The sequence below is a fragment of the Paenibacillus provencensis genome, from assembly GCF_042678545.1.
GTDB classification, from domain to species: Bacteria; Bacillota; Bacilli; order Paenibacillales; family Paenibacillaceae; genus Paenibacillus; species Paenibacillus provencensis.
The window spans coordinates 2,766,862-2,824,532 of record NZ_JBHTKX010000001.1; the positions used below are offsets into that span (position 1 = coordinate 2,766,862).

Annotated in this window: 57 protein-coding genes, 6 tRNA genes, 1 pseudogene and 2 riboswitches (2 of these 66 only partly in view); of the genes and pseudogenes, 23 read left to right on the top strand and 41 right to left on the bottom strand. The window is 45.8% G+C overall.

All coding sequences use genetic code 11. The annotated features are described in order from the left end of the window. The 5 genes and pseudogenes from ACFQ3J_RS13385 to ACFQ3J_RS13405 all read right to left on the bottom strand — a co-directional run. Positions 1-189, bottom strand: the start of a protein-coding gene (locus ACFQ3J_RS13385; protein ID WP_091153887.1) for a thiol-disulfide oxidoreductase DCC family protein. It extends 228 nt beyond the left edge of the window; 189 of the gene's 417 nt are visible here — the first part of the coding sequence; the start codon lies at positions 187-189; its stop codon lies beyond the left edge, outside the window. A 94-nt stretch (positions 190-283) separates the two neighbouring features. Continuing rightward, positions 284-589 carry a hypothetical protein gene (locus ACFQ3J_RS13390; RefSeq protein WP_091153884.1) on the bottom strand — a complete coding sequence of 102 codons (306 nt, stop codon included), beginning with the start codon at positions 587-589 and terminating at the stop codon, positions 284-286. A 183-nt stretch (positions 590-772) separates the two neighbouring features. Beyond that, on the bottom strand, positions 773-1,192 hold the full coding sequence (locus ACFQ3J_RS13395; protein WP_091153882.1) for an organic hydroperoxide resistance protein: 420 nt from the start codon (positions 1,190-1,192) through the stop codon (positions 773-775). A 211-nt stretch (positions 1,193-1,403) separates the two neighbouring features. Next, complete coding sequence (locus ACFQ3J_RS13400) at positions 1,404-2,369, bottom strand: LacI family DNA-binding transcriptional regulator (protein ID WP_251582091.1); 966 nt, start codon at positions 2,367-2,369, stop codon at positions 1,404-1,406. Between the two features lie 84 nt (positions 2,370-2,453). Further along, positions 2,454-4,254 (bottom strand): annotated as a pseudogene (locus ACFQ3J_RS13405) (GH36-type glycosyl hydrolase domain-containing protein); the annotation flags it as partial. A 153-nt stretch (positions 4,255-4,407) separates the two neighbouring features. Here ACFQ3J_RS13405 and ACFQ3J_RS13410 point away from each other — a divergent pair. Continuing rightward, positions 4,408-5,322: a serine hydrolase domain-containing protein gene (locus tag ACFQ3J_RS13410; protein WP_251582093.1), complete on the top strand. Its 915-nt coding sequence runs from the start codon at positions 4,408-4,410 to the stop codon at positions 5,320-5,322. A gap of 101 nt (positions 5,323-5,423) precedes the next feature. Here ACFQ3J_RS13410 and ACFQ3J_RS13415 read toward each other — a convergent pair whose 3' ends face one another. Next, positions 5,424-6,095 carry an HAD family hydrolase gene (locus ACFQ3J_RS13415; protein WP_091153873.1) on the bottom strand — a complete coding sequence of 224 codons (672 nt, stop codon included), beginning with the start codon at positions 6,093-6,095 and terminating at the stop codon, positions 5,424-5,426. A 194-nt stretch (positions 6,096-6,289) separates the two neighbouring features. Continuing rightward, positions 6,290-6,703 carry a hypothetical protein gene (locus ACFQ3J_RS13420; RefSeq protein WP_091153870.1) on the bottom strand — a complete coding sequence of 138 codons (414 nt, stop codon included), beginning with the start codon at positions 6,701-6,703 and terminating at the stop codon, positions 6,290-6,292. A 140-nt stretch (positions 6,704-6,843) separates the two neighbouring features. Continuing rightward, positions 6,844-7,003: riboswitch (cyclic di-AMP (ydaO/yuaA leader) on the bottom strand. Positions 7,004-7,142: 139 nt separating this feature from the next. Next, positions 7,143-7,368, bottom strand: a riboswitch (cyclic di-AMP (ydaO/yuaA leader). 381 nt (positions 7,369-7,749) lie between these two features. On the opposite strand from ACFQ3J_RS13420, the gene ACFQ3J_RS13425 reads away from it, so the two are divergent. Beyond that, a complete protein-coding gene (locus ACFQ3J_RS13425) occupies positions 7,750-8,229 on the top strand; it encodes a glutathione peroxidase (RefSeq protein WP_251582095.1) in 480 nt (159 codons plus the stop codon). Positions 8,230-8,407: 178 nt separating this feature from the next. Here the strand turns inward: ACFQ3J_RS13425 and ACFQ3J_RS13430 are convergent. Further along, a tRNA-Leu gene (locus tag ACFQ3J_RS13430) sits at positions 8,408-8,490 on the bottom strand. A gap of 317 nt (positions 8,491-8,807) precedes the next feature. Between ACFQ3J_RS13430 and ACFQ3J_RS13435 the strand changes: the two genes are divergently transcribed. Together ACFQ3J_RS13435 and ACFQ3J_RS13440 are read left to right on the top strand one after the other, a co-directional pair. Then, positions 8,808-9,506, top strand: a complete 699-nt coding sequence (locus ACFQ3J_RS13435) for an urease accessory protein UreF (protein ID WP_091153868.1) — start codon at positions 8,808-8,810, stop codon at positions 9,504-9,506. Positions 9,507-9,783: 277 nt separating this feature from the next. After that, complete coding sequence (locus tag ACFQ3J_RS13440; RefSeq protein ID WP_091153866.1) at positions 9,784-10,410, top strand: hypothetical protein; 627 nt, start codon at positions 9,784-9,786, stop codon at positions 10,408-10,410. A 114-nt stretch (positions 10,411-10,524) separates the two neighbouring features. Here ACFQ3J_RS13440 and urtE read toward each other — a convergent pair whose 3' ends face one another. Genes urtE through urtA form a run of 5 tightly spaced genes read right to left on the bottom strand, consistent with a single transcriptional unit; the run spans position 10,525 to position 15,287 of the window. Further along, positions 10,525-11,220 carry an urea ABC transporter ATP-binding subunit UrtE gene (gene urtE / locus ACFQ3J_RS13445; RefSeq protein WP_251582096.1) on the bottom strand — a complete coding sequence of 232 codons (696 nt, stop codon included), beginning with the start codon at positions 11,218-11,220 and terminating at the stop codon, positions 10,525-10,527. Continuing rightward, the gene (gene urtD, locus ACFQ3J_RS13450; protein WP_251582097.1) at positions 11,207-12,010 is read right to left on the bottom strand and encodes an urea ABC transporter ATP-binding protein UrtD; all 804 of its coding nucleotides are present in this window, start codon (positions 12,008-12,010) and stop codon (positions 11,207-11,209) included. Before urtD ends, urtE begins: the two co-directional genes overlap by 14 nt. Continuing rightward, positions 11,970-13,064: an urea ABC transporter permease subunit UrtC gene (gene urtC / locus ACFQ3J_RS13455; protein WP_251582098.1), complete on the bottom strand. Its 1,095-nt coding sequence runs from the start codon at positions 13,062-13,064 to the stop codon at positions 11,970-11,972. The genes urtD and urtC overlap by 41 nt, the downstream gene beginning before the upstream one ends. 13 nt (positions 13,065-13,077) lie before the next feature. Continuing rightward, entirely contained in the window at positions 13,078-13,983 is a 906-nt protein-coding gene (gene urtB / locus ACFQ3J_RS13460; protein WP_251582100.1) for an urea ABC transporter permease subunit UrtB, read from the bottom strand. A 41-nt stretch (positions 13,984-14,024) separates the two neighbouring features. Beyond that, a complete protein-coding gene (gene urtA / locus ACFQ3J_RS13465) occupies positions 14,025-15,287 on the bottom strand; it encodes an urea ABC transporter substrate-binding protein (protein WP_251582102.1) in 1,263 nt (420 codons plus the stop codon). 405 nt (positions 15,288-15,692) lie between these two features. Between urtA and ACFQ3J_RS13470 the strand changes: the two genes are divergently transcribed. From ACFQ3J_RS13470 to ACFQ3J_RS13495, 6 genes are read left to right on the top strand one after another with little or no spacing between them, the layout of a single operon-like run. Continuing rightward, positions 15,693-15,995: an urease subunit gamma gene (locus tag ACFQ3J_RS13470; RefSeq protein ID WP_047912301.1), complete on the top strand. Its 303-nt coding sequence runs from the start codon at positions 15,693-15,695 to the stop codon at positions 15,993-15,995. A 50-nt stretch (positions 15,996-16,045) separates the two neighbouring features. After that, positions 16,046-16,435, top strand: a complete 390-nt coding sequence (locus ACFQ3J_RS13475; protein ID WP_251582104.1) for an urease subunit beta — start codon at positions 16,046-16,048, stop codon at positions 16,433-16,435. Continuing rightward, a complete protein-coding gene (gene ureC / locus ACFQ3J_RS13480) occupies positions 16,432-18,150 on the top strand; it encodes an urease subunit alpha (protein WP_251582106.1) in 1,719 nt (572 codons plus the stop codon). Before ACFQ3J_RS13475 ends, ureC begins: the two co-directional genes overlap by 4 nt. 33 nt (positions 18,151-18,183) lie before the next feature. Then, positions 18,184-18,882, top strand: coding sequence for an urease accessory protein UreF (locus ACFQ3J_RS13485; protein ID WP_251582108.1), 699 nt, complete (start codon positions 18,184-18,186; stop codon positions 18,880-18,882). Between the two features lie 37 nt (positions 18,883-18,919). After that, positions 18,920-19,639 (top strand): urease accessory protein UreG, encoded by a 720-nt coding sequence (ureG, locus tag ACFQ3J_RS13490; RefSeq protein WP_251582110.1) that lies wholly within the window; start codon positions 18,920-18,922, stop codon positions 19,637-19,639. Further along, on the top strand, positions 19,578-20,498 hold the full coding sequence (locus ACFQ3J_RS13495; RefSeq protein WP_251582112.1) for an urease accessory protein UreD: 921 nt from the start codon (positions 19,578-19,580) through the stop codon (positions 20,496-20,498). The genes ureG and ACFQ3J_RS13495 overlap by 62 nt, the downstream gene beginning before the upstream one ends. A 71-nt stretch (positions 20,499-20,569) precedes the next feature. Here the strand turns inward: ACFQ3J_RS13495 and ACFQ3J_RS13500 are convergent, their stop codons facing one another. Then, entirely contained in the window at positions 20,570-20,950 is a 381-nt protein-coding gene (locus tag ACFQ3J_RS13500) for a helix-turn-helix domain-containing protein (RefSeq protein WP_091153843.1), read from the bottom strand. Positions 20,951-21,207: 257 nt separating this feature from the next. Between ACFQ3J_RS13500 and ACFQ3J_RS13505 the strand changes: the two genes are divergently transcribed. Then, on the top strand, positions 21,208-22,050 hold the full coding sequence (locus ACFQ3J_RS13505; protein ID WP_091153841.1) for a DegV family protein: 843 nt from the start codon (positions 21,208-21,210) through the stop codon (positions 22,048-22,050). A gap of 213 nt (positions 22,051-22,263) precedes the next feature. Here the strand turns inward: ACFQ3J_RS13505 and ACFQ3J_RS13510 are convergent. From ACFQ3J_RS13510 to ACFQ3J_RS13520, 3 genes are all read right to left on the bottom strand, one after another. Beyond that, positions 22,264-22,346: transfer RNA gene (locus ACFQ3J_RS13510), tRNA-Leu, on the bottom strand. Positions 22,347-22,357: 11 nt separating this feature from the next. Then, a tRNA-Lys gene (locus tag ACFQ3J_RS13515) sits at positions 22,358-22,433 on the bottom strand. Between the two features lie 178 nt (positions 22,434-22,611). After that, positions 22,612-22,683: transfer RNA gene (locus ACFQ3J_RS13520), tRNA-Glu, on the bottom strand. Positions 22,684-22,921: 238 nt separating this feature from the next. Between ACFQ3J_RS13520 and ACFQ3J_RS13525 the strand changes: the two genes are divergently transcribed. Further along, positions 22,922-23,695: a DeoR/GlpR family DNA-binding transcription regulator gene (locus ACFQ3J_RS13525; protein WP_091153838.1), complete on the top strand. Its 774-nt coding sequence runs from the start codon at positions 22,922-22,924 to the stop codon at positions 23,693-23,695. Between the two features lie 2 nt (positions 23,696-23,697). Continuing rightward, positions 23,698-24,576, top strand: a complete 879-nt coding sequence (locus ACFQ3J_RS13530) for a Cof-type HAD-IIB family hydrolase (RefSeq protein WP_251582743.1) — start codon at positions 23,698-23,700, stop codon at positions 24,574-24,576. A gap of 266 nt (positions 24,577-24,842) precedes the next feature. Here ACFQ3J_RS13530 and ACFQ3J_RS13535 read toward each other — a convergent pair. The 3 genes from ACFQ3J_RS13535 to ACFQ3J_RS13545 form a co-directional block, all read right to left on the bottom strand. After that, a tRNA-Ser gene (locus ACFQ3J_RS13535) sits at positions 24,843-24,931 on the bottom strand. Between the two features lies 1 nt (position 24,932). Further along, positions 24,933-25,008 (bottom strand) — tRNA-Asn (locus tag ACFQ3J_RS13540). 43 nt (positions 25,009-25,051) lie between these two features. Next, entirely contained in the window at positions 25,052-25,522 is a 471-nt protein-coding gene (locus ACFQ3J_RS13545) for a SprT family protein (RefSeq protein WP_170862335.1), read from the bottom strand. 119 nt (positions 25,523-25,641) lie between these two features. Between ACFQ3J_RS13545 and ACFQ3J_RS13550 the strand changes: the two genes are divergently transcribed. Both ACFQ3J_RS13550 and cmpA read left to right on the top strand, forming a co-directional pair. Further along, positions 25,642-25,995: a hydrolase/acyltransferase gene (locus tag ACFQ3J_RS13550; protein WP_251582114.1), complete on the top strand. Its 354-nt coding sequence runs from the start codon at positions 25,642-25,644 to the stop codon at positions 25,993-25,995. A gap of 179 nt (positions 25,996-26,174) precedes the next feature. Beyond that, positions 26,175-26,321: a cortex morphogenetic protein CmpA gene (gene cmpA, locus ACFQ3J_RS13555; RefSeq protein ID WP_091153829.1), complete on the top strand. Its 147-nt coding sequence runs from the start codon at positions 26,175-26,177 to the stop codon at positions 26,319-26,321. A 73-nt stretch (positions 26,322-26,394) separates the two neighbouring features. Here the strand turns inward: cmpA and ACFQ3J_RS13560 are convergent, their stop codons facing one another. The 7 genes from ACFQ3J_RS13560 to ACFQ3J_RS13590 all read right to left on the bottom strand — a co-directional run bounded on the left by ACFQ3J_RS13560 (position 26,395) and on the right by ACFQ3J_RS13590 (position 35,908). After that, positions 26,395-28,584 (bottom strand): Tex family protein, encoded by a 2,190-nt coding sequence (locus ACFQ3J_RS13560; RefSeq protein WP_251582744.1) that lies wholly within the window; start codon positions 28,582-28,584, stop codon positions 26,395-26,397. A 572-nt stretch (positions 28,585-29,156) separates the two neighbouring features. Beyond that, entirely contained in the window at positions 29,157-31,346 is a 2,190-nt protein-coding gene (locus tag ACFQ3J_RS13565) for an alpha-galactosidase (protein ID WP_251582745.1), read from the bottom strand. A 252-nt stretch (positions 31,347-31,598) separates the two neighbouring features. After that, positions 31,599-31,949 carry a type II toxin-antitoxin system PemK/MazF family toxin gene (locus ACFQ3J_RS13570; RefSeq protein ID WP_047912142.1) on the bottom strand — a complete coding sequence of 117 codons (351 nt, stop codon included), beginning with the start codon at positions 31,947-31,949 and terminating at the stop codon, positions 31,599-31,601. 3 nt (positions 31,950-31,952) lie between these two features. Further along, positions 31,953-32,234 (bottom strand): CopG family ribbon-helix-helix protein, encoded by a 282-nt coding sequence (locus ACFQ3J_RS13575; protein ID WP_047912143.1) that lies wholly within the window; start codon positions 32,232-32,234, stop codon positions 31,953-31,955. A gap of 227 nt (positions 32,235-32,461) precedes the next feature. Then, positions 32,462-33,658, bottom strand: a complete 1,197-nt coding sequence (alr, locus tag ACFQ3J_RS13580; RefSeq protein WP_251582116.1) for an alanine racemase — start codon at positions 33,656-33,658, stop codon at positions 32,462-32,464. Positions 33,659-33,937: 279 nt separating this feature from the next. Beyond that, entirely contained in the window at positions 33,938-35,170 is a 1,233-nt protein-coding gene (locus tag ACFQ3J_RS13585; protein ID WP_251582118.1) for an outer membrane lipoprotein-sorting protein, read from the bottom strand. Between the two features lie 174 nt (positions 35,171-35,344). After that, complete coding sequence (locus ACFQ3J_RS13590; RefSeq protein WP_091153821.1) at positions 35,345-35,908, bottom strand: GbsR/MarR family transcriptional regulator; 564 nt, start codon at positions 35,906-35,908, stop codon at positions 35,345-35,347. A gap of 424 nt (positions 35,909-36,332) precedes the next feature. Here ACFQ3J_RS13590 and ACFQ3J_RS13595 point away from each other — a divergent pair, with 424 nt between their 5' ends. Further along, positions 36,333-37,538: a quaternary amine ABC transporter ATP-binding protein gene (locus tag ACFQ3J_RS13595; protein WP_251582120.1), complete on the top strand. Its 1,206-nt coding sequence runs from the start codon at positions 36,333-36,335 to the stop codon at positions 37,536-37,538. Continuing rightward, on the top strand, positions 37,531-39,279 hold the full coding sequence (locus ACFQ3J_RS13600; protein WP_091153817.1) for a glycine betaine ABC transporter substrate-binding protein: 1,749 nt from the start codon (positions 37,531-37,533) through the stop codon (positions 39,277-39,279). The genes ACFQ3J_RS13595 and ACFQ3J_RS13600 overlap by 8 nt, the downstream gene beginning before the upstream one ends. Positions 39,280-39,441: 162 nt before the next feature. On the opposite strand, the gene ACFQ3J_RS13605 is transcribed toward ACFQ3J_RS13600, so the two are convergent. From ACFQ3J_RS13605 to ACFQ3J_RS13625, 5 genes are all read right to left on the bottom strand, one after another. After that, a complete protein-coding gene (locus ACFQ3J_RS13605) occupies positions 39,442-39,726 on the bottom strand; it encodes a phage holin family protein (protein ID WP_091153814.1) in 285 nt (94 codons plus the stop codon). Positions 39,727-39,812: 86 nt separating this feature from the next. Further along, entirely contained in the window at positions 39,813-40,796 is a 984-nt protein-coding gene (locus ACFQ3J_RS13610) for a ring-cleaving dioxygenase (RefSeq protein ID WP_251582122.1), read from the bottom strand. Between the two features lie 181 nt (positions 40,797-40,977). Then, complete coding sequence (gene cdaS / locus ACFQ3J_RS13615) at positions 40,978-41,601, bottom strand: sporulation-specific diadenylate cyclase CdaS (RefSeq protein WP_251582124.1); 624 nt, start codon at positions 41,599-41,601, stop codon at positions 40,978-40,980. Positions 41,602-41,828: 227 nt separating this feature from the next. Continuing rightward, entirely contained in the window at positions 41,829-42,386 is a 558-nt protein-coding gene (locus ACFQ3J_RS13620; protein ID WP_251582126.1) for a YdhK family protein, read from the bottom strand. 202 nt (positions 42,387-42,588) lie between these two features. Next, positions 42,589-43,320, bottom strand: coding sequence for a DUF6081 family protein (locus ACFQ3J_RS13625; RefSeq protein ID WP_251582128.1), 732 nt, complete (start codon positions 43,318-43,320; stop codon positions 42,589-42,591). Positions 43,321-43,701: 381 nt separating this feature from the next. On the opposite strand from ACFQ3J_RS13625, the gene ACFQ3J_RS13630 reads away from it, so the two are divergent. The 5 genes from ACFQ3J_RS13630 to ACFQ3J_RS13650 all read left to right on the top strand — a co-directional run bounded on the left by ACFQ3J_RS13630 (position 43,702) and on the right by ACFQ3J_RS13650 (position 47,959). After that, on the top strand, positions 43,702-45,036 hold the full coding sequence (locus ACFQ3J_RS13630; RefSeq protein ID WP_251582130.1) for a spore germination protein: 1,335 nt from the start codon (positions 43,702-43,704) through the stop codon (positions 45,034-45,036). After that, on the top strand, positions 45,029-46,105 hold the full coding sequence (locus ACFQ3J_RS13635; RefSeq protein ID WP_251582132.1) for a GerAB/ArcD/ProY family transporter: 1,077 nt from the start codon (positions 45,029-45,031) through the stop codon (positions 46,103-46,105). Before ACFQ3J_RS13630 ends, ACFQ3J_RS13635 begins: the two co-directional genes overlap by 8 nt. Then, the gene (locus ACFQ3J_RS13640; protein ID WP_251582134.1) at positions 46,092-47,165 is read left to right on the top strand and encodes a Ger(x)C family spore germination protein; all 1,074 of its coding nucleotides are present in this window, start codon (positions 46,092-46,094) and stop codon (positions 47,163-47,165) included. Before ACFQ3J_RS13635 ends, ACFQ3J_RS13640 begins: the two co-directional genes overlap by 14 nt. A 102-nt stretch (positions 47,166-47,267) precedes the next feature. Then, positions 47,268-47,489 carry a hypothetical protein gene (locus ACFQ3J_RS13645; protein ID WP_251582136.1) on the top strand — a complete coding sequence of 74 codons (222 nt, stop codon included), beginning with the start codon at positions 47,268-47,270 and terminating at the stop codon, positions 47,487-47,489. Positions 47,490-47,737: 248 nt separating this feature from the next. Next, positions 47,738-47,959, top strand: a complete 222-nt coding sequence (locus ACFQ3J_RS13650; RefSeq protein ID WP_251582138.1) for a hypothetical protein — start codon at positions 47,738-47,740, stop codon at positions 47,957-47,959. Positions 47,960-48,119: 160 nt separating this feature from the next. On the opposite strand, the gene groL is transcribed toward ACFQ3J_RS13650, so the two are convergent. The 7 genes from groL to ACFQ3J_RS13685 all read right to left on the bottom strand — a co-directional run bounded on the left by groL (position 48,120) and on the right by ACFQ3J_RS13685 (position 53,400). After that, positions 48,120-49,754 (bottom strand): chaperonin GroEL, encoded by a 1,635-nt coding sequence (gene groL, locus ACFQ3J_RS13655; protein ID WP_091153796.1) that lies wholly within the window; start codon positions 49,752-49,754, stop codon positions 48,120-48,122. 139 nt (positions 49,755-49,893) lie between these two features. Continuing rightward, positions 49,894-50,175 carry a co-chaperone GroES gene (gene groES, locus ACFQ3J_RS13660; protein WP_047912166.1) on the bottom strand — a complete coding sequence of 94 codons (282 nt, stop codon included), beginning with the start codon at positions 50,173-50,175 and terminating at the stop codon, positions 49,894-49,896. Between the two features lie 217 nt (positions 50,176-50,392). After that, complete coding sequence (tatC, locus tag ACFQ3J_RS13665) at positions 50,393-51,178, bottom strand: twin-arginine translocase subunit TatC (RefSeq protein ID WP_251582140.1); 786 nt, start codon at positions 51,176-51,178, stop codon at positions 50,393-50,395. 108 nt (positions 51,179-51,286) lie between these two features. Beyond that, positions 51,287-51,529: a twin-arginine translocase TatA/TatE family subunit gene (locus ACFQ3J_RS13670; RefSeq protein ID WP_091153791.1), complete on the bottom strand. Its 243-nt coding sequence runs from the start codon at positions 51,527-51,529 to the stop codon at positions 51,287-51,289. A 148-nt stretch (positions 51,530-51,677) separates the two neighbouring features. Next, positions 51,678-52,172 (bottom strand): MogA/MoaB family molybdenum cofactor biosynthesis protein, encoded by a 495-nt coding sequence (locus ACFQ3J_RS13675; protein WP_047912169.1) that lies wholly within the window; start codon positions 52,170-52,172, stop codon positions 51,678-51,680. Positions 52,173-52,188: 16 nt separating this feature from the next. After that, positions 52,189-52,695 carry a cyclic pyranopterin monophosphate synthase MoaC gene (gene moaC, locus ACFQ3J_RS13680; protein WP_285850039.1) on the bottom strand — a complete coding sequence of 169 codons (507 nt, stop codon included), beginning with the start codon at positions 52,693-52,695 and terminating at the stop codon, positions 52,189-52,191. 21 nt (positions 52,696-52,716) lie between these two features. After that, complete coding sequence (locus ACFQ3J_RS13685; RefSeq protein WP_251582143.1) at positions 52,717-53,400, bottom strand: 5-formyltetrahydrofolate cyclo-ligase; 684 nt, start codon at positions 53,398-53,400, stop codon at positions 52,717-52,719. Between the two features lie 269 nt (positions 53,401-53,669). Here ACFQ3J_RS13685 and ACFQ3J_RS13690 point away from each other — a divergent pair, with 269 nt between their 5' ends. Further along, a complete protein-coding gene (locus ACFQ3J_RS13690; RefSeq protein ID WP_251582145.1) occupies positions 53,670-55,616 on the top strand; it encodes an ABC-F family ATP-binding cassette domain-containing protein in 1,947 nt (648 codons plus the stop codon). 645 nt (positions 55,617-56,261) lie between these two features. Here ACFQ3J_RS13690 and tsaD read toward each other — a convergent pair. Then, positions 56,262-57,308: a tRNA (adenosine(37)-N6)-threonylcarbamoyltransferase complex transferase subunit TsaD gene (tsaD, locus tag ACFQ3J_RS13695; protein WP_251582147.1), complete on the bottom strand. Its 1,047-nt coding sequence runs from the start codon at positions 57,306-57,308 to the stop codon at positions 56,262-56,264. Then, positions 57,305-57,671, bottom strand: the 3' portion of a protein-coding gene (gene rimI / locus ACFQ3J_RS13700) for a ribosomal protein S18-alanine N-acetyltransferase (protein WP_091153783.1). 155 nt of this gene lie beyond the right edge of the window; 367 of the gene's 522 nt are visible here — the last part of the coding sequence; the start codon falls outside the window, past its right edge; it ends in the stop codon at positions 57,305-57,307. Before rimI ends, tsaD begins: the two co-directional genes overlap by 4 nt.

Consider the following 57,671-nt stretch of genomic DNA (forward strand, 5'->3'; position numbering starts at 1 on the left):
AAAGGTGTCCAGCGCATCCACGGATAGTCCCCCTTGCTCCAGTAAATGCCTTCCTACTTCAGACTGAAGCGATGCAAAATAAAATACACCTTCCGGATCCCGCTGAATAATCCATTTTGTTATGCCCTGGCATAAATGACACACCCCATCGATGAGGACAATATGCTTGTCGTTATAATTCTGCATCATTCATCTCTCCCGGATTATAATGAATGCATATACCTATATATAGAAAAAAAGCGCTAGGATGCTCTTCCTAGTCGCTTGTCATCGAAGCAACTTCTTACTTCGTCGCTTGTTCGATCAATTGATTATCTTGAATTTGCTCATGGATCTCGCCTGCAAACTTCTCCATGCACTTGCAGATAAAGTCTTTGCGGCATACCGGACAAGGTGTCTTCTGAAGACGGCTGATGCTTGTCATTTTCCATTCCTTATCACGGGAATAGAATACACGGCACAGTGTTCCGTCCGCGAGCTTCATTGTAAACTCGTAAAGTCCGGCTTCTTCATTTCGGCTGGCAGTTGTTAAGTCTACAATCTGTGGTCTATAAGACATGTAATCACCTGTGATTTCAAATTTATTCATGCCACGTAGCGCATTAGTACTTAGTCATATTAAAGAATTTTAACCCTGATGTCAAATCCATATACACTAAAAATAAAGAAACCTTCCTACTATCTGAAATATTTCATTGTATTTTCAATAAAAAAGCCGGGAACTCCAGCATTATGCAAGAGCCCCGGCATCTTAAGCGAGATTGGATGGATCTTAGATTACATTAAGCTCAACCGGAATATTACCGCGTGTCGCTTTGGAGTAAGGGCAGAACTCATGCGCTTTTTGAGCAAGATCCTCTGCCTGCGCACGATCTATACCCGGAATTTTGACATCCAGACGAACAGCGAGCTGAAAGCCGTCATCCTGCGGGTCTTTACCGATCATAACGTTGCTGGTTACTTCAACATCACTCAGCTTCACGCCTTCTTTGCGGGCGATGTTGGAAAGTGCGCTCTCATAGCATGCTCCATATCCGGCTGCGAACAGCTGCTCCGGATTCGTTGCATTGCCGCCTGCACCGCCGAGCTCCTTGGGAGTCGACAAGTCATGACGCAATACCCCATCCGATGTTTCGAATTTACCGTCTCTGCCACCGCGTACTGTCGCTGTTGCTGTATACAATGCTTCCATTATAATCGCTCCCTCTTCTGTAATCTTAGATTATCGTGCACTGCTCGTTGCTCTGTTATTCATAAACAAGGCAAGAGCCAACCATAGCAAGCTGTATATCATCTGATGCAGCATCTGATGCAGCATCTGATGCCCCATCCGCTTACCTATGTTTTTTTCTTAACCTTGTTATGTATAAATTAAACATGTGTGCACGCACGATAATTATCAATCACACTCGCTTAGCAGACTCTCCTTTAATCAAAGTTACGTATATCCGCTCATTCTCGACCATATCTCCGGAGAGCAGCTTAAGGAGCTGCTCCGCGGCGAGAGCTCCCCACTTTTGCTTAGAGTAGTTAATGGTAGATAGCCTCGGCTGCATATAACCTGCCAGCTCAATGTTGTCAAAACCGATCAAATGGATATGCTCGCCGATCTTCAGATCAGTCTCCGATATACGATTCCATAATCCAATGGCCATCTCATCATTAAGACAGAACACAGCTACAGGCTCTTTGTATTCAGCTATAATCTGATCGGCAGCCTTCTCTCCTCCGGTCTTCTCGAAGTTTCCGCTAATCTCGATGCATTCCACATCCTGAGAACGCTCCGAGACCATCCGCACTGCTTTCATCCGCTGCATGGAATCATAAGAGCCTTCCGGACCGGTCACCACATAGATTTTCTTGTGCCCAAGTTCAATCAGATGCTCCATCGCAAGCGTAGCGCCTGCTTTATTATCAAGGAGCACCTGATTAATGTTCGGATGATCGAGCTCGCGGTCCAGCACAACGATTTTATGACCCAAATCGGCATATTTCAACAATTCCTCGCTTGCAAACATCTTATCCAATATAATTGCACCATCGATCATCCGCTCTGGCAGCATTTTGTGAGATTGTTCTCCGCTGCATACTATCAGATCATATCCCTGTAAATTACTGATCCCCTTCATACCATGAAGAAGATCACCATACACGTCCCCGCGGAAGTCCGTCAGAAATACACCAACGATTTTGGTCTCCCGCTTCTTCAAATTCCGTGCCGCCGCATTAGGCACATAATTCAATTCTTTGGCAATGGCCAGAATTTTAGAGCTTGTTTCGTCCGTCACCTTGTTGCTCCCATTAAGGGCATAAGAGACCGTAGAAATAGAAACCCCGGCTTTTTTGGCAATGTCCTTAATACTGACCAATAGTCCTATGCTCCCTCATTTGTAACCAAGCCTTGTTTTTGCTTAGAGCTTTCTTTGATATCAATTTTAATTCTAATGATTGATTCACATATATACATCAATTACATTCTCCCTCTGATCCAGCTCTTCTTCCAGAATATCGCGTTTAATCCGAAATCCGCCATCCCGATATGGATGATCTAAACGAATCGGTTCTGCTTCCTTACCATTTATAACAATTCGTGCGGGTTGACTACCGCCCAAATGATACACGAAGGTTACGTTTTTGCCCGATACTTCAAAATCAAACTCCATACCGCCCAGATCGGACGGCAGCTCAGGATCAAGTATCAAATCCTGCTCGTCCTGACGGATGCCGAGAGCATTTGAAATGAGCTGATTCATATAAATTCCTGGACCGCTGGAGTAAATTCTCCATCCGCCCTTTACTTTGACTTTTCCGGCTCTAAGCTCATCGAAGCGTTCCTGAGCTTCATATCGGTTGCTGAATTTGCCATCAGAGCTGCTAAAGTAAGCATTACTTTGCCGCAGTTCAGCATTTGGAACTACTTCGGTGATGCCAATCGGGTTAATTAAACCAAGTCCGCTCCACACCTCATCCTTATAGCCAAGCTTTGCCATGGCCTCTACGTATCTTATGTGGGCATGAACATACTGGAGACCAACCTCACGCCCAAAGTTAGACGCCTGCTCAGCCCGCTTGAAATGCGTGCTTACACCTCCGGCATAAAGGGCGGGTCTGTTCATCAGTCTTACGCCATCCGGGCAAAATAAACGTCTTTCAATCAATTCGTAATGGGATTCGGCCTGCTCCGGACTAAGCATTTCAGCGATCATACTTCTCGTCATCGGGAGCAGACGATACTGAATCCCCGTCTCCACATCGGAAGGATGGAGCATAGGCTTTATTTCCTCTGGATTCTCCATATAGATGAGTTGTATAGGTTTCTTTGCTAAAAATAAAGCTGTGCTTTAACGTATACGGAACCCGCTCATTCAGTATACTGTAATCTTGTGTAGCTATTAGATAATCACTGAGCACTTTCAGAGGCCATACGATAATGTCGCCATGACTTTCTTCCTGCTGGATCTTGTAATATCGGTCAAACATAAACCACTGCGGCCAATTTCCGTCGTCCTCATATTGGTGAGCATATACCATTTTAAGAATATCTCGGACTTGTTCATACTTCTGTGTCGCCATGAAATATTCCACAGGACCTTGGCATACGTCCCTCGTCCCCCATGCAGCTCCTCCGTATTGTTCAAGTCCGTGCGGAACCGAATAATGAACCAGCATATTATGCGTATACCACCAGGCAAGGGAATTAACTTTGAATAACGCTTTAGAGCGCTCTTGATCAGGAAATTTCAAATGGAACCCATTCATTACACTGCGAAAAAATGCACGGTACTCTTCTTTCTCATCCGTAAAATTAGGAGTATTCGGGGATAGTGACTTGCCGTCCAGCCATCCCTGCATCGTTAAAGTCCAGTTCTTCGTTTCCGAAATTTGTAAAACAGTCAGAGATGCATCTCCCGGCATTACCCCTTCAGCAAGACAAGTCTCGTCATGAATCTGAAATTCCGCGCCATCAATCCACATTGCATAGGTTAGCTCAGGGTACACCTCATGATTTACGGCAGATGAATCTGCTGTAAATATCAACTTGCTCTCTTTCGCTGTACAGTGCACGGGTACCTCATACTCATTGACATTCATTGTCATCTGATTGGTTAACAAATACCGATAGCTGCAGCCGTTCTCAGAATGAATCTGAAGCTGAACTTCTGGACGGTCCACTGATGTAAAATTCGTGATGACGAGCATGTCATCCTTCAATTTATAATACCATCGAACGTAGTTAAATCCGATTTCAAACAGTCTAAAAAGCTTACCTGGAGATATTGACTTTCATATGCCCCTGTAATACCATAATTCACGAAATTCAGAGTACTATTCTAAACGTTTCGAAGCTTTTTACTTTCATGTATCCTGAGTCAGATGATTGCTGGCGGAACAGGAATGGAGGAACCTATGATACGTACATTAAGCGGCTTTGTGGAGAAGATTAGATCGCAAGACTTAAACGTCTTTTCGATTCGTGTACTGCAGGATGGCAGGACGATTGGAGAATGGAACCAGGACCTTGACATACGTCGTCAGCAGCATTCGATCAGCAAATCGTTTACGAGCATGGCCGCTGGTCTTGCCATTGAGGAAGGAAAGCTCTCACTAGATACGAAGCTTGGTGAATTTTTTAACTATAATACAACTTATCACTCTCAGGACCCTATGATCCCTTCTCCTGATGAGCTCACCCTTTACGATTTGCTTCGGATGTCTTCGGGACATGACTCTCCACCGCTATGGCTGCCAGAGAGGAAATCACTGGCTGAGAAAGACTGGGTCAAATACTACTTATCTCTGCCGCTGAACAGACCTCCCGGTGAGCAGTTCACCTACAGCAGCGGGGATACCTTCATGATCTCGGCGTTGATTCAAGCAGCAGTCGCTGAGACTGTCCATCGTTATTTGAAGCCTCGTTTGTTTGATCCTCTCGGTATACATCATGTCGAATGGGAAACCTCGCCTCTTGGGGTCACACTGGGATGCGCGGGCCTCGTGATCAGCACTGAAGAATTAAGCAGATTCGGTCAATTGCTGCTGGACGAGGGCGTATATGAGGGCAGACAGCTGGTGCCTGCTGAATGGATTAAATTTGTGACACGCAAGCATATTGATTCTGTCGGTGAAGGAGACTGGTCGCTCGGCTATGGCTGTCAGTTTTGGATGTGTTCCCATGGAGCTTATCGAGGAGATGGGGCACACGGTCAGCTTCTCGTCATCATTCCAGATCGAAGAGCCGTGATTGCTGTTAACAGCGAGGAAGATCGTATACAGTCTATCCTTGACGCGGTGTGGGAAGAAGTTCTGCCTATTCTAGACTAAGTCACTTGAACCAAAATAAACTTGAGATTCTCTACAGCTTATTAGACTGAGGATATTGCAAAATCCACTGCTTAGAGAATCTCGGTATTATGATTCATAGCTCATAGAAGCAGTGCAGTCAGTGCGCTTAGATCATTTACAGTAAAGTCCGGCGTATCCTTATCATCAGTGGAAGGCTGATAGCGGCCGTAACCCTGCATAATTCGAATTGTAAGCATCCCAAGTGACTTGGCTGGGATAATGTCATTGTCAATTCGATCACCAATCATGATGGATTCATTGGGCTCTGCTCCAGCTGTTTTCAAAGCATACTGATATAAGCGCATATCCGGTTTGGACAATCCCTGTTCGGCCGAGCAAGCGATAACATCCACATAAGAACGGAGTCCATATTTCACCATCCGCTCTTCCGTACCCGGACTTTGATTGGCAATGATACCGATCCTGTAGCGCTCACCCAGCTGTTTGAGAACGGCCCTAGCTTCAGCATACGGCTCTTCCAGCTCCTTTTGAAACTTGAGCCTTGACTTGATATACTCTCTGTCTTCCTCGGAAGGCACGAGCTCTGAAATCGCGTATTGCATGGGAGAAGCTATATAATTCGAATAGCTCTGAATAAATTTACTGCGAACATCCTCCATCGTGATGTTATACCCAAGTCCATTTGCTTCCTTTACAAATTGACCGATAATGTGATCAACGGGAACCCATTCATTTACGAGAGTATCTCCTATATCAAAAAAGAGCCATTTCACATGATCAAATTTCCCCATATTGCCATTCTCAACCTTTCCATCTGTAAATATAGAAAAAGAGACCCATGGTTATATCACGAGTCTCACATGCTATGTTTTCTTTAACTCCAGTATATCAACCCTATATCTAATTACGCAAACTGTATCGTAAGCACCTACACTAGCTGCAAGCTGCAGTCTCCTGCTTCTATTGCTGTGTACGTACAGATCAATTAATTAACGGCAGCCCGTTCGCCATTTAGCAAGAATCCAACTTCGCCCTTGATTGTAAAAATAACGTGGTCTGCACCCATACCGCGGTATACTCCGCGAGGATGATTCAGCTGTGTAATAATCGTAATCGGTTTACGTGTCCATGGTCTGCATATTTGCAAGAACCGACAGGTCAGATTCAAGCTGTTCTCAAAAATAAAAATACGCCCTACCGTTGCATTAGGCAGCAGCCATTTACTTGCAAACGCAGTATCCATACGTATAATGTGCTCTACTCCAAGTCGTTTGACCTGCTTCTCTTCCTGCGCACTATTTGTCAGGACAGCAAAAGAGAGCTTCTTGTACATTAATAATCGAATAAAATTTCTGGCGGCTTCATTCGGCGCCGTAACTAAAATAACTTCATCACTCATCACAATAATATCCTCCCTGTTTTAGAAAAAGACAACAAAAAAAGAACACCGACAGATCAAAGGCATGCCCGGTGCTCTCCCACCTTTATATCAGAACATGGCAAAACATGACCTGTTATAAGATGCTACGCGGCTTGCTGCCTCTCCCTTTTTTACGCTTACGAGGTTAGCTGTCGGATTCGGACAAGAGAGATTGCCCTATTCATGGCAAGAGCCATGAAATTCACCCCATGGATCTGAAGCATCCACATCTGGGTCCCCCGCTTTTTGCTATCGACAAAAATTCAGCGCACAAACAAAAACCACAGAGGACTAAACCCCTGTGGCTGATCGCTCACAAGATTTATCATTCCTCTCTCAAACGTTCGTACAGAAGATAACTAAAGAATAATCACTGTAAAGAAGTGAAGGAAGAACCTTGCGTATCTTCCACATCTTTAGTTTAGCTCTGTACAGCTTACGAGGTTAGCTGTCGGATTCGGACGGTGAGAGTCGTCCTATCTGTTCCTGATGATTCCATATGGAGATTCCCACATGAATCCTCGGTTCAGAATTCACCCCATGCAAGCGTGTTTCATTCGGCTCTCACACCGAATCAAGCACTCTGCTAACTTTGGTTCCCCCGCTCTCCGCCAGATTAGGCAGAAATTAAGCTATCATAGCAATGAGAAACTACTCTAATATAAGGTTTTCATTTGCTCAAGATTTACGATATGAATCATACACCCGTAGAAAATCGATGTAAAGCTCCTGCAGTAGTTCATTTTGACGATCTAGGGCTGTTTTGGGATAGAATAAGAATAAAACATTCACCACTGTGCATTTAGCTAATCTGTTCTAAGTTTATCTCGATTTCTCGCTTAATTCAAATAACCAAGTTGGGCATCAACAATATATTCATTCATTTTCTAAGCCATGTTTGACTTTCTTCATATATTGCTTAAAATTAAATTGTTATCAATATATATATATAGAGATTGAATAAGAGCGGCTATACAAGCATCATTTATATATTCCATAATAATTAGGAAGGGATGGATGAAGGCATGTCGATTTATCAATATCAAGTGAATACACTAAAGGGTCAGAAATTAAGCATGGAGGAGTACAAAGGAAAAGTACTCTTGATCGTAAATACAGCAAGCAAATGTGGATTAACTCCTCAATACAAAGGGCTTCAGGAGCTATATGACAAATTCAATGATCAATCCTTTGAAATTCTCGGTTTCCCCAGCAACCAATTTGCCGAACAAGAACCCGGCTCAAATGAGGAAATCGCTGAGTTCTGCCAAATGAACTATGGCGTAAGCTTCCCGATGTTTGAGAAGATTAAAGTGAATGGTGACGAGGCGCATCCGCTGTTCAAGCACTTGAAGAACAATGCACCAGGTATACTTGGATCCAAAACAATTAAGTGGAATTTCACCAAGTTTCTTATTGATCAGAACGGAAATATCGTGAAAAGATACAGCCCACAAACGACACCGGACAAGATTGGAGCGGATATCGCCAAGCTGTTAAAATAGGATTCCTGCATAAATCCTAATATGTACAATCGATCGACTAAATCATCATCCCCCAAGAGAAGCCTCAGTAGAGACTTCTCTTCTTTTTGTTCACCTTCTATGTCATATCGTGTTGAAGCCCATACTGGGCACACCAAAAAAGAGCTTGAAGCAATTGCTTCAAGCTCTTTCGTTATGATGCGGTCGAGAGGACTCGAACCTCCACGGGTATACACCCACTACCCCCTCAAGATAGCGTGTCTGCCATTCCACCACGACCGCGCATCTTGTATAGCATTTTCGTGCCAACAAAATATATTATACACAACTACAACCTATAAGTAAAGGGTTTATTTCAAATTATGCTGTAGTTTTTCCGAAGAGAATAATAAGTCATGTATATGTTATTATATTTAACATGAATTAAGGTTTGTCACCTCTTTTCATATTGATGTTTAGTTTTTTATTGACAAAAATCGGATTTTTATGTAAAAATACATATCAAACATAATGATATTATATAATAAGTTGACATATACATAACGCGTAATTCCAACCAAGATGGTTACCACGTTTAACACTATAAGGGGGCGAATCTGGTGAACAGAGGAAATAAGCTTCTAGATTATGTAAAACTGCTTGATTCCTCACTGCAGGTCGGAGGATTCTCTCATTCCTTCGGACTCAAGTCATACATTGAGGAAGGTACGATTCAAACGACTACCGACCTGGAGACATTCATGCGATGCGAGCTACATCCAAGTCTTGTGCAGTTGGAAGGCATGGCGATCAGAGCCATCTACACAGCGGTGGAGCAGAAGGATGAGTGGAGAATCGCCCTCATTGATAAGATCATTCACAACAAGCGAACCCCCGTTTACAAACGGGAATCTTCAAGAGCCATGGGAAAGCGCCTCCTCAAATTATCTAAAGCGCTGCATCCATGGATGGACTTTGAGCATTTCGAAGAACTTATCCATCGATATGATGCTGTTGGCTCACTCCCCGTCGTTCACGCCTGGATCAATAGCCAGCTTGAGGTTACCGCTGACGATGCAGCTTCCGGTTATCTTCATGCCGCCAAGGATGTATGCCTGATCCACGCAAGACGACTATTAAATATTGAGGCCTGTGAAATTAATGCCTTGTCCAGCGTACTGGACGGTGACCTCGAGGAAGAATGGAATAGAGCCAGAAGCGCAAGTCTACAGCCCTTCCAGAGCTCGATTCTGTCAATGCAATCCCTCATACCGGGCTTCCCCTTCCACGAATCCGGTATTGAACATACAAGAGCTTAAGCCTAACTCCCCTCCAGCTCACCTCTTCAGGCCTCCCAAGCCCCTCCCTATATTTAAAAGCACGCCAGGCTCCCTCCTCTGCCAGCGTGCTTTTTTTCGTCATAATACCACCCTATACTGTCAAAAAAGAACGACGTATGTAAGTGATTAATGATTGTTAGATGACGTAATAACGTATATAATATGATCATACTTTTTTTTGGAAGAGGACTCAAATATCAACATAACACCTTAGTTCCATTAAAAATATCAATATATGTATAGGGAGAGACTACAATTGCCCGAAGCCGAACCCTTATTTATAAAGACCTCGTCCGAAGATTTCAAGACGACCACTGTCATTATTGATGCTTTCGGAACGATATGCTCGTACAATCACACTCTTCCTGAGAAAATGTCCCGTTATGAATGTCTTACCCGTGAGAATTGGCTGGGCTCTAATTACTTCAATATAATGGCGTCATTTCCAGGGGCGTGCCCCCACAGCATGAACAACATCATTAATCACCTCAAGGAAGTATTAAATAACCACATGACAGGTTACGTATGTGAAGTCAGGATATTACGTGATGACAGTTATATTTGGCTTCGTCTAGAAGCATCTCTTTATGAAACCTCCCTCCAAAATGACTTTAGAGGACTTATCGTTACACACATCGATATCACACACTTGAAACATCTTGAAGACCATCTTCAGGATGCCTCTTCCCAAATACGAACTCTTCGAGGGATGCTGCCGATCTGCGCTGTATGTAAGCGCATTAGAGATGAAGAAGATGAATGGAATACCGTCGAGAGCTTTGTAGAGAAGCATACGCATGCCGAATTCACGCATGATATATGCCCTGAATGCATTCGCAAGCTGTATCCGCAATATGCAAGGATTTTAGATCCCCACCTTTGAGCTAATAACATCAGTTTACAAATCTCGTGTAGCGTCAAAACACTCACCTAGAACGGATTCCATCCGAATCAGGGTGAGTGTTTTCTTGAGATACCGTATTTTTTAAGTTTAAATCTAGACGGTCAGATAGTGCTCAAATGCTGCCAGATCAAGTTCCTCAGGCTTGCCATGCATCGCAATACTGCCTTTATCCATGACATAGATATAATCTGCCACACTGCGCACAAACTCCTCACTCTGCTCAACGAGTAGAATAGCTGTATCTACCTGATTTTTAATCCGAATGATGACATCACGAATATCATCTACGATCGACGGCTGAATTCCTTCTGTCGGTTCATCCAGCAGCAGCAGCTTAGGTCTTGCAGCCAGCGCACGGGCAAAGGCTAGCTGCTGCTGCTGCCCTCCACTTAAATCTCCGCCTTGTCTTTGATACATCGTAGGCAGCACCGGGAACATAGCAAGCACATCCTCTGGGAATACCTTGCTTCTCTGGGGAGCTGTTTCAAGGCCCAGCATCAGGTTCTCCTTCACGGACAACTGTGGAAAAATATCTCGACCTTGAGGAACATACCCGATGCCCGCACGAGCTCTCTTCGCTGAATTCCAATCCGAGATATCCGTACCTTCCCAGCGTATTTCACCTTGGCTCGACTTGAGAACACCCATTAGCGTACGAAGCAGAGTCGATTTACCAACACCATTTCTGCCCATCAAGCACACGACCTGCCCTGGCTCAATATCCAAATGGACACGACGGAGTACCATGCTTTCGCCATAGCCAGATTCAATATTTTTAAGTGACAGCATCCTGCTTCCTCCTTTTGCCCAAATAGACCTCGGCCACAACAGGGTTCTGCTGAACCTCAAGCATCGTCCCTTCCGTAAGCAGCTTGCCCTCATGCATCACTGTAACCTTTTCTGCATATTGTCTGACAAACTCCATATCATGCTCAACAACGACAACAGAGCGTTTCTTGGCAATACTGCGAAGCAGCTCACCCGTCTTCAGTGTTTCATCATCAGTCATCCCAGCTACCGGCTCATCCAGGAGCAGAACATTAGGCTCCTGGAGCAGCAGCATGCCGATTTCAAGCCACTGTTTTTCTCCATGGGACAACGCTCCTGCCCTCACCTTGATCCGATCCGTTAAACCGATCTGGGCGAGCACTTCTTCCATCGCCTGGCTCATTTCGCCACCACGAAGGCCTCGCAGAGAATGAAACGCCCCTTTGTTTTGATCATCAGCAAGCTCCAGATTCTCCTTGACGGTTAGACCACCGAACACGGAAGGCGCTTGAAATTTCCGTCCGATCCCGAGCCTTGCGATCTGATGCTCTTTTTTACGGGTCAAGTCCGTTCCATCGGGAAGCACCACCTTGCCGGACACCGGCTTGGTTTTGCCGCATATGACATCAAGCATCGTGGTCTTGCCTGCCCCGTTGGGGCCGATCAGAAAATGGAGCTCATTCGACATCAGGTTAAGGTTCATCCCGTTCACAGCGACAAATCCCGAAAAGGACACGGTTATGTCCTGAACGGACAGGACTGACTCCCCTTTAGGATGCGGCTTGCTCGGCTTCAACAACGGACTTGGCATCTTGAGCACCTCTCTTTCGTCTCCACCATCTGGACAGATTATGATACACCCCGACAAGTCCACGCGGCATAAACAAGACGATGGCTACAAATAAACCACCCATAACGAACAGCCAGCCCTCTGGATAAGCTTCACTGATCCCCGTCTTCGCCGCATTCAGAATGACAGCGCCAATTACAGCACCAATCAAAGTGCCTCTGCCTCCAAGAGCTACCCATAGCACCATTTCAATAGAAGGAACGATGCCCATCATAGATGGAGAGATAATTCCTACTTGCAGCACATACAGCATTCCTGCAAGACCGGCAAGCGCTCCTGACAAGGTAAAAGCCAATGTTTTGTACCAAGCAGGATCATAACCCAGAAATCGTACACGATTCTCCCCGTCCCTGGACGCTTCAAGCACCTGACCAAACCGGCTGCGAACGATACGTCTGCACAGGATATAGGCGAGGACCAGGACCACCAGTGTTACATAATACAGCATAATTGTGGTGGTTGGATGGTGCAGCTGCATTCCGAAGATGTGGGTATAGCCGGTCAGACCATTCGTTCCACCTGTCCACTCCTGTTTGCCGACAAACAAGGTAACAACAATCATGACAAGCGCTTGCGTCAGAATCGTAAAGTACACGCCGGCGATCCGATTTTTGAAAGTGAAAAAACCGAGTAGAAATGCCAGCAGTGCCGGCAGTATAATCCCTAGCAGCATCGCAATCGGAAAGGATCGAAAGGGCTCCCAGAACCAAGGAAGCTTCTCAACACTGCTCCATACCATAAAATCAGGCAGTGAAGCACCGCTTGCTTGCAGCTTTAAATACATCGCCATCGCGTAAGCTCCGAGACCGAAGAAAACGCCATGTCCCAAGCTGAGCACGCCGCCATACCCCCATATAAGATCCAGACCTACAGCCAAAATAGCCACTGCCAAAAATTTCGCAAGCAGACTTAGTCGGAACTCCGTGGAGACAAGCGGCGCAAGACTCATTAGAATGAGGACTACTCCCCAGGCGATACGCTGTCCACGAACTCCAAGTTTGTTAACAATCGGCATCGGTATCCCTCCTCTAGTCTAAACTGCGTGAGCGCAGCGCCACGAGTCCCCGCGGTTTCCATTGCAAGAATGCAACAATACAAGCAAATACCAGAACCTTGCCAATCGATGCACTTGTGTACGTTTCAAACAACGTATTAAATACTCCAATACCAAGCGCACCAGCAACAGTACCTACCAGCTTGCCAACACCGCCAAGAACGACAACCATAAATGCATCCACTATATAATAGGTTCCAAGGGATGGGCCAATCGGTCCGAGCAGTGTGAGTGCGCAGCCCGCGATCCCCGCGATGCCAGAACCTATGGCGAAGGTAAGTCCATCTACCTGTCTAGTGGAAATCCCGAGACACCCCGCCATATTGCGGTTTTGCATCACCGCTCGCATACGACGCCCCTGAGCTGTCTTATAGATATAGATATACATTAGTAGCAGCACCACAACGACTAGCAGGATGATAAACAATCTTGTATATGGGAGAACGATTGAACCAGTCACTGCGAACCCCCCGCTCAGCCACGAAGGACTGGTTACCCCGACATTCGGGGCACCAAATATCGTCCGTGCCAGCTGCTGCAATATCATCCCGACGCCCCAGGTAGCCAGAAGGCTATCCAGGGGACGTCCGTATAAATGGCGAATGAGCAGAACTTCAAGCAGCCACCCTACAGCTGCAGCAATCAGAAAAGAAACCGGCAATGCCACCAGAAAATAAGTATTAAACCAAGAAGCAGGCATGTAGGAGATAAACAGGTTTTGCGTGACGAATGTCGCATAAGCTCCAATCATGATCATCTCCCCATGCGCCATATTGATGACGTTCATGAGCCCAAAGGTTACAGCAAGACCCAGTGCAATCAAGAGCAGTATCGAACTTACACTAAGTCCATTAAAGGCTTGAAGTATAAACATATCCATCCGAGTTCTGCCTCCTTCCCTCAATATAGAAGATAAGCGGTTTATTCAGCGCTAAGTGATTTGCCCCATTCATAGGTTTCAAGATATGGGTCCGGCTTCACAGGCTCGCCTGAATTCCACAGCTCTTTGAATTGTCCGTCTGACTGCACTTCACCGATTCGAACCGTTTTGTAAATGTGCTGATTGTCGCCATCAATCGTTACTTTTCCGCTTGGCGCATCAAACTCGATCCCTTTCGCCGCTTCTTTCACTTTCTCCACATCCGTAGATCCTGCCTTCTCAACCGCAGCTTTCCATAAATAGACCGCCGTATAGCCCGCTTCAATCGGATCTGCCGTTACGCGGTCTTCACCGTATTTTGCTTTGTAAGCTTCTGTGAATTTTGTATTCTCAGGCGTTTCAGTTGTTTGATAATAATTCCATGCTGCAAGGTGACCCGTCAGCACATCAGCACCAATGCCTCGAATCTCTTCTTCCGCTACGCTGACAGATAGAGTCGTCATATCCGCAGCGGTGATGCCCGCATCCTTTAATTGTTTAAAAAAGGCAACGTTACTGTCCCCATTCAGTGTGTTGTATACGACATCTGGATCAGCCGCTTTGATCTTGCTGATGATTGTACTGTAGTCCGTATGTCCTAATGGAGTATACTCTTCTCCTACAACCTCTCCGCCCTCAGCCTGAAGCTGAGCCGTTATAATTTTGTTCGCAGTCTTAGGGAAAACGTAGTCTGAGCCTAGCAGGAAGAACTTCTTGCCCCGATTCTCCAGAAGCCAGCTCACCGAGGGTACAATCTGCTGATTCGTCGTCGCGCCTGTATAGAAGATGTTAGGCGAAGCCTCCAAGCCTTCATATTGAACAGGATAGAAGAGAAGTCCATTGTTAGATTCAACGACAGGCAGCATCGCTTTACGACTCGCGGAAGTCCATCCTCCGAACACAGCCGTCACTTTATCCTGCTGGAGCAGCTTACCTGCCTTCTCTGCAAAGATCGCCGGGTCAGACGCGCCATCCTCTATGACAGGTTCGATCTGTTTGCCAAGCACGCCGCCGGCTGCATTAATTTCCTCGATCGCCAGCATCTCCGCATCCTTAACCGATACCTCACTGATGGACATCGTCCCGCTAAGAGAATGCAGCACGCCAACTTTAATCGTATCCCCTTCTGAACCAGCTGCCGTTTCCGTTCCATTCGTACCGGTTGTTTGCTGTGTAGCTGTTTCTCCACCGGATACGCATCCAGACAGCATCAGAACACCAGCCATCATAACAGGAAACCATTTGCCGAACTTTTTCTTTAACATTGACTCCACTCCCCTTTGTTTTTTCCTTCAGACCGAACATTCTCATAATTTTTTCCAACAATGTTTGGTGATCACATTATAGGTGCATCGATTTTGTTGTGTCAATATTCCTTACATAATTTTATTTTTCGCCTAACGCGATCATGCATCTTCACAAAATGATATGATTATCATTGACAAAGCATTCTTATCTGTGTGAGTATATTTAACATAAAATGATCTATTTCAATTCTATCTTTTCTAGCAACGGCAGCGAGTTTCGATCCTCACTAGCAATCTGAATTGTCTAATTGCACAACGGACAAAATGAACACTTTTGTTCAAGCCATCCGTTGTATTATGATGTTAGATATCAAAACTTGAAAAATCTAGAAATAGAATGCAGGGCAGAAAGGTTGGATTCATGTGCACTGGACTGAGGAAGAAAAAGACAAACTGCTTGTTACCGTAGCTGCCAACTTGGCCAGGGAGCGCAAGGCACGCGGACTCAAATTAAATGTACCCGAAGCCATCGCCATCCTGACCTCTGAAGTGCTTGAACGAGCTCGCGACGGCATGACTGTAGCAGAGCTGATGCGTTATGGAGGGACGGTATTAACGAAAGAAGACTGCATGGAGGGCGTTCCGGATATGATTCCGGAGGTACAGGTGGAAGCTACATTTCCTGACGGGACGAAGCTTGTAACCATTCATGAGCCGATTCGCTGACTCTTACTCACTAGTAACGGAATACACTCATAGAAAGGCAGGAATTCATCTTGATCCCAGGAGAATACAGGTTAAAGAAGGACGACATCATCTGTCATCCTGATCGTGACACGATTCAGCTCACCGTGATCAACCGGGGAGACCGGCCAGTGCAGATCGGATCACATGTCCATTTTTACGAGGTGAATGCCCAGCTTGATTTCGATCGTAAGAGTGCCTACGGACGCAGGCTGCATATTCCAGCAGGAACCGCCGTACGTTTTGAACCTGGTGAGGAGAAGCCGGTCGATCTTACTACATTTGGCGGGAAACGTCGAATTCAGGGATTCAACAATCTGACCAACGGATCGCTCGATCAGCCTGCTGATGAAGTCAAGCTTAGGACATTTATCGAAAGGTTCGGTGCTCCTGCAGCGAATAACGAAGGTGACCCATCATGAAAAAGATGACTCGTGAGCAATACGCATCCATGTTCGGTCCGACAACAGGTGATGCCATCAGACTCGCAGATACGGAACTGTGGGCAGAAATCGAGAAGGATTATGCCGTATATGGTGATGAGAGCAAGTTTGGCGGAGGCAAGGTGATTCGCGATGGCATGGGCCAATCGGCTTCTGCACTGCGAAGCCAAGGAACACCGGATACTGTTATTACAAACGTCGTCATCATAGACCATTGGGGTATTGTAAAGGCGGATATCGGTATTCGAGATGGGTTTATTTGCGGCATTGGGAAATCCGGAAACCCGGATACGATGGACGGTGTCGATCCTGCTCTCGTTATTGGCGCAGCAACCGAAATTATCGCCGGCGAAGGGCATATCATAACTGCTGGAGGAATAGACACACATATTCACTTTATCGCACCACAGCAGATACGTACCGCCATCAATTCGGGTATTACGACGATGATCGGCGGTGGAACCGGACCTGCTACAGGCACCAAAGCCACAACCTGCACTCCAGGCGAGTGGCATATTCATACGATGCTGCAGTCTGCGGAAGGATTCCCAATGAATCTCGGGTTCCTTGGCAAAGGCAACAGCTCCACAACGGAACCGCTCATCGAACAGATCAAGGCAGGTGCCATCGGACTGAAGCTGCATGAAGACTGGGGCACAACACCCGCTGCGATCGACGCTTGTCTGACTGCAGCCGAGCAGCAAGACGTACAGGTCGCAATTCATACGGATACACTCAATGAGACTGGATTCTTGGAGAGCACGCTTGCCGCAATTAACGGCCGGACCATCCATACATATCATACAGAGGGAGCGGGCGGCGGACATGCGCCTGATATCATTCGTGCTGCCGGAGAGAACTACGTTATCCCATCCTCCACCAATCCGACCAGACCTTATACTCGTAATACGATTGAAGAACACCTGGACATGCTGATGGTGTGCCACCATCTTGATCCATCCATACCTGAGGACGTTGCTTTTGCTGATTCACGGATTCGTCCAGAGACCATTGCGGCTGAAGATATTCTTCACGACCTCGGCGTATTTAGTATCATCAGCTCGGATTCTCAGGCTATGGGACGGGTAGGCGAAGTCATTATTCGTACCTGGCAAACCGCCGACAAGATGAAGAAGCAGCGCGGCAAGCTCTCGATCAGCGAGAGTTCACCATCGGACAACGACCGGATTAAACGTTATGTTGCCAAGTATACAATTAATCCTGCAATAGCTCACGGCATCAGCCATATTGTCGGATCAGTTGAAGTCGGCAAATGGGCAGATCTTGTGCTATGGAGCCCTGCGTATTTCGGAGTCAAGCCAGAGATGGTGCTGAAGGGCGGCATTATAACCCAGGCACAGATGGGTGATCCGAACGCCTCCATACCGACACCGCAGCCCGTGTTTAACCGCCCTATGTTCGGTTCGTTCGGTAAAGCGCTGCAAAAAGGCTCGATCACCTTCGTCTCCCAAGCAGCTAAAGAAGCAGGCATAGGTGAACAGCTTGGCTTGACTAAACGTATTGAGGCTGTTAAAGGCTGCCGAAGCGTGACCAAGAAGGACATGATCCACAATAATGTCACGCCGGTCATAGAAGTTGATCCCGAAACATATGAAGTCAAAGCAGACGGAGAGCCGCTTACTTGCGAGCCTGCGGAGAGTCTTCCGATGACACAGCGATATTTTATGTTCTGATCAGCTCATCAGACTTAAGGAAGTGGTGACATATTGCAGACCAGCTCTACGATTAAATTACTAAGATACGCACAGCTGCTGGATTCGGCACTTCCCATAGGAGGCTTCTCCCATTCTTCGGGACTCGAAACCTATACCGCCGAAGGGGTAATCCGGACAAGCGAAGAACTCGCTTCATTCATTCGCAGCCAGCTGACCGGGAGTCTCACCCGATTAGACGGGCTTGCCATGAAGGGCGTGTACGAGGCAGCAGCGAATAACAACCCTGTAGGAATCGCCCTCTATGACAAACGTCTCTTTGCCCAGCGCTCTCCAAGAGAGCTGCGAGAGAGCTCACACAAAATGGGAAAGCGTCTGATGAAGCTGGCACGAAGCATATACCCCGATCTAGAGCTTGATTTGCTCGATATCTCCGTTCGGGACCATGGTGCTCTATGTTGTCTGCCGACAGTGCATGCCTATATCGCCTTTCGACTGGAGATTGGTTTGGATGAAGCAGTAACCGGGCATTTGTATACCGCTGTCACAGCATATGTAAACAGTGCGTTACGGCTTATGCCGATAGGCCAGACTGAAGCGCAGAGATTGATCCAGGAGCTCATTCTTAATATCGAAGCAGCCTGGAACGCAGTCAAAGATACCGACCCTATGGGGATGAGCAGCTATAGTTTTGCTCAAGAAATTTACGCCATGAGGCACGAAACACTGCCAGCCAGATTGTTTATGTCTTAATTTAGATGTATCCATAAATTTTAGGAGGATGATTCATATGTGTGGAACAGGCTCAAATCATCAGCATCACGCAAACTGGGAGAGAATTCCGTTTGACCACAGTCGTCCCATGCGGATCGGTATCGGCGGTCCGGTAGGCTCCGGCAAGACGGCCCTTGTGGAAAAACTGTCCAAGGCACTACGCACCCGTTACAGCATCGCAGTAATTACCAACGATATTTATACCAAAGAGGATGCCGAAATTCTTCTTCGTCAGAATGCTCTGGATAGCAGCCGCATTATCGGTGTTGAGACTGGAGGCTGCCCGCATACCGCCATTCGCGAGGATGCTTCCATGAACTTCGAAGCCGTAGAGGAGCTGCAAGAACGTTTCGAAGATCTGCAAATGATCTTTATTGAGAGTGGAGGAGATAATCTGTCCGCTGCCTTCAGTCCAGAACTGGCCGATGTGTTTATCTACATTATAGATGTAGCACAAGGTGAGAAGCTCCCTCGTAAAGGCGGCCCTGGTATTACACGTTCGGACCTCCTGCTCATCAACAAGACCGACCTCGCTCCATTCGTTGGCGCAGACCTCAGCGTCATGGAGTCAGATACGCAAAAAGTGCGTGAAGGCCGCCCTTATGTAATGTCCAATCTGATGAGCGGTGAAGGCGTATCCGAAATTATCCATTGGCTTGAGCACCAATTCATGGATGATGAGGCAGCTGCTGCCCATCAGCACGATCATGAGCATGGCCATCATCACTCCCATTAATCTTCGATCAGAAGAGCGGACAGACCTGTATCCGTCCGGTATGAAACGAAGTGAGCTGTATGCCACCTTTGAGAACAAAGGTGGCCTCACTTATATTACGGACCGATATCATGCCGTGCCGCTGAGAATCAGCCGGACCTTTCGCCTTCCCGGCAGTGACGGAGAGCTATGTGTATACACCTCAGATGTATCACCCGGTGTGATGAATGGGGATGAGTATGATTCCAATTGGCTGCTCAAGGAAGGAGCTCATGTTGTTCTCACAAGTACTTCGGCTACGAGACTGCATCCCACCCCGACTCTCCCTTCCTCTGTAAGCCATACTTTTCATTTGGAGCAAGGTGCAATACTTGAGTATTTCCCAGAATGTGTCATCCCTTTTGCCGGAAGCCGCTCCACCTTGACGACATCATTCCATCTCGGTGAGAGCTCCACCCTGGTCTATGCAGATGTGTGGTCAGCTGGTCGGGTGCACCGCGGAGAGCAATTTGACTTCATTCACTTCCAAGGCCACACAGAGGTATGGAAGAAGCAAGAACTCCTTGTCTGGGATCGGTTCTCTCTAGAGCCTGGTCATGAGCAAGTGAATAACCTATCAGGCATGCTCGATTATACGCACATGGCTGCTTTATGGATCGTAGGAGACAATATTGGACAGAAGGAACTTGCTGCTATACGTGAAGACCTTCCTTCAAACGGTGGCATTCTAGCAGGTGCAACCCTTCTCGCAGGTGGACAAGGGATCGCCGTACGCATGCTCGGGAGAGCAGCCTACGAGCTTCAGGAATTTTGCATCTCTTTGTGGAATCAAATCAGACCTGCAATAATAGGTAAGGTTCCGCTGCAATTTAGAAAATAGAGTCAAATAAAGGCCATGATCTGCTGCAAAGCAAATCATGGCCTGTTATGTATAATATATTAATATTATTTTCAAGAAGATTCGTCAGTGCCTATGTCAGCTCGCTTCTGCTTCCGATAACGGGTGAATTCGATATATTCCTTAATGAATTCCTGCTCCTTTACCGTTAACTCTGAAATTGTACTGTCAGTATGCCCTTCTGGATAATCTCCTGTCTTATAAGTCATATTCTGCTCTTTAATGATCACTTTACTTCTCCCGACCATGATCCAGTCCAGACTGACATCAAAAAAGGCAGCAATCTCAATCAGCTTGGTCGTACTTGGTACGGACTTTCCCCGTTTCCAGTCACCCAGATTCCCGGTGCTAATCTTGAGTTCCTCGCAGAAGGCTTTTTTTGTCATCCCTCGTTTATTAATCAATTCCTCAATTCGTGAATAAATCGAATTCATAAAAGACCGCCTTCCAGTTATGTCATTATGTAGTTGATTTTGTAAATAAAATTCACAATAATTCCATATTATATCACACACAGATTCCATCCTCAGCCTTCCATTTGAACCTAATATGCCTGCTCGTATATACTAATATAAATGTCCAGATAGATTGAGCCAAAGTGCTAAACAACTTCGCCTATTCGAACTTTAGGATAAGCTGAATCACGTGAAACACATAGATCTGTCTGGATTTTGGCATAAGGAGTGAATGAATGAAGAAAATTAAGATTGTGACGGACTCTACAGTGGATATACCTCAATCCGTCATTCAGAAGCATGACATCGAAGTGGTGCCTCTTTCCTTTTCTATTGATGGTGTAAACTATATCGATGGGATCGATATCACCCCGGAACAATTTATTCAAAAAATGAAGCAAAGCAGTGAGCTGCCAAAGAGCTCTCAGCCTTCAGCTGGCGAGTTTTTGGAGCGTTACAACAGGCTTCATGAAGAAGGCTATGAAATTATATCTATTCACATGACAGGCAGCTTAAGCGGCACGGTACGCTCAGCAGAAATGGCTGCCGAGATGTCCAGTGCCAAAGTAACCGTTATAGATTCCCAATACATTTCGAAGGGTCTCTCGTTTCAGGTGCTTGAAGCAGCAGAATGGGCCGCAGAAGGTAAGACGACTTCTGAGATTGTCGATCGGATTACCGAAATCCGCAATCAGACAAAGCTATTTGTCGCAGTCGATACCCTCGAGAACCTCGTGAAGGGCGGGCGTATCGGCAAGAGCAAGGGTCTCATCGGCTCTCTGCTTCATATTAAACCGATAGCTACCCTGTCAGAGGGAAAATATACACCTGTCGTCAATCTGCGCAGTCACGCCCAAATCGTCAGACATTTGGCTAAACAATTTGCAGAAGATGTGAAAGGCAAGACCATTCATAAAGTAGGAATCGCCCATGCAGAAGGTCATAAATTGGCAGAGCAGCTGAAGCAGGCGATCTTGGATCTGACAGGTCATAAGGATGTTGATATCAGCTATACCTCTCCCATTATTAGTACGCATACCGGTGTAGGAGCAATCGGCTTTGTTTATTATTGCGGGTAAGCTCAACCGGAACTAATCTATTATTCGAGTTAAGATAAGAGAAGGACTATTTCTTGAGGCAGCTACGACGCATCAAGAAATAGTCCTTTTTTCGATGTACGATTTAGCAGTAAGCACTTGGTTCAAGCTTGTATATACAATACAATAAGCATCGACAGAACATAAAAAGAGTCTTACGCGTATAAACACGTAAGACTCCTTCACTAGTTAGGATGCGGTCGAGAGGACTCGAACCTCCACGGGTATACACCCACTACCCCCTCAAGATAGCGTGTCTGCCATTCCACCACGACCGCAAATATTAAACTGGTGAGCCATGAAGGACTCGAACCTTCGACACCCTGATTAAAAGTCAGGTGCTCTACCAACTGAGCTAATGGCTCTTGCTGTGTAATCCAATGTTGTATGCCACTATGCGAGGTACATAAAGCTTGGATAAATTTAAAGTGACCCGTAGGGGATACTCTCTCTTCGTTCGAGACTGCGATGCAATCCTCCCAAAGCTGATGCTTCGACAAACCCTTATGGGTTCTCATCCCCAATCGAAGCTAAAGTTTAAAGTGACCCGTAGGGGATTCGAACCCCTGTTACCTCCGTGAAAGGGAGGTGTCTTAACCCCTTGACCAACGGGCCTTAATTTCTCGATCGCTCATTGGCGACTTTTAGAGTATATCAAATAAATAAAGCATTTGACAAGCCCTTTTTTTTCAAAAAAACAAAAAAATTATAAATCAAAATTATTCTCTATATTTTTCCATATTGATGCAGAATAATGCATGTTAACAAGCTTGGTAAGTCATTTTTGTTGCATAATTGCTTAACTTGACTTAAAATAACTTATAACGATGCATCAACGTAAGGAGGTATCCGCTTGTATCAGGAAGAACGCATGCAGCTTATCATGGATCATCTAGCCAAGTCAGGTCGAATCTCCATAGAAGATATATGCTCGATCTTTGACGTGTCCCGGGATACAGCAAGACGAGATCTTATCAAGCTTGAAGAGCAGGATCTCATTGTACGCACCAGAGGAGGCGCACTGCTCCCCTCCCCGATTCAGGAATTTAAAAATTATAAGGACCGTCTGATTACGGTGTCGGATGAGAAAAAGGCGATCGGCCGTCTAGCCGCTGCTTTAGTACGCAAGGGAGATCGGATCATTCTGGACTCCTCAACTACAGTTCAGGCCTGTGCCGAATATTTACATCCACAAGATTGCACCGTGATTACGAATTCCATTAACTCAGCAGACCTGCTATCAGATAAAGATTTCATTCAGATCAGGCTCCTGGGAGGAATACTGCATAAAGAGCATCGTTATGTCTATGGCGCCTCCGTCATTGAAACCTTATCCAACTATCATGTCGAGAAGGCTTTTATAGGTGTAGGTGGTGTGACAACCGATGGCATGAGCTCCGGTGATGAAGAAGGTAAGGTAAAGTTCAAGATGATGGAACAAGCCGATACCGTCATTGTGCTCGCGGATCACTCGAAGTTCGGGCGTAATTATTTTTACCGATTCGCAGATTGGAGCATGGTCGACATCATTATTACAGATCGTTCTCCAGACAAAGAAATGCTCGATTTTTTCAAAAAAAATCAGGTCGAAGTGTTAATTCCCGACGACGATCAGGAGGTTATATAATGATTAAACTTATTGCTATAGATCTGGACGGAACACTGCTAAACAGTGACAGTAAGATTAGTGAAGAAAATGCAAATGCTATCCGCAAAGCTCAAAACCTCGGTGTACACGTCACGATTGCCACAGGGCGAGCTCATGCTGACGTCAAAGCGATATGTAAAGAAGCTGGAATCAATACACCGGTTATCGGCGCGAATGGAGCTACAACGCATGATGAGAATTCAAACCGAGTGGAATCCATTCCAATGGATAGAAATACAGCCATGTCCGTGCTGGAATGGCTTGATCAGAACCAGTTCTATTATGAAGTCCTCACTGACCAAGCGATTTACTCGCCAAATGAAGGCCATCAGCTCATGTCTATAGAAATTGACCGGGCCTTAAGCGCGAATCCGGAAGAAAGTCTGGACCGCCTGCTCCGTATGGCAGAGAAGCAATATGAACAAACAGGTATCGTGCGTATCCCTTCTTATCTCAGCATTCCAGAGGATGCGGAAATTTATAATATCTTGTCTCTTTCCTTTGATAAACAGAAGCTTGAGCTCGGACGTGCGAAATTTCGGAATAATCCAGAGGTGACAATGGTCATTTCAGCAGATCACAATTTTGAAGTTGAGCATCCAGATGCTTCTAAAGGAAATGCGCTGAGGAAACTGGCTGCTAGGCTCGGCATTTCGCTGGAAAATACAATGGCTATTGGAGACAGCAATAATGATGTATCCATGCTTACCATTGCAGGCTGCTCCGTCGCGATGGGCAATGCACACCCGGACATTCAGGCTATCGCCAAAGAGGTTACACTTACCAATATTGAGAATGGCGTTGCCTACGCTATTGAACGTAAGCTGGCCGGCATGAATTTGGAGTCATCCTTATCTTAATTTGATATTACTAAGGCTGCTCTATCACAACAAAATGGTGAACCCTTGGGTTCGCCTATCATCCTTCATGTTCTATAAATCAAAAAAAGCCCTCACGGGCTTCTTTTATTCTTTATGACGGAGAGAGAGGGATACTCTCCCTTCGGTCGAGACTGCGATGTTTACCTATCGAAGCTTAAGCTCCGGCGAACCCCTATGGGTTCTCATCCCATCTTCAAGTCATAAATCAAAAAAAAGCCCTCACGGGCTTCTTTTATTCTTTATGACGGAGAGAGAGGGATTCGAACCCTCGCACCGCTTACGCAGTCTAACCCCTTAGCAGAGGGTCCCCTTATAGCCACTTGGGTATCTCTCCATGGCTCCCCGAACAGGACTCGAACCTGTGACAACTCGATTAACAGTCGAGTGCTCTACCAACTGAGCTATCAGGGAACGTCAGCTGTAATTAATAATTTATCAAAAGTTTAGGCGAGAGTCAAGCCTTCGCCAGCTCCGATAATTTGAGCCTGCCACTGCAGCGTCCACAGCGATATTTGCGAACATCCACTTTACGCTTACGCTTGTACACCTGCGAGCAGCTCTGACAGATCAGCTCATATTTATAGGGAAGTGTTCTGCGAGCTTTACCGCCGGGCAAGCCCTGGCAGTACCTGCTCCCTCCTACTTGAGCTAACAGCTGTTTGAATTCGGGATCACGATGCTTATAGCCTCTTCCACGGATATGCAAATGATAATGGCATAGTTCATGTTTAATAATCTTCTCTACCTCATCAACACCATGCACCGCCAACTGATGCGGATTAATCTCAATACGATGGCTGCGCAGCATATATCTGCCGCCTGTTGTCGTCAAGCGTTTGTTAAAGACAGCCTCATGCCGAAAAGGCACACCGAAGCTATCCATAGATATTCGCTCAATCCAAGCCTGTAGTTCTTCGTTTGTCATTAGATTCACTCTTATTCAGCTCACTTCCGTGCATCGTTTCTACTTGATTGTAACTATACCTTGGGATACACTGTCAAGGAACGTTTAAGAACGACGACCAAAAGGGGAGAATCATCGTTATGTCCAAGATGCGCTACATCATTTTGCAACATGCTGATCAGCTCGAATTTGTAGAAATGCCATCTGATTATGCCTATCAGCTCAGTGCTCTGAATCTGCGCCTCCATAAGGAGATCAGCAAGCTTACAGCAGATGCTGTTCCAAGATTACCAAGAGCCATTGCTGAATGCGACCAGCTGGATTTGCTGGAAGAGCATCACGCAATCACAGGCGGTCTCGATTATATTAACCAGCTGGAGCAATCCTTTGCTTCTGTCAAAGAAGAGCATTACCCCCTGATAGCCCTGTTAACAGAGATTCGCGCCCTTCAGGCTCAGCTCGAACAATGGTATGAGGAAGAAGAACTGATCTAATCAACTTATCGTGAACTAGAAATGAAAAAATAACCGTTCTGCAGATCGAACTAAAGAAATGACCGATGTCTTCTTTAGCCTATCTGTCTAGAACGGTTATTTGATGTAGACCTGCACTAATCGGGCGTTTCCCCCATATGCTAACGTACAGATGTTAACGGGTGTTAGGAGGGATTCCCTTGCCACAGTGGCTCAGTAACCAACTTATGCGTGCGTTCCACAAAAAGGACAGTCGTCAAATTAAGCTGTTGAACGAATGCTGGTTCTTCTATCGCAACCGTCCGGGCAATACTGGAGGAATAGAGACCAATAATTCCAGGCTCTAATATTAATACACAGCCGATGAGCCTCTCTTGCTTGAGCTCACCGGCTGCTTTTTATTCATGCGTCTGCGTCGATTTAAGCTTTATTCGGATTCTTCATGGTCAGTGCTACTCGGCCTTTCTTCAGCTCGACACTAAGTACCCATACCGTCACATTGTCTCCTACAGAAACAACGTCCATCGGATGCTTAACAAACCCTTCACTCATTTGCGAAATATGGACCAGCCCATCACTCTTAATTCCAATGTCAATAAAAGCCCCGAAGTCGATCACATTCCGAACGGTTCCCTGCAGCTCCATTCCCGCTTCCAAATCTTCAATCTTAAGCACATCAGTACGGAAGATGGGTAGTGGCAGCTCGTCCCGCGGATCACGGCCCGGACGCTGAAGACTATCCATGATGTCTCGCAGTGTAGGCACACCAACCTCTAACTTGCCTGCAAGCTCTTCGATCCGCTGCTCATCCAGCATTTGTGCAAGCTCTTCACTGCCAAGCTTGTCCAGGTCCACCTTCAGCTCCTGGAAGAGCCGATCCACAACAGCATAGGATTCTGGATGGATCGCGGTGCGGTCCAGCGGGTTAACTCCTTCAGAGATTCGCATGAAGCCTGCACATTGCTCAAAGGTCTTCGCTCCTAGACGAGGTACTTTTTGCAGCTCCTTGCGTGAAGTGAATTTGCCGTTTTCCTCTCGGAACTTCACGATATTTTTGGCGATCGTTGAATTAACGCCTGCCACATACGACAGCAGGGAAGGAGAAGCCGTATTTACATCTACGCCTACATGGTTAACTGCAGATTCAACAACAGCCTTCAAGCTGTCCTCCAGATGCTTCTGGGAGACGTCATGCTGATATTGCCCCACTCCAATGGCCTTGGGATCGATCTTGACGAGCTCTGCGAGCGGATCCTGTACACGGCGGGCAATCGAGGCAGCACTGCGCTCTGCAACATCCAGGTCAGGGAACTCCTCTTGAGCCAGCTTGGAAGCAGAATATACACTGGCACCTGCCTCGTTAACGATCAGATAAGCGAGAGATTTGGCTTCAAGATCTTGAATAACTTCGGCTACGAATTGTTCCGTCTCGCGAGAAGCCGTTCCGTTACCAATCACGATCAGCTCAATATCATACTTGTGGATCAGCTCGTTAAATTTCTCTTTCGCTGCTTGCTTCTTATTGTTTGGCGGTGTTGGATAGGTGACAGCCACCTCCAGCAATTTACCGGTATCATCCACAACCGCAAGCTTACAGCCTGTACGGTAAGCAGGATCGACTCCCAGCACACGTTTGCCCTTGATCGGCGGCTGCAGAAGCAGACTGCGCAGGTTACCAGAGAAGATTGAGATCGCCTGGTTCTCCCCTTTTTCCGTAAGCTCGGCTCTTACCTCTCGCTCTATGGAAGGAGCAATCAGACGCTTGTAGGCATCCTCAATAACAAACCGGATTTGCTCCTCTACGACCGAAGACGGCTTCAGAATCTGGCGTCCAATATAGTTATGCACCGGTTCTGCATTAACATCTAGACCGATCTTGAGAATATTCTCCCGTTCTCCCCGATTAATAGCTAGAATGCGGTGTGGCGGCATTTTTTTGGCCAGCTCGCGATAGCTGTAATAGTTCTCATACACGGATTCGACTTCTGTATCCTTCGCCTCGGAAGTAAGCACTCCATGGTCCAGAGTATAACGGCGAACCCATTTGCGAATTTCCGCATCGTCAGCAATATTTTCAGCCAAAATATCCAGTGCTCCTGCTAGTGCTGCTTCTGCGCTCTCTACGCCCAGCTCCTCATTTACATAGCTCGCTGCCTCATCAAGCACATTCCCCTGCTTGGGCTGATTCCATATCCATTCGGACAAGGGCTCAAGACCTCGCTCTTTGGCAACACTGGCACGGGTCTTTCTTTTCTGACGATAAGGCCGGTACAGGTCCTCTACCTCTTGAAGCTTCACCGCTTCGGTAATGGCTGTGGAAAGTTCTGCTGTAAGCTTACCCTGTTCATCAATAATTCGGATGACTTCTACTTTGCGGTCCTCCAGGTTACGCAGATAAATCGTACGCTCTTCGATGTGCCGCAATACGTTCTCATCCAGTTCACCTGTCATTTCCTTACGATAACGGGCGATGAAGGGGATCGTGTTCCCTTCGTTCAGAAGGCCAACCGTTGTTCTAACCTGCTTGATTGTAAGCGACAGCTCCTTCGCCACCTGCTTAACAATTCGCTCTTCACGCTCCTGTTTTACTTGTTCTTCATTTACTTCCATCGTTGTTGGTTCCGTCAAAAAAATCCCTCTTTCCTGTAGGATTACCTGGGGCGATCTTGAGTTGGAGACATCAGAGAAAACGCACGAAGCTAAATGCTGCGCCTGTGAGTATGGTCTTCCCATCGCTGTTGTTCATAGAGTTATACGATTTAATAAGACCTAACAAGGTTCAACTCTAAGAACAATGGCGAACGCATTCGCTCTTACAGCCCATTCTCACTTGCTCCGCAGCGCTCCGTGTATTGCTGATGAGTCCTCCAAAAAATATCGCGCCGTCCAATTTTTATTTTTTATATACTGCACATATTTTTTAGGTGAAGGATTTTGCATAAATCCCAAGGTTAGTAGAAGTCGGTTTGTTCCCCGCTTCATTCTCTTTATTTTTTGGTGTTTAAATAATGATTTTATCATCCGTAAATGAATGATGATACTTTATTATCACAGAACTTGACCTTAATTTCCACATCCGACCCGCTCTACAGCCAATTTCAAGATAAAAAAAGACTGTTTCGGCACATCAAAGTGATGACCAAAACAGTCCTTTGTGTTCAATATAAGTCTAACTCAAGGCTTTACACTCTCTTGAAACGATGAAGCTCGCTGTGGAAGTCCCCATTCTTGCTTCCCACCGAAATTCCTGCATACATCAGTGCATCTCCACTATATACGCCTTCTCCATTAACCAGTGCATAATCACGCTCTGGATCCAATCCGGTCAGCTTGAGGCGGGCCAGTGGAGCATTAGGCTCTGCAAGGACACGGAAGTAGAATACAGCCACATCGGTGCCGTCCTTGGATACGAACATCCAAGCCGTTTCATTTCCTTCGAAGGGACTTAACAACCGGTAGAACACACCGAATTGTACAAGCTCGCGAATTTCCTTATATAGTTCAACTTGTGCAGCTACAATTGACTTCTCCTCATCTGTGAACTTGGTCAGGTCCAGCTCATAGCCAAAATTGCCTGACATTGCGACATTACCGCGAGTTTCAAGTGATGTCGTACGCTCTACCTGGTGGTTAGGTACAGCCGAGATGTGCGAAGCCATCGCACTTATCGGATAGACAAGGCTTGTACCATACTGAATGCGAAGACGGGATACCGCGTCGGTATTATCGCTCGTCCAGGTCTGTGGCATGTAGTACAGCATCCCCGGATCAAAACGTCCGCCGCCGCCGGAGCAGCTCTCAAACAAAATGTCAGGGAAAGCAGATGTGATGCGTTCCATTACATCATATAGACCTAACATATAGCGATGTGCCGTCTCCTTCTGTCTTTCCGCAGGAAGCTGTGCAGAACCAATTTCGGTCATATTCCGGTTCATATCCCACTTCACATAAGTTATCGGTGCACTTGATAAAATGTCCGAAATCATGCGTACGATCTCATCCTGTACATCCTTCCGTGACATATCGAGCACCAGCTGCTGTCTGCCCTCTGTCCGGCGTCTATCCGGTACATGCAGACACCAGTCCGGATGCGCTTTATACAAATCGCTGTCTGGGGAGATCATCTCCGGTTCAAACCACAAACCAAATTGCATTCCGGTATCGGTCACACGTTTCACCAGATTATCGAGTCCATCAGGCAGCTTCTTCTTGTCGACAGTCCAATCCCCTAGTGAAGAGTTGTCACTGTCACGATGACCGAACCAGCCGTCATCCAGGACGAACAATTCAATGCCCAGCTCTTTGCCGGCTGCTGCAATGCTCTCAATCTTGTCCGCATTGAAATTGAAATACGTCGCTTCCCAGTTGTTGACCAGAATTGGACGCTGCTGATCTCTGAACTTCCCGCGGGCTAATCTCTCACGATACAATGCATGGTAGCTGCGTGACATGCCGCCAAGGCCCTGATCAGAATATACCATGACGACTTCTGGTGTTTGGAACGACGCTCCGGGCGTGAGCTGCCACCCGAATTCAAAAGGATTAATGCCAAGGGACAATCTCGTCGTCTTGAACTGATCTACTTCTGCCGCTGCAACAAAGCTTCCACTGTACACAAGGCTGAAACCAAATACTTCACCGGACACTTCCGTTACTCCAGGCGTAAGAAGCGCTGCGAATGGATTCTGCTGATGTGAGCTGGATCCACGGCGGCTTTCGACACTTTGCGTGCCCACCGTCAGTGGTTTGCGTATAATTTCCCGCTCCCGAACCCAAGCACCGGATAACTGAAGCCATTCATAATCGGCATGAGGAAAATCAATGCTTGCGCTCAGCGCACGTAAAATCTCGCTGGTCGTCTCTCCTGTATTGGTAATTCGGGCAGAGCGGGTAATGGCATTGTAGTTATTGTAGGCAGTATAGCTAAGTTCAAGCTTGATTCCAGCAACAGCATCCTCCAGCTGAATAATTAAAGTGTCTGCCTCCTCCTCTTGTTCTACATAGGACTGCGGAAGACCCTCAAGCTGCGGCTTGCCGCGCACAATACTGTGGCCTGTATATAAGAACTCGGTTACGGTGGAACCGTTTGCTTGTTTCAATTGAATCGCCGGATTTCTAAAGTCACTCGTGCCGTATACCGGATATTCCTGTGGCAGCGTATCAAACGATATCGTCCGATCCTCAGGCACTGGATTCGGGCTGAAGGAGGAGCGCTCCTGACGCACCTGAAGCCAGCTTAAATCACCGTGTCTCAGTTTTTTTCCATAATACAGATGGGTCAAATGTCCTGTAGGCATTACTTGAAATACATAACTTGCTTCTACGGTTTGCAGATGAAATAATCGCTTTTCCTCGGTATAGAAAATCCCCATATTACCCTCCATGGCCTCCTGGTTTCCAGCGTATGATCTATCATCCGGAAAAATAATAGCGCTTTCAACAACATGAGACGTCTTTTTTTTCTCTCATCAGTATAGATTTCTATAGAGCGGAATGCAATGAATTATCTTCGTCTCTTGTTAGAGTCTTCAACCAAAAAATGTACCAATCCATTAATATTGCCTGCAAAAAAAGAGAGTGCACGGCCTATATAAGACCATGCACTCTCTTTACTCGAACAACTATTAAAAATCAATCAATCCCAGACTGATCTGTAGAGCTTCACCAACAAGCTTCATCGTATCATCATCCAGATGCGTAATCTTGTCAGTCAGACGCTGTTTGTCAATCGTTCTGATCTGTTCGAGCAACACAACAGAATCCCGATCAAAACCGTGCAGTTCTGCATCAATTTCCACGTGGGTCGGCAGCTTCGCCTTCTGAATCTGAGCCGTGATGGCCGCAACGATACAAGTAGGACTGAAACGGTTGCCAATATCATTCTGGATCACAAGCACCGGTCTGACTCCCCCTTGCTCGGAACCGACAACGGGTGAAAGATCCGCAAAAAAAACGTCGCCGCGTTTAACGATCAATGTTTACACCCCGCTCACTAAGCGGCCCAGAGTGCTGTCTGCATCATCCTCCGCGTGAAAAGCTTCGGAAGCCATGGTCAAATTAATCTTGGCCATTTCCATATAACCTCGCTGCATCGACTCCCGGATATAACGCTTCTTCCGTTCGTTTAAGTACAGCTTCATGGCTTGCCTGATGAATTCACTGCGGTTCGAATTCTCCATTGCTACAATACCATCCACTTCTTGTAAGAGATGATCCGGCAAACTAATCATAATCCGTTTGGTGTTCTGTACATTGGTCAAGTTCTCTTCCACCCCCACACAAAACCTTACGCCACTGTGAACCAGTATAACGTTATTTAAGGAAATTTATACAAGAGGATATATATGCCCCGCGTATATCAACTATGCATTACTCATTATAAACGGTATGATATCATACGTACATCATCCATTTTGCGAATAACTACACTTTTCGCGGACATTAGACGAAAATCCTCTTTTCTAAAGCGAAAAATTTCCGGAAATTTTTAGGATAAGAGCGAGTTTACTCGAGATATGACTTGACCGGACCTCATGTACACACGTGGAATTCGATTCGCCAGCATACAGATCACTTCATAATTAATGGTACCCAGCTTGGAGGCCAGTTCGTCGGCACTAATGGTACTGCCCATCTGCTGACCGATGATAACAACCTCTTCACCTGCTTTAATATCTTCCTGTTCCTCACTTAACGTTTCTAATGACACCATACACTGATCCATGCAGATCGTACCAACGACTGGAACGCGGCGCCCGCGTACTAATACTTCTACCTTACCGCCGAGCATACGTGAAAAACCGTCTGCATAACCAATAGGCAAGGTTCCAATCTTCTCGTTCTTGGACGAGTAGTATCTTGTTCCATAGCTAATACCCCAGTGTTCAGGAACCTTTTTTACGTATACAATCTTCGTCGTAAGTGTCAGCACTGGGAGCAAGTGAACCGCATGCTGATCCACCTCGGCTGACGGATATAGTCCATATAGGCTGATGCCTACTCGAACCATGTCCAGACTAAGCGTCGGCGTATCAATCGCAGTTGCACTATTCCCTGTATGTATGATCGGGATGCTGTAGCCCTGATTTCGCAGTGCACTCACCACATCCATAAATCGTTGGTACTGTATAAGTGTATAGGCTTTATCCTCTTCATCTGCTTTGGCAAAATGGGTGTATACCCCTTCAAGCATGACATAAGACAAACGACTCAATCGCTGAGCATAGTATTCAGCATCTTCCGCTGTGATGACACCTATTCGGCCCATTCCACTATCAATCTTAAGATGGACCTTCAATGGGTTACCTTGATGAGCATTCTTGGCGATAGGTTCCAGAGCTTCAATGCTCTGCAGCACCTCTTCACTAAACACTGTAACCGTAATTTGTTGCTTATAAGCAACCTCAATGCCTTCAGGCGGTGTATATCCCATGACTAGAATCGGTGCGTGAATACCTGCCAATCTCAGCTCAAGCGCTTCATCCAGGAATGCGACATTCAGATAGTCCACATCCAGCCTTTCCAGCTCTTTTGCAATTTCCACTGCTCCATGGCCATAGCCGTTAGCCTTCACACATGCACTGAAGAGCACCCCTTCTGGCAATACCTTACGAAAACCATCAACATTATGTCTTAAATGATCCAAGTTGATTTCAGCTTGGGTCGGGCGATACTGTCCTTGCACCCGCAGTCACCTTCCCTGATTTACATTTCCACTTCAGCAATAAGTCTTATCGTATAAAACAGGGAGACCTCTGTCAAATACAGGTGTTTCTAATTATGGAACTTGAAAAAGAGAATACACTCATAACATACCCAATACTTCCGCAGATAAAAATCATAGATCCGTCCAAAAAGAGGCGAACAGCCGTTATTTTACGGAAGACATCCATAAATAACGGCTAATTCATTATATTCTATATAGAATGATTTGGTTCTCAGTCATTAAGCAGATTTTGCCAAATTATTTACCCGATTGATCCTGCATTGAAGCAGCGATTTTCACCATTTCGGATTCTGGCAGATCATCACTCGTAATTCTGTATTCCATTCCTTCATCAAACCAGGTCAGGGTCCTCGGCAGCTCAGTGGTAATCATGCCAATCGTGAATCCGAGATCGACCGGGCTTGTTACCGCATATGAAGATGCGCGGTCCTGCGGTCTTGCTTCGATAATGGTGTAATTATATGTTCCTTCAAATCGAAGCATAACCGCGTAATCTTCTTCAGTCTCCATAATGGTCGGCTCACCTTTGAAATCCACACCTTCCGGCAGATAGGTAGGCTCGATCACACCGAAGTCTCCAAGTTCAGGAATTTCGATTGCTCCTGTCGTTTCATCGGTGCTCTCTGGCGCCTCTGCTGAATCCCCTTCCGGTGTCTGCTCGCTGTCGACCTCAGCACCCGGCGCATTGGCCTCTGGAGTTCTTGATTCTGTTTCCGGATCAGCCTCTCCCACATTGTTCTCAGGTGTCGCAACCTCCTCGTTTACTTGCGGTACAGTTTCACCGCTCTCGCTAGGCTCGGTAATTGTGCCTTCGGCAGGCGCTTGGCCTTCCCCTGTATTTACAGACATATTCTTCTGCATATCAAAGGCTTCTTTCTCAAACTTGGTACCAAACTCGAATTTCTCAAATTTCACATCCACCACGACCTTCGCATTGGCATCGGATACAGATACCTGCTTCGGCGCATAGTCTGCTTTGTTCAGCCAAATTTTTTGGCGTACAAGTGAATGGGTATTGTAGTTGGCAGCGACTTCAAATACATAGCTTTCTTCCTCATCGACAAATTGGCGTGTGTTGTCTCCAATAATGCTGCGTACCAGTGTTTCGTACAGATACACTTGACCTTGATTATCCGGCCAGTCGCTTTGGAAGCGGAAGCTCTTGTTCAGACTTGGTGTAAGGACGAATACACCATCATCATTACGCAGCACGATCTGTGTGATGTCCTTCTTGGCATTCGTCAGGGCAATACGGTAATACGAAGGCTTTTGGTGCCATACTTCAACTTTGTACTCCTGAGGCGTCTCTCCTGAATAGAAGGTCATTACACCCGATCCCTGATAACTCTCAAGACCACCCACGACTTCGTTTAAATCCTTGACTACTGAATCTGCATCCTTTGGTCCACAAGCCGCAAGCAGACCTGAAAAGCACAGAACCATGGCTAGGACCCATGATATCCGGCGCATGACATCATCCCCTTTAACACTGATTTCAACTGATTGATACATGTCTATGAGGGACTTGTTCGATTTATGCAGACTGGCCTGACAAGCATAAAGAAAAATAGGCCAACCAGAAGTTTCTGGCTGACCTAATAATACGAAAAGAGCCCCTTAAGGCTCTATGATTGCAGCATGCTGCTACTCGAGATCTTCTTCCTTAGGAACCAGATCAAAGATTTTTTCCGATTCCATTGTATCAATGAGACGATTCAACCATTTGTAATAAGCAACAGCCGCCTTCATCTTCTCCATATCCTGGGCCAGGACCTCCTTCAGAGCTTCATCATCCTCATTCGATTTCAGCATGCGCTCAATCTCTTCAATGGCCTTCTTGAAAGAGAGCAGATTACTCTCCGCTGCTTTTCTCCATTTGATAGCAAAATAGTCCGTAAATGTCTGATGCCAGTCATATTCAACCTCATATTGATCTTTGCGGGAACCTTTGCTCCATACCTTGTTTACCATCTTCATATCAAGGAGATTACGGACTCCTGTACTCATGCTGGTCTTGCTCATCTCCATCTCTCGCCCCATATCATCCAGCGTCATGGGTTTATCGGCAAAAAAAAGCAATCCATATAAGTGCCCGGAAGAGGAGCTGAGTCCATACAAGTCCATATTTTTACCAACGGTTTGGATTACCCGCTTGCGAATATTCATTAGTTTATCTTGCTGCTGTTCATTTAATTGGTCCAAGCTCATGCTTGCAACCTCCCATTCTAAATCGTCAGGTACTAAAGATAGTTAAGATAAGAGGTCTTATCTTCTCACCGTCATAAACTGAATCCAATCAGGACAAAATATATTCGCCAAATTGTCTACCAAAGGCAGATCGTTAGATCTCAAAGATAAACAAAGTGTCTGTTCAGATAACATGATCTATTTTAGAAAAAGCATCATTAAAAGTAAAGAAACCACGGCCCTAGATTGACATCAAAAATACCGTTTTCCCTTGATGCACCAACACTTTAAACTTTGTACAGTATTTTCTGTACATACTTTACGTTCTGAACGTTCGTTTGAAATTATACATTTTATTTGTTACACTGGCAAAGGCTTATGTTCAGAAAACGAGCTTCAAAGAGCTGCACATCGCTCTGCAAGCTAAATATAAAGGAGTGTACCTATGACCATTCTGGAAGTCAGAAACGTCAGCAAGCTGTTTGGTCCCGGCGCAAGCGAAGGCGCAAAGCTTCTCAGTCAAGGCTGGGATAAGAAACGGCTGGGCAAAGAAAAAGGAATCACTGTTGGTGTGAACCAAGTCAATATGGAAATTAAGCAGGGAGAAATCTTCGTCATCATGGGCTTGTCCGGCAGCGGGAAGTCTACCCTTGTACGAATGCTAAATCGCTTGATTGAACCAACCTCCGGTGAAATCCTCGTTCATGGCAAGGATCTTCGCAAGATGAACAAAGAACAGCTTCGTGAAGTTAGAAGGAAAACAATCAGCATGGTGTTCCAGAGCTTTGCGCTTCTGCCTCACCGTACGGTGCTTGATAATGTAGAATATGGACTTGAAATTCAAAAAGTCGATAAATCCATTCGTTCTGAAAAAGCGAAAGAGGCCTTGGCACTTGTCGGTCTCAAGGGCTGGGAAGACAAGCTGCCTAGTGAGCTGAGCGGTGGTATGCAGCAGCGTGTTGGTCTCGCGAGAGCGCTTGCCAATGATCCTGAAGTGATGCTCATGGATGAAGCGTTCAGTGCACTTGACCCTCTGATTCGCCGTGATATGCAGGACGAGCTGCTCGAGCTGCAGGACCGGATGAAGAAGACCATTGTCTTCATTACACATGATCTGGATGAAGCGCTCCGCATCGGGGATCGAATCGCACTGATGAAAGACGGTGCAGTAGAACAGATTGGAACACCGGAAGAAATCATGATCCAACCGGCGAACTCCTTCGTAGCACGATTTGTGGAAGATGTGGATCTGTCCAAGGTCCTGACTGCTGCTCATGTCATGCGCAGACCGGAGACCATTACTTTGGACCGCGGACCTCGTGTTGCTCTTGAGCTGATGCGTGAGAGAGGGATATCCAACCTATTTGTTATCGATCGTTCGAAGATGCTGCTTGGTGTTATTACCGCTGAGGATGCTGCCCGCGCATCCAAGGATGGACAAACCATTCAGGATATTCTGATAACCGATGGACCTCAAGTACCGCCGGAAACGCTTATGAATGAACTGTTCGAAATCACAAGCTCAGCGAAGGTTCCGCTCGCTGTCGTGAATGAGAACGGAAGATTGGAAGGCGTTATTGTCCGAGGTGCACTCCTCGGTGCGCTCGGCGGAGAAGTGTCTGCAACGAAGGAGGAATCTATAAATGCCTAAATTACCTATTGCGGAGTGGATTGATGCCATAGTTGATTGGCTGAATGTATCCATTGCCGGATTCTTCCGTCTCATTTCAACAGTTATTGAAAGTGTCGTTGGATTTTTCTCAGGGCTGTTCATGCTCCCGCACCCAATTCTGTTCATTATCATTATTGGGGCCCTTGCTTACTTGCTTGGTAGATGGAAGCTCGCCCTGTTTACTGTACTGGGCTTCCTGCTCATCTATAACTTGGGCTACTGGCCGCAGTCCATGGATACACTTGGACTTGTCGTTACCTCGGGTATTATATCTATTGTGATCGGGGTTCCTCTTGGAATTCTGTCTGCATACAGCCGTTCTATAGAGCGGATCGTTACACCGATTCTAGACTTGATGCAGACAATGCCTGCCTTCGTATACCTGCTGCCGGCAGTAACCTTCTTCAGTCTAGGCGTTGTACCGGGTGTTATTGCTTCCGTTATCTTCTCCATACCGCCTACGATTCGAATGACCCATCTCGGTATTCGTCAGGTATCGAAAGAGCTGGTTGAGGCTGCAGATGCATTTGGCTCAACTTCAAGCCAGAAGCTGTTAAAGGTTCAGCTCCCGCTTGCCATGCCTACACTGATGAGCGGTGTTAACCAGACCATCATGCTGTCACTGTCCATGGTCGTTATTGCTTCCATGATCGGTGCACAAGGGATTGGTGCAGAAGTATACCGTGCGGTAGGCCAGCTTCAGATTGGTAAGGGCTTTGAAGCGGGACTCGTAGTCGTCGTGCTCGCCATTGTGCTTGACCGCTTTACACAGAACCTGGTCGGGAAGCCAGGACAAAAGAAGAAAAGCCGTCTTACTTCCAAGCAGCGCGTCTGGATCGGTTCAGCTGCAGCAGCTATTGTACTGATTGCGGGATTCTCCCAATATTTTGTCGGCGGATCGAATACAGGCGGGACTACCGCCAGCGGCAGTGTTGGTGAGGAAGTAAACTATGAGATTATCGGAATTGACCCGGGTGCCGGCATTATGGCATCCACCAATAAAGCAATTGAAGATTATGAGCTGACGGATTGGACGCTTGTCGAAGGCTCCGGTTCAGCGATGACCGCCATGCTGGAGAGAGCAATCCAGAATGAACAGCCGATTATTGTAACCGGCTGGACCCCTCACTGGATGTTTAACAAATATGATCTGAAATACTTAGAAGATCCGAAGAAGTCTTACGGTGAAGCAGAAGAAATTCATACCGTAGCACGCAAAGGACTTCAAGAAGACCTTCCGACCGCTTATGAGTTCCTGGATCGGTTCCAATGGACTCCTGAGGACATGGGTGAAATTATGATTGCCATTCAAGATGGCAATTCTGCTGAGGAGGCTGCAGCTGAATGGGCTGAAGCTCATCCGGATAAAGTTGATGAATGGATAAGTGGTTTATCACCGGTTAATGGTGATTCCATCAAGCTCAGCTACGTAGCTTGGGATTCCGAAATTGCGAGTACCAACCTCGCCCACTACATTCTGTCCGAGAAGCTCGGTTATAATGTCACTTCACTTCAGGTTGAAATGGGACCGATGTGGCAGGGCGTAGCCAGCGGAGATGTAGATGCATCCCTTGCTGCTTGGCTGCCGGTTACCTCCGCTGCTTACCTGGAGAAATACAAGAATCAAATCGATGATTTAGGCGTTAACCTGGAAGGCGCCAAGACGGGTCTTACCGTACCTGCTTACATGGACATTGATTCCATTGAAGATTTGAAGTAAGCTGACAGCATAAAGCCGCAGTGATCTAGGGAATACCTAGTTCACTGCGGCTTTTCTGTTTCGGATCTGAATTTCCATGGCGCAAGATTATAATCTTGATGTCCAAATGGTGAGGGCTTAGCAATTCTTCTTGCATCTTGCTATTTGCTGTTTTTCTATCTGCTATGTTTTCTCCCCAGGCGTCGTGCTTCTCGCAATTTTTGTCTGCTTCACAACCTGGTGTCCATATACCGAGAATGCTCCTGCAAGAACACCTTGTATGACAGAGTCGGGCGATAGGCCCAGTATCCATACACTCAAACCGACAGCAACAATGACTATGACATAAACAATCGTCCAGTCAGGGAAGGATGGAGTTGACTTCAGAATATACCCTACCACCCAGCATGCCGCCACGACTCCGATCAATCTTGGATCGATCAATTCCCATATCGCGCTCCATTCCACTAAGGGCCGCCCCCTATTTCACTAAAAGATATTATTTATATATGCAATCCCGCGTGAAATAAGTACAAACCCTTTCTCCCTAGCCGTTACTCATATTCCTTTTCAATTACTTTATCACTTCGCATCGTGTTAATCGGACGCACATCTCGCTCGATCTGTTCACGGTGTGGCTCCAGGAATGGAGGTAAGGACAGCTTCTCTCCCAATGTCTCGTAAGGCTCATCCCCCATGAAACCAGGACCATCCGTTGCAAATTCAAATAGTAGCTGCGGTGTTACTCTCACATATAACGATTCGAAGAAATGCCGGTCTACGTAACCTGAGGTTGTAAATCCAAAGCTCGACATCCGCTCAATCCATTCTTCAAGCACGGCGCGGTCCTCTACGCGGAATGCGGCATGATGAACGGTTCCGAATCCTTGGCGTGCAGGCGGAAGCATCGTATTATGTTCAACAACAACCTGAGCTCCGCTGCCTCCTTCACCGACCTCGAACAAATGAAGCGAACCTTCAGAGGCAATTTCCTTGAATAATAATACCCGCTCCATCAATTCTTTAATGTAATCGAACTGTGCATGACGAATATAGATCGGCCCGAGACCCGTAATGGCATACTCCAGTGGGATTGGACCATTCTGCCAAGGTGTACCAGTAGCCACTCCTTCATTATGCTCATCCGAGATGAGCTGGTACTGCTGATCATCAAAATCAACAAAGGACAATGTCTTTTTGGCAAATTGCTCTTTCACTCCTGTATGCTTGACGCCAAGGCGGTCAAATCTCTTGACCCAGTATTCAATCGCTGCATCGCTCGGCACCCGGAATGAAGTCTTGTAGATTTCATCGTTACCATGCTTGCCTTGCGGGATGCCGGGAAAATCGAAGAAGGTCATGTCGGTTCCTGCACTTCCCTTGTCATCTGCGAAGAACAGATGATAGGTCTGAATATCGTCCTGGTTAACGGTCTTCTTAACGAGACGCATGCCCAGAACATAAGTGAAGAACTCATAGTTCTTCTCTGCATTGCTGGTGATTGCAGTTACGTGATGGATTCCTTTTAAATGATTCATTATGTCATCTCCTTAGTTAGATATTATAAACAAGTAAAGTATTTTAAAATTAAGATAATTTCTTGTGAAGCAATGCTTTGATATGCTTCTGTGAGTATTAGTTTATAACTAAACTGATGGATTGTCAAGGCTCTTTATGACAGAAGCAATCACAAGACAATCACCGACTAAACCGTAACGTCTACAGCAAGCCGCTCGGTTGAACAGGATAGAGTTTGCCCTGAATAGCAAACGACACGCGTCCCGTCTCCTCTGAAACGACCAGTACAAGACAGTCTGTTCGTTCGGTCAGCCCAATGGCCGCACGATGACGTGTCCCCAGCATTTCCTCCCCTTCATAAAACTGTGCGGTAGGATAAATATTGCCTGCGGATAGAATTACATTCTTATCGACGACAACCCCTCCGTCATGCAGTGGATTCCCTGGGTAGAATATCGATTCCATTAGTGAGAAGGATAGTATCGCATTAATCGGAATGCCCGAATGAACAAAAGGCTTGATCTCATCCTTTCTTCGGATAGCAATGAGCGCTCCATGTCTTCGCTCCGATAAATGCTGCACGGTCGTTGCCAGCGTCGCATAATGATCGGTATACGGCTCAAGGTACGTTCTTAAGTAATAGGAGGCAGCAATGGTATGAATGGCCCGAAACTGCTGATTCATCTGCTCAAATTGATTCAGAATACAGCACTCATTCTCCTCAATGGTGCCAAGTACACGATGGATGCCGTCCATCAGCAGATGCAGCTGATCATTCAACTGATTTTTCATAGTTATTGGCAGTGCCGGTTCACGTGTATCCATTATTGCTTCATGCCTCCTACGCAAGATAACTTCAATCCTTACTAGATTTCCCCGCATAACAGTAAAGTTATACAGGTGAGGATTTTGCATCAGCCAAATCAAATGATGCAAAATCCTGAAGTATATAAAGCCTTCGAAGCTCCTAACAAAAATGCTTATGTAGCAGGAGCAATCCTCCTGTATGGTGTACTACTGAATTCTCTCATATCTGCTTCATATCATCCTGTTTAGAGTGCTGCCAGTTCTTCTTCCGTCACCCATTTATGGTTTGAGACAGGTTCGCCTCCCGTAGTTGGAGTGAAATCTACCATATATACCGTGGTTTGCTTAGCCGAATCAATTGTGGCCTCTGCCCCTTTCATCCCTTCCATATGATCCGCCATCAGCACGACCTCACTGCCTGGTGTAAACGGCTCGCTGCCCGCATCCTGGATTTCTTCATGGATGACCCACTTATGGTCCGTTACCTGCTCTCCACCGTTAACAGGTGTATATGAAACGGTATAAACGGTCGTATCATAGGCTCCGGTAATGGTAGCTTCTGCTCCCTCCATGCCTGACATGTGATCTGTAGTGATCTTCGCATTGTCTCCGACTTTAAAATTCGGATTCACCGCTTCCTTCAAACCTTCAGGAACCTCACCTGACGAAGAATGATTCATGGCAGAATGATCCTCGTGTGCCGCTGTGTCTGCCGTCTCATTTGAATTGCTGTCTCCAGCATTGCCGCATCCGCTCATAATGAGCATGGCTGTAATTCCGATTAGTGCCAGTTCTTTTTTCATATTTCATTCACCTCAGTTTGTGTCTTTGTTGCAATAACATTATACCCTATAGGGGTATAATTAAAACACATATTTTTTCTTGCTTCGTTGGTTCGGGGGAAATCTGCAATGATTCTCACGCATCGTATAAAAATAAAACACAGCCTTTGTTCTAAGGGAACAAAGGCTGTGAAAGAGAGCTTGCTATTCGGAATCGAATCCGCTATTCCTTAATCGTCACTGTCACTGGTGAATACTCAGCTATGACCGTCTGGCCGTGAACGGATACGCTGCCTTGCGGAGACAAATCCTTCTCCGTCATAATGCCAAGCGCAATCGTGAATTTGTTCATTTTGACCGGAATGCCAATCTCGCGGCGAACCTCGTGACCATTAACCAGGAATACCGCTTCATCGTTAGCACGGTTGTACGTGATGGTATATGTGTTGAACTCCTGGGGCTTAAAGTGAGCATCGTCCTCTTTGAAGATGCTGAAGTACCGGGTCTTGTCCGATTCAGGCACCTTCACGCCCGGGAATGGAAGAATGGCATATACACTGCAGAATTGCTCATTGTTAGCAAAGAAGTCGAGTGCTGCTCCGGTGCTGAAATCAAGCAGGTTCAAGGATACATATCCATCATAAAAGTCCCCGGGAACGGTTCCTCTTGTACGAGCACGAATTTGCAGCTCAAATGTCACTTCTCCGGATTCCGGCACTTCTACTTCCTCAACAGAATAATACATATGCTTCGCATTATCCAGGATCTGAACCTGGTTATGCTGCCGGCTCAGCGGTGCACGTACATATAATATTCCGTTGCGTACGATGACCACCGCATCCGGCTCCCGGTATTCCCAGAACGACCCGTCCGGAAGAGCGAACCCTCCAATCTTCCACACTTTACCTTCATCTAAAATGGAGTGAAAATCTCCAAAAACGCGTTGTTGCTCCATTGATCGATCCTTCTTTCTAAAGAATATTCAACATGAGGCTCCATCTATATCAAGCCTTTTACATGAAATGCTTCCCCTTCGTCCCGAAGGAAGACTGGCTAATTACACATATGCAACTAAGAATATACTCAGTGCATTAACAAGCCGCATCTTGTTTTAGTATAAAGGAAAACACTGAATAATTCCTCCCGAGCAGCATTTTCCATAGACCTTATCATCTGCTTGTCTTCGTTAGAATCAATTGAAATAAAGCTCGTCTTTCATATGACCAAAGAGTATACGGTTGCCTGATATTCTCCATCACCTAATATATGAGCCTACGAATAAAAATCTCCAAAATAAGAAAACTAATAATATTACTTTTTGAAGGGATATTCAGCTATGGATCGAGTAGTTCAGGAAATTAAAGCAGAGCTTGGAAAAAACGTTGATTTTCTTTTGAAGAGGGATTACCTTGCTGATACACCCGTTTTCCTTTTAGGATTTAATAGTTTAGTTGATTTTATAAAAACGAGAACCGTCCTTCAAAAGCATGCTGAGAGCATCATTTTTCAAGATAGATCCTCTGAAGAGCTATGGAGTGCAATAGGTGAAATGAAAGAAGGAGATGCAAAGGAAGCCATTTCATCCATATATGCAGGCAAACTGATTATTAATATTGAAAATACCAATCGGTATATAATCATGGAGCCTGTATTGAAAATGCTGGATCGTTCCATTGAACCTCCTTCTAATGAAAATGTGATTCTAGGTCCGTTAATTTCCTTCACAGAGGACATTGATGCAAATATCGGAATGGTCCGAAAACAACTGAACACGGATAAGTTTCACTTACACTCTTATTCAAAAGGACATAATGAGAAAAAGAAGCTCTCCTTGCTTTATATAGAGGGTCAAGCTGATTCAGAAATGGTTGATAATCTTCATGCCCATATCCAAAAAAATTACAATATGGAAATAAGTGATGTGCAGGGACTGTCTAAAATGTTGGGGTTTCCATCCATGGAAGCAGTTTCGAAATTTAATACCACTCAGCTGCCTCTTCAAGCAATTCAATATCTGAAAAAAGGAAGAGTCATTCTTTTTGTGGATCAATTGCCCTTTGCGCTCATTCTTCCCAACCTTCTCTGGGATATGTTTGCGGAAGACAATGACCGGAACTTTCCTCTGCCCATTATGGTTGCCATTCGAGCTGTAAGAGTTATAGGTTTTTTAGTGACTCTGATCAGCCCGGGCCTGTACGTGGCATTAGTTTCAATAAATCCTGAAGTGCTGCAGATTCAGCTTGCTTTATCCGTTGTCGAAAGCCGTCAAGGAGTTCCATATCCAGCATTGGTGGAGATTATGATCATGCTCGTTATTCTTGAATTAATTCTGGAAGCAAGTGTTAGGCTACCCAAATCCATTGGTCCAACGATTACAATGGTCGGCGGGATTATCCTGGGACAGGCTGCAGTTGAAGCTAAATTAGTCAGCAATCTGCTCATCATTATTCTTGCAGCTACTACCATTGCTAATTCAACAATAGTTGGGGTTCAAAACAATGTTTCCATCAGGTTATTTAAATATGCCATTTTATTTCTTGCAGCGATTTTTGGCCTATTAGGCATTGTTGCGGGCATGGTTCTAATTAGCGCTTACTTAGCAAACCTAAACACCTTCGGCAAGTCCTATCTCTACATAAACATAAAAGGGGATGAAAGCAATAATGGGTAAAAGTTTGCATGTCATGCTGATGTATATTGTAAGCCATTTGGGACTTATTTTCTTTTTGTACCCGGATAATATCATTTCTAGTACAGAGCAGGGCCACTGGCTTCCCATCCTCATAGGCATAACCGTTCATTTTATATTTATATATATTTATATGAAGGGATTAAGCTTTTTTCCGAAAAAAGATATCATCACTATCTACTCAGAGATTGGAAAAGGCACAGCTTTCTTATTTATTGTCCCTATTTTCCTTTATTTCATCATGATTTTATTGATAACCGTCCGGGCTTACTCTGGAATCATCACCATTGTCTTTTTATCAAAAACACCCTTATGGGCCATCATACTATTATTGATTTCTATTTCATCCTATATTGCAGCTAAAGGGGTCGAAGTGATGTTTCGCACCGTGTTTCTCTTATCCATTCTGTTTCTTCCCATCATTTTATTTATCTTCTTTGCTTCATTTCAAAACGTAGATTGGAGATATGCAATTCCATTCAATACTGATTTCAGCTTCATTACAGAGCGTTCCTACTTAGAAGGTTTTTTTGCCTTTTCGGGAGGATTTCTGTTTCTTGGCTTTGTACAGCCCTATTATTCTTACGACAGAAAGTATGTTTTATGGGCTGCAGCCTTCCTTATTCCCTTTTTTATATTTTCAGTCTATATACCTGTTCTTACATTGGGACAACCCACATCAGCAACGACCTTACTGCCCTACGTTGTTACTGTGGACGCCATAAATATTAGATGGCTAATGTTTGACAGGGTTACCATGTTTTTTCTGTTAAGTCTACTTTCCTTTATCATGCTTTTCCTTTCTCTCGTAACATGGAAAATAATCCGTATCTTGAGCCATTACCTTCCTTCGATAAAACCATTTAACCTGTCGATAGTACTTTCAGCGGCCGTCTTTTTTTCATGTTTTTTAATTCCGGACTGGAAGGATATCGAGCAATTATTTTGGTGGAATACTTTTTTACGATTTTACATCTTGATTACGATTCCCTTATCTATCTTTATCTTTGGACTTCTTAAAAAGAGGAAGGATAAAAATGAAACCATTTAAGCCAAAATCCAAAGTCCTTATCACTATTTTCCTGCTTTTGGCGGTCATTACCCTAAGCGGTTGCTGGGACAATAGGGACATTAATCATCGGGTTCTCCCTGTTGTCCTTGGTATATCGACGGTTGACGAACAATACAAGGTTTTTCTAAAAATTCCGAAGCCTGATGATATGTCGAAAAACAAAATTGTATCCGGAACAGGAGAAACGATTTCAATGGCGGTTGATTCAGTCAGCAGGAATATGGAGAGTAGCGTAGATTTGCTTCATGTAAAACTAATATTGATTGAGCAGAAAACCGCTGAGAAAGGAATGAATGATATCATGGCTGGCTTTATGCGATCACGCGAAATCCCTCCAAAAGCATTAGTCGCGATTTGTAAAGAAGATTTAAATGAGTTTTTCAAAAAACTGCAAGATTCAAATGTTAAAGCAACCACCATGTTCGACTTTTTTGAAAAAAATGCAGGATGGAATCCGGATATCGCCCTTACAAGGATATGGGAGGTTTACCGGAGTATCCATTCCTATACACGCGATGTTGCGATCCCTATAATTGGTACAGGAAGAACAACAGCTATTGAACAATCTGGCTCTGCCGTAATAAAGAGTGGAAAGATGGTAGAACAAATCAGCTCAAACGAAACCCTGCTATTTAATGCTTTTGAAGGAGAAAGCACCCAGGGGAAAGTAGAAGTAATGGAGCATGCAAGTGTCATGATTACCGGTAATTCCATGCATCATAAAAGCGTATTAGTTGATAATAAGCCATTTCTAAAAACCCGGGTTAACTTAAAGGTCGTCATCTTGGAGACAAAAGGGGAAACCTCAACGACTTTAATCAAAGAGGAATTGAAAACACTTCTAACCGAGCGATTCAATAAAATGTTTGCGAAAATTCAAAAGAGTGAAGCGGATATTTTGGGTATAGGCCAGTTTTACCGCAACAAAATTTCACTGAAAGAATTAAAAAACTGGAGATCCGATTATTATCGAAATATGAAAATGGATATCCAATTCGAAATAGATATTCAAAATAAAGGGTATTTAAAAACAATATAAAATCGGACCTGAAATTATTTAAAAGACATGTTCCACATCTACCTATACCCTCATAACTTATTACAAATCATTTAATAAAAAGTGAGGAGTAATAAAATGAGTATGACTAATCAAGAACATCTTCAACACCAAACTCTTACAACTATAAGCCCTGCTGTTAGACATGGATTACGAGAAGCCCATTACCTTGGGTATCGACATGCATTAACAGAAGCAGTTGCCATTGGATATTTAATGGGAAAAGGCTACGATTTTGATACCGCTTGGAGAACGGTTGAATCTTGGTGGAGACCTCCAGGAACTCCATTACCTCAGATGTATTAGGGTAAATATATTAACTGTTTGAATCCAAAGCTTGCTTTTTGTATACATTCGAATTTCGAGTTAAACGGCGTTTAATTCTCATATTTTTTTGCGACATAATCATAACCACCCGACCAACGGGTGGTTTTCTCTTGGGGTATAACCCACAATCGGACCTGAAATATTTAAAAGACATGTTCCACATCTACCTATACCCTCATAACTTATTACAAATCATTTAATAAAAAGTGAGGAGTAACAAAATGAATATGACTAATCAACAACATCTTCAACACCAGACTCTTACAACTATAAGCCCTGCTGTTAGACATGGATTACGAGAAGCCCATTACCTTGGGTATCATCATGCATTAACAGAAGCAGTTGCCATTGGATATTTAATGGGAAAAGGCTACGATTTTGATACCGCTTGGAGAACGGTTGAATCTTGGTGGAGACCTCCAGGAACTCCATTACCCCAGATGTATTAGGGTAAATATATTAACTGTTTGAATCCAAAGCTTGCTTATTGTATACAATTGAATTTCGAGTTAAACGGCGTTTAACTCCCATATTTTTTGCGACTTAATAAAAAAGACTCCCTCTCGGGAGTCTTTTATTTACTGCTATTATAGGCTTTGTATGCCTGAATTACATCATGCCGCCCATTCCACCCATGCCGCCCATGTCTGGAGCTGCAGGAGCTGCTGGTTCTGGCTTGTCAGCGATAACCGCTTCAGTCGTCAAGAACATAGCTGCAACGGAAGCTGCATTTTGCAATGCATAACGAGTAACTTTGGCAGGGTCAACGATACCTGCGTCGATCATGTTCACCCATTCGCCGTTTGCAGCGTTGTAGCCTACGCCAACTTCTTCGCGTTTCAGACGGTCCACGATTACGGAACCTTCTTCACCTGCGTTAGCAGCGATCGTACGGATTGGAGCTTCGAGCGCGCGAAGCACGATGTTCACACCTGTTTGCTCGTCACCTTGCAATTGGTCAGCAACCGCAGATACAGCGCCGTATACGTTAACCAGGGCAGTACCACCACCAGATACGATACCTTCTTCAACTGCAGCACGAGTTGCGTTCAGCGCATCTTCGATACGCAGTTTACGCTCTTTGAGCTCAGTTTCTGTTGCAGCACCGACTTTGATGACTGCTACGCCGCCAGCCAGTTTAGCCAGACGCTCTTGCAATTTCTCTTTATCGAATTCGGAAGTGGTTTCTTCCAATTGGGAACGAATTTGTTTAACACGTGCATCGATGTCTTCCTTGCTTCCTGCACCGTCAACGATGATTGTGTTTTCTTTGGTAACACGTACTTGACGAGCAGTACCCAGTTGATCGATGGAAGCCGTTTTCAGGTCAAGACCCAGTTCTTCTGTGATCACTTGGCCGCCAGTCAGAGCAGCGATATCTTGCAGCATTGCTTTACGACGGTCACCGAATCCAGGAGCTTTCACCGCTACTGCATTGAATGTACCGCGCAGTTTGTTTACGATCAGCATCGCTTGCGCTTCGCCTTCGATATCTTCTGCGATCAAGAGAAGTGGTTTGGATTGTTGAACGATCTTCTCAAGTACAGGCAAGATTTCTTGCGTGTTTGTGATCTTCTTGTCTGTGATCAAAATGTAAGGGTTGTCGAGGACAGCTTCCATTTTGTCCGTGTCTGTAATCATGTATGGAGAAATATATCCACGGTCGAACTGCATACCTTCAACCACTTCAAGCTCTGTTTCGAATCCGCGGGATTCTTCAACCGTGATCACACCGTCGTTACCCACTTTTTCCATAGCTTCAGCGATCAGTTCGCCTACTTCATCGTCCGCTGCGGAGATTGCTGCAACTTGAGCGATGGATTGTTTGTTCTCAACCGGTTTGGAAATGCTGCGCAGTTCTTCTACTGCTGCACGAACCGCTTTGTCGATCCCTTTACGGATACCGATTGGGCTAGCGCCCGCAGTTACGTTCTTAAGACCTTCTGTGATCAGGGCTTGAGCAAGTACCGTTGCCGTCGTTGTACCGTCACCAGCAACATCGTTGGTTTTGGTTGCAACTTCTTTAACCAGCTGAGCACCCATGTTCTCGAATGCATCTTCCAGCTCGATTTCTTTTGCAATCGTTACACCGTCATTTGTGATGAGCGGGCTGCCGAATTTCTTCTCAAGAACGACGTTGCGTCCTTTTGGTCCAAGCGTTACTTTTACTGCGTTAGCCAAAGCGTCCACACCACGAAGCATGGAACGGCGAGCGTCTTCACTGAATTTAATATCTTTTGCCATTGCTGAAAAACCTCCCTAAAAATTTATATGCAATATTCTAAGTACAAGCCGTCGTAAGAGCGGACATATAAGTGTAAGTCAAATGCCTTAACCGATAAGTAAGCTGCTGAATTCAAACTTATTCACCAGACTCTAGGAATTAGCCAAGAATCGCGTGAATGTCGCTTTCTTTCATAATCAAATATTCTTTACCTTCATATTTGATCTCTGTGCCAGCATATTTGGAGAAGATAACGCGGTCGCCTTCTTTTACTTCAAGAGGAACACGAACACCGTCTTTCAAGCTTCCAGCGCCAACAGCAATAATTTTGCCCTCTTGCGGTTTTTCCTTAGCAGAATCCGGAAGTACGATTCCTAAAGCCGTTGTTTGTTCTTGTTCGATCGGTTCTACCAATACGCGTTCACCTAAAGGTCTGATCATGAAAAATAGCCTCCTTAATTAATATTGTTACATATGTTACGGTTGTTGCACTTACTATTAGCACTCGACAGTCGTCAGTGCTAACAACCAATTTCATGATACTGAAATTAGAGAATGATTTCAAGTCCTTTTGAACAAATTCAGATGAAGTTTTGCCCATCCATTGGCAAGCCCTCTACCAGTCTATCCATACTCGTCAAAAATATGCCTTGGAGAATTAAGCTTTCTCACCCGAATCTAACTTAACATACTGCGCATCATACTCTTCCTTCTCTTCGAGCTGCTTGCGATAGACAACTGCAGATAAGAACACACTGAATTCATAGAGCAGAATCAAGGGAATAATGACAATGACATCCGAGATAAAATCAGGCGGAGTAACAAATACAGCGATGACGACCAGCACGAAGTAAGAAATTTTGCGCATTTTCTTCAAACGGAGTGGATTAATAATTCTTAGCTTCGTCAGGAACATGACGATTACCGGCAGCTCGAACAGCAGCGAGATGGGAAGGATGAGATTGAACATAAATGTAAAGAATTGTGCCATACCATAGGTCTCTACCAGGCCCAGGCTGGCATTGATATTATTCGTGAAGCCTACAGCCATTGGAAAAACGACGAAGTATGAAAAAGCAATCCCCACAAGAAACAGTAAAAAGACATAAGGAATGTAACGAAGCGTGGCTGTCTGCTCATGGGCCTTAAGGCCGGGACTGACAAATTTCCACACCTGATAGGCTGTGAAGGGAAGAGTAACGATTAAAGAAAAGAGCAGCGCAATCTTCATATACATACTAAGTCCATCCCATAAGGTTAAAGCATGAAGCTCAATATCGTAATTGGAGATCGGCCCCTCTTGTGTTAAATACGTGTAGATGGGATCACTGACAAAAAAACCACCAACAAGCCCTAGTACAAAAACGGCCAGCACGGCAACAAGACGTCTTCTAAGTTCCCCCAGGTGATCTACCAGCGACATTCCCTCTTTAAGTTCCGACATCTTGAATACACTCCCTCTCTGCTCTCTCATGATAGAAAAAACAAAACCCTTCTAAAAGAGAAGGGATGCTATCTTCATTCTGTGTGCATAAAAAGTGTAACCGGCACGTTATTCCGGCAGACGCTTGTCCTCCACCGTAGTCGCCTTGGTCTCCTCAATCTTCGATGCTGCTATGCCAGACTCCTTCTTGGAATTCGAACTGTCATCAGACATAATCTCCTGTGCGCCATTCTTGAATTCCCGGAAGGTTCTGCCCACAGCCCGTCCAAGCTCAGGCAATTTATTAGGTCCAAACAGCAGCAAAGCAACAACAACGATAAGAATAAAACCTGTAGGTCCAATACTTGGCATTCCTGCTCCTCCTTCTTGTGTATGGATATGTATCCAATAAAATCCAAGTCCATCTGATTTGAATCATATCATAAATGTAAAAGCATACATAGACCATATCTCAAGAATCTGGAAAAATGAGCTTATTCAACTATACATCCTATTTATACTATAAATCTGGTTGTCTGAATTGTCCTGTGACCATAAGCAGCGCTTCAGGAAGCTGATCCATAATCGCGGCTAGATTCTCATGAACACCCTTCGGTGTGCCCGGCAGGTTCACAATCAGTGTTCTGCCCCGAATACCGACGATCCCTCTGAACAGCATGGCTGCCCGATTCTTCTGGAGCACCGTGCTCCGCATGGCTTCCGCCATGCCGGGAACCTCACGGTCAATAATTCTCCGTGTCGCTTCCGGTGTAACATCCCTTATGGCGAGCTCGGTTCCACCCGTCGTAAGGACGAGGTCCGCATGAAAATAATCGGTCATTTCAATAAGCGCGGCAATGATCTCATCCGGCTCATCAGGGACGATCCGATACTCGATGATTTCTCCGCCGAGCTCTTCTTCCACAAGTTCACGGATGACCTGTGCACTCGTATCTTCCCGTTCTCCTCGCGCTCCCTTGTCACTTGCCGTCAGGATCGCTGTCTTCCACAACATAAGATCACCCTTCCCCCTATTTGGAATAATAATCTCCGTTTTTACCACCTGTTTTTGAGACGAGCTGTGTAGGCCCGATCACCATATCCTTCTGTAATGCCTTACACATATCATATATGGTCAGTGCGGCGGCAGATGCTGCTGTTAAAGCTTCCATTTCCACACCGGTTTTTCCTTCTGTCTTGACTGTTACTTCGATATACAGTTCATTCACGTCATTATCGCTGAATGAGATATTCACACCTGTCAGTGGAAGTGGATGGCACATGGGAATCCAGTCCGAGGTTCTCTTCGCTCCCTGAATCCCGGCAACCTGAGCCACGGCGAGCACATCGCCTTTACCGACCCGTCCTTCCTTGACCGCCTGGAGCGTGGTCTCCGCCATCGTGAGCTTCGATTCTGCAACGGCTGTTCTCGCGGTAACCGCCTTGCCGGATATATCCACCATGCGTGCACGACCCTGCTCGTTAAAATGTGTAAGTGAACCATTCCCGGCCTGTCCATCTCCTGAATTCATATTCATGACTTAATCACAATCCTTCATTCATTGTATATGTAATACGCCGTGTTCCGTGAACAGCATGTTCAATCTGAAGTCCTGCGGCTCCATGGGGATATCTCCCGGCGGAAGCAGCTGTCCAGGCAGTACAAGCCCTGCATATACGGGCTCTATCACCTGCTCTGTCATCTGCTCCGACACCTGCTGGTTAGACCTCTGAAGCTTGAGGCTTCTGGCGCGAACCTCTCCAGCGAACCGGTCATAATAGCCTCCGCCGTATCCAATTCGGCCGCCACGATGATCATAGGCAAGACCCGGAACAATAACGAGATCAATGTCTGTCCATCGCTCCCGCTCCCATACCTCGGTATGGTCAGCAGGTTCATGAATTCCCCATCTGCCAGGCTGAGCATCCTGCATTCCCTGAATTCTACGAAGCTCCATTAGCGAAGAATCCTCTGTTACTCTGGGAACAAGTACAATATCCTGCTGCTCGAAACCATGCTTAAGAATCAGGGAAGTATCGGCCTCGCTGCGGTATGCAATATACGAGAATACGACCAGCCTGTCCTTGTTCTTAAGTATTCTCAGCTGCTCTATCTCATGGATCGCCTGTTCGCACAGCTTCTCGGAAATTTGTAACCGTATGTCAATGGATAGGTCATTTCGAATCCGATGCATCTTAGAGCGGAGCTGCTTCTTGCTGTCAAGCTGTTGATCCATCTCCATTGATCCGCACCTTCCAATCCACTAATCATTATATGAATGAAACATATGAAATGGATTACATGCTTTCATTTCATTTTTTAGTTTATCATCTATTTGAAGAAAAGACTATAAGCCTCAAGGAGAGAATAAAGCACATTAAAACGCTCTATCTAAATGTTTTAACATGTTCTATGCAATGCAAAGCTGCCCTTTTTCATGTACACTAGAAATAGTATGTTTATAGGCATGTTCAGCTTTAGAACGAAGATTATATTAACGGAGGAACCATCATGCTTTTTCAGGCTAGTGGAATTATTAAAAGATACGGCATTGACAGTATTCTTGAAGGTGTCAGCCTACAAATATTAGAGCGTGAACGCATCGGACTTGTCGGTGTCAACGGCGCAGGCAAATCTACACTGCTGAAGATCCTCGCAGGAGAAATGTCCTATGACGGAGGTCAGATCTTCAAAGCCAAGGAAACCACGCTCGGATATCTCGCTCAGAACAGCGGACTTGAATCAGACGGGACGATCTGGGAGGAGATGCGCAAGGTATTTGCCGACCTGATAGAAGCAGAAGCCGAGCTTCGGCGCATGGAGCAGCAGATCTCTGATCCGAAGCAAATGGAAGACGAGAAGAAATACGCAGAATTACTCGAGCGATACGCCAGACGTTCCGATTGGTTCAAGGATCGGGGCGGTTATGAGATTGAAACAAGGATCCGCAGTGTGCTGCACGGTATGGGCTTTGGCGAATTCCCGGCAGATACGAAGATATCCACACTAAGCGGCGGTCAGAAGACCAGACTTGCCCTTGCACGGATATTGCTGCTGGCCCCTGATCTGCTCATGCTGGATGAGCCGACGAACCATCTGGACATTGAAACACTAACCTGGCTTGAAGACTATCTTCGCAGTTACTCCGGCGCACTGCTCGTCGTATCCCATGACCGGTATTTTCTAGACCGGCTGGTGACGAGCATCGTTGAAATTGAGCGTCATCGCTCCAAGAAATATACAGGCAATTACAGCCGTTACATGGAGATCAAGGCTGCAGAGTACGAGTCTCAGCTGAAGCAATATGAGAAGCAGCAGGATGAAATCGCGAAGATGGAGGCTTTTGTACAGCGGAATATCGTCCGTGCATCGACGACCAAGAGAGCGCAGAGCCGGCGTAGGGCACTGGAGAAGATGGATCGTCTGGATCGTCCGCAGGGCGAGCTGAAGAAGGCCCACTTCTCATTTGATATCGCTTATATGTCTGGCAAAGAGGTGCTGCAGGTTCGAGACCTCTCTGTAAGCTTTGAAGATCCGAGCAAGCCGCTGTTCGAGCATGCTGCCTTTGATCTGCGCCGCGGCGAGACGGTCGCCCTCATCGGACCCAACGGTATTGGCAAATCTACATTACTCAAATGTCTCACCGGACAGATGAATCCGAGAACTGGGACCATCAACTGGGGCACCAAGATTAAGGTAGGCTACTACGACCAGGAGCAGACCGGCCTCAATCCACAAAACACAGTGCTTGAAGAGCTATGGAGCGAGTATCCTCACATGGAGGAAGCGCGTATTCGGACCGTGCTTGGTAATTTCCTCTTCAGCGGTGATGATGTGACGAAGAAGATCAGCTCATTAAGCGGCGGAGAAAAAGCCCGAGTCTCCCTTGCCAAGCTTATGCTGCAGGAATCCAACGTCCTCATTCTGGACGAGCCGACGAACCATCTGGATCTGTTCAGCAAGGAAGTGTTGGAATCCGCTCTGATCGACTATGAAGGCACCCTGCTGTTCATCTCGCATGACCGCTACTTCCTGAACAAAATGGCAGAGCAGATCATTGAATTGAATCCGGAAGGCACCCAGCATTTCCTAGGAAATTATGATGACTATGTCCAGAAGAAACAAGACCTTGAGGAGATTGCCCAGGAACGTCTTGAGCAGCAAACAGCTGCCAATAAAACGACTGTAGTTGAGACAGCTCCTGAGAAATCCGGAGCCGCGAGCTTCCAGGCAGAGAAGCAAGCCAAGCGAGAGGAAAGAAACCGGCAGCGGAAGCTGGACAGCCTGGAAGTACAAATTGCTACCCTTGAGGAGCAGATTGAAGCTCAACAGGCAGAAATGGCCAAGCCTGAAGTGTATCAGGATTATATGAAGCTCCAGGAGATACAGCAGCATATTGAGACATTAAAGTCGAATCTCAGCACAGCTTATCAAGAATGGGAAGCTCTGGCCGAGTAATATAAAGCATTCAAAATATCTTCACATTTTTCTTCATTGCAATAATTAACAACATTATCCACAACAAAAGTGGATAATATATCCATTAGAACAGCCGTTAAGGCTGTTTTTTTGGCGTTATGGTGGGTGTTTTATAGAAAAACCAATATTATCCACTAAATTGTCCACATTATCCACATTTTTTTAATAACTAGATGAGGCCATTTTCATTCATTTTCGAAAACATGTCCAAATTCGACTTTCGGGATTTATCCCCAAATTCTTCCGGATATGTGGATAAAATTGTGCACATATTGACATTTTACGACTTTTGAGTAATTGCTATGCTTGATTTCGACAAGAGGGGAAGCATCACGTTTGATGTTTCCTTCTCAGAAATCTTCTACATCTGGATAAACAAAACCACCATCAATAAGCCCCTTGTAAATACTCATAATAGCCTTTTGAAAATTTATTTACCAAATCCATTATGCTGACCTCCCAATCATAAAATATAATTATGTTCGTACTTTGCCTGATCGGTAATGAGACTATGTTATTGTCCATTTCGACAATCGATACAAGTTCTTGTCCCTCGACAAAAGCAAAGAAGCTCGTCCGTATTGATGGACGAGCTTCTACTAGTCTATATAATCTTTATTACACTTAGGATTTAACGGACCACGCTTCGAGTGACAGCCCGGGCTGTGCCTGCAAATCAAGGCCGGCCAGCTCGCCTCGCTGCCATTTCAGATGTGCTGCCGCGCCAATCATAGCCGCATTATCTGTGCAATATTCCATCGGCGGGATCAGAAGATGAATGCCCTCCTTGGCACAACGCTCCTCCAGCGCCTTGCGCAGTCCACGGTTTGCCGCTACGCCTCCGCTTAATAGAAGCTGCTTCGAACCATAGGCACGCACGGCTCGAATGGCTTTTTCGACCAGCACCTCAACAACGGACTCCTGGAACCCCCGGGCCACCGCTGCCGGGTCAAGCGTTTCCTTCTTCATGGATGCTTGGTTCACCACATTGAGCACGGCAGATTTAAGTCCGCTGAAGCTGAAATCATAGGAATCAGCCTCCAGCCATACCCTAGGAAGGGTCACCGCGTGATCCGCCTCATGCGCCATGCGATCCACATGGGGACCTCCCGGGTAAGGACAACCCAGTGCACGCGCCACCTTGTCATAGGCTTCGCCCACCGCATCATCGCGCGTTCGGCCAATCACTTCGAATTTCCCTTCTGCTTCCATATGCACAAGCTCCGTATGTCCCCCGGATACGACGAGTGACATTGCCGGATACTCCAGCTCTTCAATTATGCGGTTCGCATAGATGTGCCCGGCAATATGATGAGTTGCAATGAGCGGCTTGCCAAGTGCCATCGCGAGTGTCTTCGCTGCAACAATCCCTACCAGCAGAGCCCCGACAAGGCCCGGCCCCTGGGTGACGGCAATAGCCGATAGATCCTGCGGTTTAATTCCCGAAGCGGTAATCGCCTCTTCGAGCATCAGAGTAATAACTTCAACATGCTTGCGGGACGCGACCTCCGGAACAACGCCGCCAAATGCTTTGTGCGTCTCCACCTGGCTGGAGATGAGGTTCGCTAGTACCTCACGTCCGTCCTTGACGACAGACACCGAGGTTTCATCACAGCTGGTTTCGACAGCAAGTATATAACTGGATTGTAATGTATCGGATGAGTGTGTCATGAATCCTTTAAACTTCCTTCCTCTTCACCATCAGAACCATGATCAATGCTGGCAGGCAGGTCAGCCCACATAATAAGCGCATCTTCATTATTATCCGAATAATACCCCTTGCGGAGTCCTGAAGGCTTGAATCCTTTTTTCTTATACAGGTTCTGGGCTACGGTATTGGATAATCGTACTTCGAGTGTCATTCTCGACATACCCAGGTAAGCTGCCGTCTTCATTATCTCATGGAGCAGCTTCTCGCCCAGCTTCCGTCCACGGTAGGCTTCTCTCACCGCAATATTCGTAATATGGGCTTCATCAACAATCGTCCACATTCCGGCATACCCGATAGCCTTACCGTCCAATTCCATGATCATA

Excerpts from the sequence above, each read along its gene's own strand:
- ACFQ3J_RS13390 (WP_091153884.1), bottom strand. The coding sequence starts at position 589 with ATGAATAAATTTGAAATCACAGGTGATTACATGTCTTATAGACCACAG.
- ACFQ3J_RS13395 (WP_091153882.1), bottom strand. The coding sequence starts at position 1,192 with ATGGAAGCATTGTATACAGCAACAGCGACAGTACGCGGTGGCAGAGAC.
- ACFQ3J_RS13410 (WP_251582093.1), top strand. The coding sequence starts at position 4,408 with ATGATACGTACATTAAGCGGCTTTGTGGAGAAGATTAGATCGCAAGAC.
- ACFQ3J_RS13415 (WP_091153873.1), bottom strand. The coding sequence starts at position 6,095 with ATGGGGAAATTTGATCATGTGAAATGGCTCTTTTTTGATATAGGAGAT.
- ACFQ3J_RS13420 (WP_091153870.1), bottom strand. The coding sequence starts at position 6,703 with ATGAGTGATGAAGTTATTTTAGTTACGGCGCCGAATGAAGCCGCCAGA.
- ACFQ3J_RS13425 (WP_251582095.1), top strand. The coding sequence starts at position 7,750 with ATGTCGATTTATCAATATCAAGTGAATACACTAAAGGGTCAGAAATTA.
- urtE (WP_251582096.1), bottom strand. The coding sequence starts at position 11,220 with ATGCTGTCACTTAAAAATATTGAATCTGGCTATGGCGAAAGCATGGTA.
- urtD (WP_251582097.1), bottom strand. The coding sequence starts at position 12,010 with ATGCCAAGTCCGTTGTTGAAGCCGAGCAAGCCGCATCCTAAAGGGGAG.
- urtC (WP_251582098.1), bottom strand. The coding sequence starts at position 13,064 with ATGCCGATTGTTAACAAACTTGGAGTTCGTGGACAGCGTATCGCCTGG.
- urtB (WP_251582100.1), bottom strand. The coding sequence starts at position 13,983 with ATGGATATGTTTATACTTCAAGCCTTTAATGGACTTAGTGTAAGTTCG.
- urtA (WP_251582102.1), bottom strand. The coding sequence starts at position 15,287 with ATGTTAAAGAAAAAGTTCGGCAAATGGTTTCCTGTTATGATGGCTGGT.
- ureC (WP_251582106.1), top strand. The coding sequence starts at position 16,432 with ATGAAAAAGATGACTCGTGAGCAATACGCATCCATGTTCGGTCCGACA.
- ureG (WP_251582110.1), top strand. The coding sequence starts at position 18,920 with ATGTGTGGAACAGGCTCAAATCATCAGCATCACGCAAACTGGGAGAGA.
- ACFQ3J_RS13495 (WP_251582112.1), top strand. The coding sequence starts at position 19,578 with ATGATGAGGCAGCTGCTGCCCATCAGCACGATCATGAGCATGGCCATC.
- ACFQ3J_RS13500 (WP_091153843.1), bottom strand. The coding sequence starts at position 20,950 with ATGAATTCGATTTATTCACGAATTGAGGAATTGATTAATAAACGAGGG.
- ACFQ3J_RS13505 (WP_091153841.1), top strand. The coding sequence starts at position 21,208 with ATGAAGAAAATTAAGATTGTGACGGACTCTACAGTGGATATACCTCAA.
- ACFQ3J_RS13545 (WP_170862335.1), bottom strand. The coding sequence starts at position 25,522 with ATGACAAACGAAGAACTACAGGCTTGGATTGAGCGAATATCTATGGAT.
- ACFQ3J_RS13550 (WP_251582114.1), top strand. The coding sequence starts at position 25,642 with ATGTCCAAGATGCGCTACATCATTTTGCAACATGCTGATCAGCTCGAA.
- ACFQ3J_RS13560 (WP_251582744.1), bottom strand. The coding sequence starts at position 28,584 with ATGGAAGTAAATGAAGAACAAGTAAAACAGGAGCGTGAAGAGCGAATT.
- ACFQ3J_RS13565 (WP_251582745.1), bottom strand. The coding sequence starts at position 31,346 with ATGGGGATTTTCTATACCGAGGAAAAGCGATTATTTCATCTGCAAACC.
- ACFQ3J_RS13585 (WP_251582118.1), bottom strand. The coding sequence starts at position 35,170 with ATGCGCCGGATATCATGGGTCCTAGCCATGGTTCTGTGCTTTTCAGGT.
- ACFQ3J_RS13590 (WP_091153821.1), bottom strand. The coding sequence starts at position 35,908 with ATGAGCTTGGACCAATTAAATGAACAGCAGCAAGATAAACTAATGAAT.
- ACFQ3J_RS13595 (WP_251582120.1), top strand. The coding sequence starts at position 36,333 with ATGACCATTCTGGAAGTCAGAAACGTCAGCAAGCTGTTTGGTCCCGGC.
- ACFQ3J_RS13600 (WP_091153817.1), top strand. The coding sequence starts at position 37,531 with ATGCCTAAATTACCTATTGCGGAGTGGATTGATGCCATAGTTGATTGG.
- ACFQ3J_RS13610 (WP_251582122.1), bottom strand. The coding sequence starts at position 40,796 with ATGAATCATTTAAAAGGAATCCATCACGTAACTGCAATCACCAGCAAT.
- cdaS (WP_251582124.1), bottom strand. The coding sequence starts at position 41,601 with ATGGATACACGTGAACCGGCACTGCCAATAACTATGAAAAATCAGTTG.
- ACFQ3J_RS13620 (WP_251582126.1), bottom strand. The coding sequence starts at position 42,386 with ATGAAAAAAGAACTGGCACTAATCGGAATTACAGCCATGCTCATTATG.
- ACFQ3J_RS13625 (WP_251582128.1), bottom strand. The coding sequence starts at position 43,320 with ATGGAGCAACAACGCGTTTTTGGAGATTTTCACTCCATTTTAGATGAA.
- ACFQ3J_RS13630 (WP_251582130.1), top strand. The coding sequence starts at position 43,702 with ATGGATCGAGTAGTTCAGGAAATTAAAGCAGAGCTTGGAAAAAACGTT.
- ACFQ3J_RS13635 (WP_251582132.1), top strand. The coding sequence starts at position 45,029 with ATGGGTAAAAGTTTGCATGTCATGCTGATGTATATTGTAAGCCATTTG.
- ACFQ3J_RS13640 (WP_251582134.1), top strand. The coding sequence starts at position 46,092 with ATGAAACCATTTAAGCCAAAATCCAAAGTCCTTATCACTATTTTCCTG.
- ACFQ3J_RS13645 (WP_251582136.1), top strand. The coding sequence starts at position 47,268 with ATGACTAATCAAGAACATCTTCAACACCAAACTCTTACAACTATAAGC.
- ACFQ3J_RS13650 (WP_251582138.1), top strand. The coding sequence starts at position 47,738 with ATGACTAATCAACAACATCTTCAACACCAGACTCTTACAACTATAAGC.
- groL (WP_091153796.1), bottom strand. The coding sequence starts at position 49,754 with ATGGCAAAAGATATTAAATTCAGTGAAGACGCTCGCCGTTCCATGCTT.
- groES (WP_047912166.1), bottom strand. The coding sequence starts at position 50,175 with ATGATCAGACCTTTAGGTGAACGCGTATTGGTAGAACCGATCGAACAA.
- tatC (WP_251582140.1), bottom strand. The coding sequence starts at position 51,178 with ATGTCGGAACTTAAAGAGGGAATGTCGCTGGTAGATCACCTGGGGGAA.
- ACFQ3J_RS13670 (WP_091153791.1), bottom strand. The coding sequence starts at position 51,529 with ATGCCAAGTATTGGACCTACAGGTTTTATTCTTATCGTTGTTGTTGCT.
- ACFQ3J_RS13675 (WP_047912169.1), bottom strand. The coding sequence starts at position 52,172 with ATGTTGTGGAAGACAGCGATCCTGACGGCAAGTGACAAGGGAGCGCGA.
- moaC (WP_285850039.1), bottom strand. The coding sequence starts at position 52,695 with ATGAATATGAATTCAGGAGATGGACAGGCCGGGAATGGTTCACTTACA.
- ACFQ3J_RS13685 (WP_251582143.1), bottom strand. The coding sequence starts at position 53,400 with ATGGAGATGGATCAACAGCTTGACAGCAAGAAGCAGCTCCGCTCTAAG.
- ACFQ3J_RS13690 (WP_251582145.1), top strand. The coding sequence starts at position 53,670 with ATGCTTTTTCAGGCTAGTGGAATTATTAAAAGATACGGCATTGACAGT.
- tsaD (WP_251582147.1), bottom strand. The coding sequence starts at position 57,308 with ATGACACACTCATCCGATACATTACAATCCAGTTATATACTTGCTGTC.